Here is a 56226-nt window from a genome sequence, read left to right as displayed (position 1 = left end):
CGCTATCGTCTTCGGTGAACAGCATGCCGTTGTCGGCGTTCCACTGCAAACGGCTCTGCGGTTGGGCGCGTTCGGTGACGAAACGGCCGAAACCCAGCCAATCCTGCTCCAGCGGCAAAGGCGAAGGGGCGGCAAACGGGTTGACCGCCGCTTCGGCGCGCTCCTGAAAATAACGTTTCGGCTCTTCAAACAACAGCCGCCGCTGCTCGGGCGGCAGCACCGCCAGCCCCAAACGCCGCACGTCGGCGCGCACCGCTTCCAAATCGGGCGAAACGCTGCTGTCCACCGCGGCAAACACTTGGCTTTTGCGCCATAAAGCGGCGATTTCCGAGGCCGTCTGAAACGCTTTTTCTGCATCGGTGCTGCCCGCGAGCAACACCACCTGCGTATTCAACTGCGCCTCCACCGCCTTATCCGCCGCCTGCAACAACACATCCGGCCGCTCTTCCTGCGGCAGCAGGGCGGCGAGGTCGGTTTGCAGCCATTGCGTGGCGGCCACGCTGTAAACCGCAAAACCAAGCAGTAATACCATCAATGCGGTGTAAATACGGCGTATGGTAAGGTGCATGGGCTTCCTCCTGTTTTCAGACGGCCTCAAGCCGTTGCAGCCAATCGGCAACGCCTTGCCAGTATGTGCTGTTTGCGCCCGGGGTTTGCGTGATGTTTAACGGGTCGGCAAACCCTTGTTGCCCCTGCCCGCGGGCATATTCCAACAAAACCCATATGCTGCCCTCCCAGCCGCCCTGCCCTTTGGGCTGTTCGTAACACCAGCCCACGGCAATCCGGCGCTCCGCGTGCAGGCTGGCGGCGGCAAGTCGCAGAATCTGCGTCCATGATTCGGGGCGGTTATCTGCCGCCAGCACCAGCGATGCGCCGCGGCTGCCGAGCGCCTGGGCGGCGTGGAAAGCGGGAGCGTTATGCAGGTTGGCAATAAAATCGAACGGCATGGCGGCATGGTGGTTGAGCACGTTATCGGTCATTTTTTCAAACAGCGAAGGCGACGAAAACGGCGTAGCCACATAAACCGCACAGTCTTCGCACACGGCGGCACGGCTGCGCAGGTTGCAGGCACCGAGCGCGGCGAGCAGGCTTAAGCGGCTGAAACGGCGGCCATCGATGCCGGTTTGCTGCTGCAAGGCTTGTTTGAGCGTTTTGCCGCTAACCGACGGATCGCTGTCGAAACGGGCGGCGGCGGTGATGTTTATATTGCGGGTTACCGTGTCCATTGCCATACCATGGCGGTGTTGCTGCCGCCGAAGCCGAAGTGGTTGCTTAAATAAAGGCCGTCTGAAAACCCAATGCGCCGCCCGTTGCTGTCTGCGCCTTCACCCTTATGCAGGGCTTCGGCCAGCAAGGCGGTTTCGATTGCGGCGGCGGCGCCGAGGGTGTGGCCGGTTTGGGGTTTGAACGCCAACAGGGGCGGCGGGGTGCCGAACACATTATGCAGGGCTTGCCATTCGGCCGCGTCGCTGTCGGCGGTGCCGATGCCGTGGGTTTTGACGGCGCGCACGGCGGCGGCATCGGTTTGCGCGGCAGCCAACACCCGCCGGATCAGCGCTTCCTGCGCCCCGCCGTCGCTCTGCACCAAACTGCCGCTGCCGGTGTTGGCGGCGCAGGAGCGCAGGCGCAGGTTGGAACCGGCGGGCTTGTCGGCACACAACGCCAGCGCGGCCATGCCTTCGCCCAAAATCAGGCCGTTGCCGCCGAAGGGCCGGTAGTGTTCGGCAAACAGGTCCAGGCTGTGAAAATGCAGCAGGGTGAGGCGGTTGAGGCTTTCCAAGCCGAGCACGAACGCGCGCCGAGAGCCGGGCGCCGAGAGTTGGTTATGTGCCTGAATCAGGGCGTGCGCCGACGATGTGCAGGCGGTGGCGATGCTGAAAATATCGGTGTTGCCGCTGCGCGCCTGCAAATCGCGGGCAAGATAAAGCAGATTATGGTCGGATGCGCTTTGGTCGGAATAAAGGTTTTCGCACTCCGACATCAAATACGAACTCGAGCCGATAAACACCGGCGCATGGTACCAGCTTTCAGACGGCCAGCCGGCGCTCTCTGCGGCGCGGCGCAAATGTGCTTCGGCCAGATCGGCAACGGCGGCGCGGCTCAGGCTGGTTTCGGCAAAGGCGCGGTAATATTTCGCCTGCTGCGCCTGATGCAGAAAGGTGAAGCCAAGCGTTTCGGGCTGTTGCCGCGCGCAGCCGCTTTGCGGGTTGAGCGCGCACGTAACCGCCTGCCCGCAAAGATAAGTCATGCGCCGTGCTCCGAACGCACGAAGGCGGCCAAATCACGCACCGTCGTCATGTGTTTGCGCACCATGCGGTCGCCCTGAAGCCGCACTTGGAAATACTGCTGCAAGGCCACGGCGATTTGCAGCGCATCGAGCGAATCCAAGCCGACTGGGCTGCCGTCGCCGAACAAAACCGCATCGTCGGCAAAATCGGCCAAGTCGATTTCGTCGGCTTTGCCCGAGGTTTCCAAAATCAGCTTTTTCAATTCGGTTTCCAGCGCTTCGGGCGCCAGCGTAAAGGTGTACGACATAATGTTTTCCGTTTTTTAGAGCCTGTCTGAAAACATACTGCGCCTGTTTTCAGACGGCCTTTTTAGTTTAAAACCGCACCTGCGTCTGCAACTGCCGCCGATACAGCCACACCGCCAACAGCAGCGTTGCGGCGGCAAACCCCGCCAATAATTGCAGATAAAGCGCGATGCCGTTTAAACCGCTGCGGTTGAGCAGTAGTTCCTGAAAGGCTTTCAGCCCCCACGACATCGGCGAAAACCAGGTAGCCTGCTGCATAACCTCGGGCATCACATGGGCGGGCACCATAATGCCGCCGACGGCCGCCATCAGAATCACGCCGCCGCCGCCCAGCACCACGGCGTGTTCGGTAGATTTCGCCGCCACGCTCACCAACAGCGCATAGCCCAAAGCAGCGGCGCTCACGGCGGCGGAAAGCAGCGCGTAAAGCGGCCAGCTGCCGTTTAACAGCAGCGCCGGCACGCCGATTTCGGGCAACAGGTAGCGGCCGAGCAGCAGCATGCCGGCAAACTGCAACTGGTTAATCAAAAAATAGGGTAGCAATTTGGCGGCCACCAAGCCCGCCGCACCGGCACGGGCAAGGCGCAGGCGGGTGATGGTGTTGGTCTGCCGCTCCAGCGCCATCACGTTCGATAAGGGTATCATAATGAAAAACATACCGAAAATCAGCCAGGCCGGCACACTGTGCTGCACGGCGTTCGGTTTGGCCACCGCCGCGCCCGCCGCGCTCAGATAATGCTCCCGCAGCATGGTCTGCTTCAAAAAGGCCGACACGGCATCGAACTGCCCGGCGTTTTTTTCATCGACTTTTTTCTGAATATCGTCGCGCACCCGTTTAGGCAGCTGCTTATTGTCGATGCTGATGCCGCTGTTGCCGTCGAAGTAGGCGTTCAGGCGCGTTTCGGTGTAGTGCTGCCGCAGCACGCCTTTTACCGCCGCCAGCCAGGAAGGCTCGGTATCGGGCGGCACATAAATCTCCAGCGGCAGGCTCTCGGCCAGTTTTCCGTCTGCCCGGTTGGGGTTGTGCAGCACCAGCTGGAAACGCTTTTCGTGCAGCCCCTGCTGCGCTTCTTTGAGTTTTTCAGACGGCATCAGGCTCACTGCCATCTGCTCTTTTTGCAGGGCGGCGGCAAAAGCGGTGTTGACGCTGTCGCCCGCTTTGCCCACCAGCGCGATGCGGCTGCCGCTTTGCGGGTCTTCGTCGCGGCTCAACGCCAGCGACATAATCAGCATAAAGGCGATGGGCATCACAAACAACACCGCCAGCCCGTGCAGATCGCGGCTTAACAGCTTGATTTCTTTCAACAGCGAGGCGGCGATCATGCGGCCTCCCGACGCAAAAAGTCGAGATAAAAGGCTTCGAGCGTGCCGTGCCCCTGTTGGAAATAACGTATCTGCACGCCGCTTCGCTGCAACTCGGCATACACCTCGGCCGCATCGAGTGCGGTTTCCATCATGCCGCGGCCGTCGGCCGGTTGTGCCTGCAACGCGGCCAGCTGCCCGGGCGGCAGCACGGGGTCGGTGATAAAGCGCACGCGCTGCGTTTGCGAGGCCAAGAGTTCGCCCAAACCGCCCTGATAAACCAACCGCCCCTGCTGCAACAGGGCGATTTTGCTGCAAAGCTGCTCGATTTCGGGCAGATAGTGCGAGGTGTAAACCACGGTAACGCCGCTGCGGGTGAGCGTTTCCACGCTGTCGAGAATAAAGCGGCGCGACTGCGGGTCGATGCCCACGGTGATTTCGTCGAGAAACACCAATTCAGGCGCGTTAATCAGGCCGATGGCGAAATTCAGGCGGCGCTTCAGGCCGCCGGAAAGGTGTTTGGCGGCTTTGTGTTTGTGCGCGGTTAAATCGGTTTGCGCCAGCAAGGCGTTCAGGCGGCCTTTGTCGCGCATTTTGTAGAGCGAGGCGAAAAACAGCAGGTTGTCCCACACGCTCAACTGCGGGTAAAACGCAAAATCCTGCGGCACGAGGCCGATTTTCTGCCGCTCGGCGCGGCTCATGCGCCGCATGGGTTTGCCGTTAAACAGAATATTGCCGCACTGCACTTCCTGCAAACCGGCCAACAGCGACATCAGCGTGGTTTTGCCCGCGCCGTTGTGGCCGAGCAGCCCCCAGCATTCGCCTTTTCCGATATCGAGCGACACGCCGCTTAACGCATCGGCATCTGCTCCGGGATAGCGGTGGGAGAGTGATTGGATTTGAATCATGGTTTCAGACGGCCTTCAAACTTTTCCACAGCGCTTCTTCTTTATCGGCAATCGTGCGCAAAAAGGCCGCGGTTTCGCGGCAGCCGTTTTCAGACGGCTGTTTGCACTGTTTCACGCACAGGCTGGCGAAGGTGCGCCATTCGTCGCCGATGGCGGTCATTTGTTCGGAGGCCGTCTGAAAGCGCGGTTCGCGGCAGATTTCGGCGGCCTGTTCGAGAAAGTAGGCGTAGATATAGCGGAAGCCCGCGCCGCCGGTGCCGATTTCTTCCTGCATGCGCACCAGATGGCCGAGAAACAGTTTCTGATATTTGGCGGATTGCTTTTCGGGCAGCGATTCGATTTTCGCCGCCACCGTGCGTATGCCTTTCACGCCCACGAAAAACACCGGTGCGAGCATATGCTTGGCGTTTTTGCGCACGGCGGTGCGGATGAGGGCGGGCAGTTCGGCGGCAATGCTTTCAGACGGCCTGTTGCCCGAGAGCGTGTACATCATGCCTTTGGCCGCCAGCGCGCCTTTGGCAAAGCGCGCCCGCTGCAAATCTTCGGCGGCGCAGCGCTGCACGGTTTCAAACACGGGGTCGCTGAGCAGGTAGTCGCCGCCTTCTTTGCCGTACACCACCAGATTGTGGGCATTGAAATGAAAGCGCATATGCGGCGGAAAATAAGGCAGCCAAAACACCGAAGCCTGCAAGCCTGCGGGCTGCCCCGCCGCAATCGCTTCGTCCAGCGCCGCCTGCCCCGAATGCTCGTCGGCGAATTTGCGGATATCGAGTTTCAGGCCGAGCGTTTTGCAGGTGTTTTTGATGATGCCGCGCGGCGCAATGCGGTAAGACACCAACGGCATACCGGCGAGCTTGATCAGCGGCATATACACAAAAGTCAGCCCGCGGGCCAACCCGAAAATCAAGGCTTCGTTGAGCGCATGCCCGTGGTAGTTCAACAGGGCGGACATCACGCCGCTTTCGCAATGGGCGGTGTGTTGGTGGGGGAAGTCGTTCATAATATTGGTTAAAGCCTTGAGGCCTGTCTGAAAGCGGAATATTGCTTACCGGTTTTCAGACGGCCTGTTTGTTATTCTTCAATCGGCGAGCCGGCATCGGTGCGCTTGAGTTCGCTTATGCTGATGCGCAGCGCACCGGCGTATTTCTGCAAGGTTTTTTCGGGCAGCTTGGCGAATATTTCGGGGCGCAGGTGGCGGCGTAGCTGCCATTTCCACACGCCGGCGGCCATTGCCAGGCTGGTTTCGTCGTGGCGGAAGCGGAACATATGGTAATACAGCGGCGAATAAGCGCCGGCTGCCACGGCTTCGCGGGCGGCGCGGGTTTGCCCGTCCAGCTCGGCCACAGCCATTTCGGTGGCGTAGGATTCGTCTTGCCAGCCGGTGCTGGTGGCGGCTTCGTAATGCCCGTCGCGCGTGCCGTAGATGATTTTTCGCTGCCCGTGGTAAGACTTGCTGTTGTCTTGCGGAATGTCTTTTACGTCCATTTTCAGACGGCCTCTACTGCTTCCAAAAGCATAAAACAGGTGGAAAAGCGCCCGCTCTCGGGAATGTAGCATAAGATTTTCTGGCCGTTTTCCAACTTAAACGTGCGCATAAACTCTTCTAAAATAATATAAATCGATGCCGAACCGGTGTTGCCTTTGCTGGCCAGGTTGGTAAACCATTTTTCCTGCCCGATGCCGAAACCGATGTTTTCCAGCCCGGCAGCCACTTTGTCGCGGAAAAAGCCCGACGAATAATGCGGCAGAAACCAGTCGATATCCTCCGCTTTCAAGCCGTGTTTGGCGGCGATTTGCGCAAGCGGTTTTTCCACCGTGTAGCGGATAATGTTTTCGTTGAGCAGCTTCACGTCCTGCTTCACCGCCATCAGGCTGTGCCGGCGGCAATAGTCGCTATCAAACGTTTTCCAGCCCTTGAAGAGGCCGTCTGAAATTTCGGCGCCGGCATACATGCAGGCAGGCATTTCGTGGGCGTAGGAAAGCAGCTCGATCCAATGGATTTTCAAACTTATGCCGGTTTCGTTGGGGCGGCTGCTCAAATGCACCGCGCCGGCGCCGTCGGAAAGCATCCAGCGCAAAAAGTCTTTTTCAAAACCGATTTCGGGTTTGGCATCGGCCAGCTTTTGATGGTCGGTTTCGCTTTGGAATACTTCGCCGCGCATAATGGCCGAAGCGGCTTCGGAAGCGGCGGCCACGGCATGGGCGTGTTCGCCGGTGCGCACGGCATGGTAGGCGTGTTTCATCGCCGCCATGCCCGCCACGCACACGCCAGCCGCACTCACCACCTCGCAGGCACCCGTTTCGGGCAGCAGGCCGTGCACCATCACGCCGTGGCCGGGCATGGTTTGGTCGGGGTAAGAGGTGGCGCAGGCCAAACTGCCCACCCGGGCGGGATCGGTGCCTTGTGCAAAGAGTTGTTTCACCGCCTCCGACGCCAGCTTGGCGCAACTGTGCGTGGCTTCGCGTGTAACCGGGTCGATGGCGTAATGGCGCGTTTCGATGGCGTTGGAACGCAAAATCATTTTGCGCACGCGCGAAGGCAGCCCGCCGGCCATACCGAGCACGGCTTCCATCTCGTCGTTGCCCACCGCCGCATTGGGCAGAAAGGCAGCGGCACGGTTGATATAAACGTTTCGCAGTGTGTGGTTTGGATTCATATTTTATCTTTAAAATCAATAGGGTTTCAGACGGCCAGAGACCTTTGCAAAAGAGTCAGATGTGGATGCAGTTCAAGGCGTAGCAGCGCAGCGAGCGCAGACATAACTTGAAGTTAGGCAAGCGAGCGGGCAGTACCCTAAAGGGCATAAACACACAACGCAGAAATGCACCGCAGATGGCTTTTTTGCAAAGGTCTCATTCTCCCGAAGGCAGGCTGTAATACCGTTTCTGCCTGCCCAACCAGCCGCGCAGCCACGGTTTGAGCAATTGTTTGACAACGGCGCTCACGGGTATCACGGTTAAAATCAGCGTAATCAGAAAAACGATATAAAACGCCAGCAGTGCGCGGCGCAGCAGCGGCGACACCCGCCCGGCCGCCATCAGCAGTTTGCCCCACAGATAAAAACTGCGGCCGGCCGCTTTTTCGCTGAAAATCAGTTTTTCGTTTACTCTGGCGGCACCCATATTCTGAAACACGGTTTCGTCTAAGGCCCGGCCCGAAACCAGCGCATCGCGCAGCTTGGCTCCGAAACGCGCGCCATCGGCCAATTCTTCGGGGGCAATGCCCGCCGCCGGCAGCGCGCGGAAATATTGTTTGTTGCCCGTTAACAGCCACGCGGGCGTGGTGATAAAGCTGGCCGCGCTGTTACAGGCGTCGATTTTCACAATATTGCCGATTAGTTTGGCGCCGTTTTGCGCCAGCAGGGTTTTCATTTTTTCCTGCGCCGTCAGCCACATATTGCGGCAGCCGATTAAGGTGACCACGGGTTTGCCGTTCAACAGCTTTTTCGTTTCGGCACGCTGCAAAAAGGCGGTAACCGGCTGCGCGGGCGACAGAAACCACACGGTATAGGCCACCACCACCACATCGTAATCTTCACCGGGAATGTCCGGCGCTTCGATCGGCTCGGGCTGCAAGTGCACGGTTTCGGGAAAGGTGTTGAAAAACCGCCAAAACGGCCACGGAAACGGATAAGGCCGCTGCGGCCGGAGATTAACGCAGTCCAAACGGATGCCCGCGCTTTGCCGCAACGGTTCGGCAAAAGATTGCGCCAAGCGGCCCAGTTGGCCGGTTTGCGAATAATACACCAGCAAAACTTTTTTCACGTCGGCTTCCATCTCAACTTTTTTCAGGCATTGTCTTAGGGAGTGTAGTCAGAAAGCGTTGCGGCGGTATTTTTGGTTAAAATCCGCATCTGCGGCGTTAAAAATGCTCGCAAGATGTCCAATCTTGCTGTGCTTTTTGCCTTGCACCTGCGGATTTTTCCTCAAAAAACCGCTTCGTAAGCCTTCTGACTACACTCCCTAAAATTTGGAAACTTATTTTAACCGAATTAACGCAATCATGCCGTCTGAAAAGCTATTTTTTCAGACGGCATCCGATAATGACGGCAAACATTTTTACATTGCAACAATCCGAAAACCAAAAGCGCGGTGTTGCCGCCCGCTTCACAGCGCCTGCTTGGCAAACGCATCCAATTCTTGGCCTGTTTGCACCTGATTGAAACGCATCACGGTGCGGTCGCCCTGTTTTTCGCTCAACTCGATGCGGCGCACCACGCTGTCGCCGCTGATGTCGATGTGGTTGAAAATCTGCTTCATCAGCGCGGTTTTAGGGTTCAGGCGCAGCGTCCATTTTTGCGGGCTGCCGGAAAGCTGCAAATCAAACTGCTTTTCCAAGCCCTGCGTGTTGCCGCCGAGCAGGTCGAGAAACAGGCTGATTTGGCGGTTTTGGCCGCTCATTTTGCTCTGGTTGGGCTGAACCCAGCTTTTACCGTTCCACTGCATAATGCCGTCGGCACGCACGCGCAGGCGGTTGTCGAACGGTTTCTGCATGTGCCACAACAGCCCTTTTTTGGGCACCAGCACGAATTGGCCGGTGGCGGTCATCGGCTTGGTAAGCGATTTCAGATGGCGCTCCTGAGTAAACGCACCCTGCACGTTGGCGGGTTTTTGCAGGGTTTGCGACAACTCGTCGGTGGAAAAAGCCCACAAAAGCGGGCTGGATAAGGTTAAAGCAGCGGTAAACAGCAGTTTTTTCATCGGTTGCCTTTTCACTAAAACGGTTAAATTTCGCGGTAGATTTCTTCAAACGACAGGAAACATTCTTCAAATAATTCCACCGCCCTAATGCTTTTTCAGACGGCCTCAAACGTGGGATGGCGTTGTACGGCGGAGAGCCAGCTTTCCGGCGTTTGAAACTGCATTTCGCCGTTTTCGAGCGACACCGCCACTTGGGTAGTGGAGGCTTTGGTGAGCTTTGCGCCGCTTTCGCTGTCGGAAATGGTGTAGTCGATACGCAGGCAGCTTTCGATTTCCACCACCGCCGCTTCCACGCGGATGTGCCGGCCGAAGCGGGCGGGCTTCACATATTTCAGGTTCATCTGCACCACCGGCCAGCTGTAGCCCTGCCTGCCCATTTCGTTGTAGTCGTAGCCGATGGCGCTCAAAAAGGCACAGCGCGCCACTTCGAGGTATTTCACATAATGGCCGTGCCACACGATGTGCATCGCGTCAACGTCGAAAAAAGGCACTTCCAATTCTATACTGTGGCGGCAATAAATATGTTTAGCCATTGTTTGCGTCGTTCCAAAAATCGTAAAAGTTAAACCATTGCAGCGGGTTTTGCGCGCACTCCTGCGCCAGAATATCGGCAAAGCGCTGTGCCGCAGCGGCCACTGCTTCCCCGCGCCTGCCGCGCTGCCATACGATGCCGTCTGAAAAACGGCGCAGTTTCAGATGATAGCGGCCGTTTTGCCTGATGCAGAACAGCGTGTGCACGCGGGTTTTCAGCAGCCCAGCCAACAGCCAGGCGCCCTGCGGCATATCGGCTCTGCTGCCGAGAAAAGATACCGGCACGGTTTTTTCGCCGCGCACCGGCACGCGGTCGGCGGCCACCGCCAGCCATTCGCCCGCATCGATGCGGCGGTGCAGTTCCATCATCAGCACCGCATCCAAATCGGTTACCTGTATCATCCGGATGCGGTCGGCGCCGGCTTTTTGCAGCGCTTCGTTAAAGATTTCGGCATGGCGGCTGTGCACCAGCACGTTGAGCTTGAAGCCCCGGTGCTGCGACACCAGCGCGCGGCACACTTCCACATTGCCCACGTGCGAGCACACGAAAATCTGCCCGCGCAGGCTGCGGTCGTGCATAAGGGCATATACGCCGTCCGGATCCTCCACCACCAAATCTTCGTAGCGGATTTTGCGCTGCCACACGGCGAAGCGGTCGCACACCGCCACGCCGAACGCCACAAACTGTTTGAACACGGGCAGCCGCTGCGGCAGCACAGCATCGGGAAAGGCCGTCTGAAGCCTTGCCTGGTAACGCGCGATATTGCGCCGCGGCTTGGGCGCGGTGGCGTAAAAATACAGCACCACAAACCAGATGCACGGATTCATCAGCCACGCGGGCAGGTATTTCACCATCAGCGTGGTGATGCCCAAAAACAAACGGTTGCCGCGTTCGTTTTGCGCCGCCCAGTGCTCGGAAGTTTTTTTATTTATAGCTTTCAGACGGCCTCCACAACTTCCCCCGCAAACGCCGCCACACCATACCGCAAAACAGGCGGGCGTGCATTTTGCTGATTAACACATTGTCTTCAAAAGCGCGGAAATGCGACATGCCGCCCTCGGCGTATTGCACCGGCGTTTTCACCCACACCGGCCTAACCCCGCGCCAATAGAGGCGGATTAAGATTTCGGTGTCGAAATCCATGCGCTCGCCCACATGCTCTTCGCGCACCACGGCCAGCGCGGCGGCGAGCGGATAGAGGCGGAAACCGCACATGCCGTCTTTGATGTCGGTTGACCAAGTATGCACCATATTCCAAAAATCGGTGATTTTGCGGCCGTAAAGCCGCGCTTTGGGCGCATCGGCGCCGTATTGCGGCCAGCCGCACACCACCGCTTCGGGGTTTTGCGCGGCGGCGGCCAGCAGCTTGGCGGTGTCGTCCAAACAATGCTGCGCATCGGCATCCACCTGCAACACATGGGTGTAGCCGTGTTGTTCGGCATAAGCCAAACCGTCTTTCACCGCCGCCCCCTTGCCTCCGTTGGCTGTGCGGTACAGCACCGCCACGCCTTGCCGCCGCGCCGTTTCTTCCAACACCGGCTTGCAGTCCGCCCGCGAACCGTCGTCAACGATCAATACGTCCAAACCGAAAGCGCGCACCGCTTCGGCCACCCGGGCGACGGTGGCGGGGTGGTTGTAGTGGGGGATGAGGGCTAGGGTTTTCATATCCATTATTTGTTATACCGACAATGCCTGTCTGAAAAATACATTATTTATAGGGTTATGGGAAAGGCTTACCGACAGTCGGAAACGGCATGATCAAAACAACAATCGTTTTGCCCTCTTCCCAACCCTCCCCACAAGGGGATAGTAGATTTGCAGAACATTATATTGTTCAGACGGCCTCAAACGCCCCAAACACAATCCGCCCCGAAGCGCATGCCGCTTCGCCGTTTTCCAGCTTAAACGTTAATTTGCCTTTTTCGGCATCGTATTTCAGCTCGGCAGACACGGTGTCGTTCGGGCGCACGAACTGCTGGTATTTCAGGTTTTCCACGCGCACGATGCTGCGGCAGCCCCAGTCGAAGCGCGCGGCCAAATCACGCACCCACTGCAATTCGATTACGCCGGGCACCAGCGGAAAATTGGCGAAGTGGCCGCCGAAATACGCCAAGTCCAGCGGCACGCGGCCCTCAAAGCGGTAAACACTGGGGGTTTCAGACAGGCATTCCCGCCATTCGGGCGCGGTTTGCGCCTGCGTGAAGGCCGTCTGAAAATCGGCGGCGGTGATTTTCGATTGCGCATTGCGCGGCAGCCCGGCGGCAAACCGCCAGTAGCGCGGCAAGGCGACGGTATCCTGCGTGGCAGCCAAGTGCGTTTTCAGCGCAGCGGCCACCTGCCCCCTGCCTTTCTCCCGCAAGGCTTCGATGCCTGCGGCATTCAGCGCCGCCCACACGGCCACCCGCTTGTGCTGCGGGTGCGGGGCGCAGAAAGCGTCGGCCACCCATTCGTGGGCGAGCAGGTCGTGTTCGATTTGGTTGAGCGACACGCGTTTGTCTTCGAATTTGATGATGCGGTCGCGGCGGCCGAGCAATAAAAAGCCCTCCGCCTGCGGCTCGATTAAATCGGCGGTTTGGAAGCGGCCCGCCGTCCACGGCGATTCGGCCCACAAGGCTCCGTCTTTGTTTTGGCCGACGGCAACGGCGGCAAACGGCCGCCATTCCCGCCCAAACCGGCGCGAGGCGATCACGCCGGTTTCGGTGCTGCCGTAGATTTCAAAAGGCCGCACGGCGTGTTGTTCCAATAAATCGGCAGTGGCTTCGGGCAGCACGCCGCCGGCCGACACGATGCCCGCCACCCTGCCCTGCAAGGCCTGCCAGTTGCGCGCTTCGCCCAAACGGTTCAGCACCGCCGGGCTGGCGATCCACAGTGTTTTTTCATAAGCGGCGGCCGCGGCCAGCAGGGTTTCGGGATACACATTCTGCGGCCGGTCGAGCGTCCAGCCCATCGTGAGCGGCAGCGCGAAACGGAAAGTGAAACCGTACATATGCTGCGGGCTGACGCTGCCGATAACAACGGGGTTTTCGCGCGCAAACGGCACGGCTTCGGCCAGCGCCGCCGCTTCGGCCTCCATCTGCGCGGCGGTTTTCACCATAATCTGTGCTTCACCGCTGGATCCGGATGTTTTCAGACAGGCTTCCGAATCTGCGGCAATCTGCCAATCGGCCGGGGTTTCTGTTTCGGGCGGCACGGCTTCCAACAAGGTGCGGATGTCCCAAACTTGATTTTCGAGGCCGTCTGAAAACGCTTTTTCATGCGGCGCATCGGTCAGCCAGACATCCGCCGTGCCGCCCCAAGCCGCGTTTTCCCGCGCCAGATTCGGCGGCAGCAACACCCGCGCGCCCGCGTGCCACGCAGCCAGCACCGCGCAAGCAAACAGCGCGGCGTCTTCAAACCACAAGGCGGCGGTTTGCACGCGCTGCGCTTTCAGACGGCCTGAAATATAAAACACCGCACGGTTGAAATCGGCACGCGTCCAAGCGGGATTGGCGGCGGTTAGATCGCCTTGAGGCAAAAACGGCGAAAGAATTTTAGTAAGTTTTTGAATAACCATTATATTTTTTTATAAAAATTGGAATAATGCCTTTAAAAAGTTCCGAATACCGAACCGTTTCCGCGCAGAAAAATACCTTTAATTTGCCTTAACAACCGCTTTTCAAAAAAACGGCCTGTTTTTTCGTTTGTCATTATAATATCCGAATATTGAAATTTTATGTCAACATTTAAAACACAGTGATTTTTTAATTTAACAAATATATTTTTATAAACTGTAAATTTCATTTTTATTAGGGAGGTAATTATGGAACTTTATTTCAAAACCGCTTTGGTGTTCGCACACTTCATTTTGGCAGGCATCGTACTTGCCAAAGTGCTGCACACCGATTTCCTGCTGCTGAAAAATTATACGGTTCCGTTGGGAAAGCCCGTAATCGAACAGATCGGCAAAACCAAAAAAACGGCGGTATGGGGGCTGGCGGGTCTGATTGCTACAGGCATCGCGCTGGTGGTATACGGCATATTGACCATGCCGGGTTATTTCGACAATCCCAAACTCTGGGTCAAGTTTATCTGTGTTGCCGTTTTGACGCTGAACGGTTTTTTAGTCCACCGCTTAGACCGTCATGTCAAAGAAAATACGGTATTGGCCGATTTCCCCTACAGGTTGTCGGTACAGGTTTCCATTGTGGGCGCCCTCAGCTCGGCCAACTGGATTTTTGCCTGCTGGCTGGGCATAGCCCGCGCATGGAATAAAAACATGCCTTTTGAAGAAGTGCTCGGCCATTACGGCTTGGTGCTTGCCGCCGCACTTTGCATCAGCATGGCAGTCAATATCCGTTTTACCCAGATACAGAACCTGTAATGTACGGCCCGGGCGTAGGGCGGCTGCAAAGCCGTTCTGCCCTGCAGGCAACAGCCATTCTCACCCGTACCGGTTTTGTCAGGAAGTTTTCAAACTTCCCGGGCTCCTTTATTATCAGACGGCCTCAAACCTTCAGCACGGTTTTGCGGTAAATCCACTCTCCCGCAAACAGCACGCCCATCAAAACATACGAAACGATGCCGGTATAAAGCGCCCACCAGTCGTGCCTGCCCGACCATGCCAGCAGCGCGGCGGCGGCGGCGTTGAAGATAAAAAAGCCGCACCAGATTCGGGTAACGCGGCGGGTGTGGCGCACGCCTTCGGGCGGCAGGTCGGGATGTTGCAGGCGGGCGAGGCGCTCGATCAGGGTTTGCTCGGCAAACAGGCTGGCACCGAACACGGCAAGCATCAGCAGGGAAACCGCCACGGGATACCAATACATGGAATCAGGCCGTCTGAAAATAATAACGGCGGCGAAAAAAGCGGCCAACAGCAGCGACACGGCGCGCTGGGCGCGGGTTTTCTGCCAAACGGCGCGCACCAGCCACAGGCCGCACATGGCGGCGGCCAGCCATAAAAAGATACCGTTGTCGCGGCCGTAATACCACAACAACGGGTAGAAAATGCTGACAAGCGCCAAAAAAATCCGACCGAAGGCTTTCATTTCAGACGGCCTCATAATGTATCGTTAAACTACTTGTATTTAGTACCCGTTTCGTCATACTCAGGCCAAGCCCGAGTATAAGGTATGTAATTTTTCTTAAGCCGGTTGGCTGTAAAAATCAGGCCGTCTGAAAGCGGGCGGGTTCAAACGGCCGCCGGTATTGCCGTTATGCCGAACCTGCGTCTTTGCGCAACACGGCCTGCACCACATCTTCCACGGTGCGTACGCTGCGGAAATCGTCGGCTTGCAGTTTGCGGCCGGTTTCGCGTTTGATGTGGTCGATTAAGTCGATGGCGTCGATGCTGTCGATTTCCAAATCTTCATAAAGATTGGTTTCGGGCGTGATGCGTTCGGGTTCGATTTCAAACAGGCTCACCAAGGCATCGGTAAGGATGGTGCGGATTTCTTGTTCGGTCATCGTTCGCTCCTTCACACTTGGCGGCTGCGGATAAAGTCGGCCAGGGTTTGAACGCTGGCGAAATGCTCGCGCAGGTTGTCTTTTTCACCGTCGAGCTGGAAGCCGAAGGTTTTCTGCACGGCCAAGCCGAGTTCCAGGGCATCTACCGAATCCAGCCCCAGGCCGTCGTCGCCGAACAGGGGGGCATCGGTTTCGATATCTTCGGCTGTGATGTCTTCCAAGCCCAGGCTGTCGATAATCATTTGTTTGATTTGGGTTTCTAAAGTCATGTCGTTTCTCGCGTGAAATAGTCTTGCAAATAAGCGTTCAACCGCCGTGCGGCGATGGGCAGCGGCTTTTCGGCCAGCCAGTCCTGCGGGTTGATGTCGCTGCCGACGGTAATTTCGTAATGAATGGTACGGGGTGGGATTTTATACCACGGCTGGCCTTTTTTAAAATTCGGCGGGTTCATTTTAATGACCACAGGCGTAATGACGGCGGCGCTGCGCAACCCGATGGATACGGCGCCGCGGTGCAGCTTAATCTGCCCGTCCCAGCCCGTGCGCGAGCCCTCTGGAAAAATCAGCAGGCTCTGCCCGCTTTTGAAAACGGCATCCACCTCTTCCATCATTTCCAGCGATTCGTCGTTGGGAATGTAACCGGAGGCGAGAATCTGGCTTTTCATCGAGGGGTTGCCCAGCAAATCTTTTTTCACGATGCAGTTGATTTCGGGCACATGGCCGACCAGCAGCACCACATCGAGCAGCGAGGGGTGGTTGGCCAGCACCAGTTGGCCCGGCCTGCCGAGTTTTTCCAAGCCGTTGAAGTTCACGCTCAACACGCGCGACCACACCAGATATCCGACAAACCGCCTCCATACGCCGCCGATCAGCCGCCGCGCCTTCATCTGGCGGGCAGTATCGTTGCGGGTGCTTTTCAGGGTGTAGGGCAGCAGCACGATTTTGAACAGCACGCCGAACACGCCGAACAACACAAACCCGAACAGCGTGGCGAAAAAACGGCGGTAATAATCCAATGTTTTCATAAGGTTTTCTGCCACAACCAGCGGCGTGTTCCGAAACGTCTGGTTTCTTCACGGCTGTTTGAAAGCATAAAACGTATCCAGTCTAATGCGCCCCAATACGGTTCGCCGCCGGTTTCTGGCGCATTATCGGAAAAAAGCGACAGCGTGTATTGCCGGCCGGGCTTCACCACCATGGCCAGCGCATAAGGCATGGGCGCGCGGTCTGACGCTACGGCGTATTTCTCGAGCAACGGGTCGTCGGCCACCACCACTAAAACATGCTCCGCGCCTTCTTGCAGCAGGGCATAAGCTTCGGCCAGCGCGGTTTCCAAGCCGTCGCAGCCCACCGCCAGCGCGGTGCTTTCGGCCATATCCTTGCGCAGCACAGACCACTGCCCTGCCTGGGCGTTGTGCACCGACAGGCCGAACGAAGTAGGCGATACGGATTGGGTTTTCATCAGTTCCAACCACAGCTCGAAACTGCGGTTCAACTCGCCGTCGTGCGAGGCAAACACCAGTGGGGCGGCGGGATATTGTTCGGCCAGATTCCATGCCGCGTCGCACATCAGGCGGGCGGCTTTGCCCAAACGCCGGCGCTGCATGGCAGGCAAAAAAGCCAGCCCGGGTTTATAATCGGGCAGGCCGTCTGAAAAAGCAGCGTCTGCCGCCCATTGCCTCCAGGCGTCCAAGCCCGCCACACGATCCGACGAAGCCTGCCATGCGGCAATATCGAAAGAAAAACGGCAGTGTTCGGTGGAATCCATCACTATTTCCGGCAAATGAAATCTGCTCATTTTAACCTAAGGGATTACCAAAAAACAGCAATGCAATATAATCGGCTTTATCCTGCTTTTAAAATGATGTTGTCTTATCACGCGAAGCACTTATGAACACTCCCCTCACCTGCCCCATTACCGCCGTTGCCCCGCTGCTGCCGCACAGCGGCCGCATGGTGCTGCTCGACTGCATCACCGACTACGGCGAGAGCCACCTCACCGCCACCGCCACGGTGGGGGCAGACCATATCCTGTTGCAAAACAACCGCCTGCCCTGCTTTTCGGGCATGGAAATCATGGCGCAGGGCATAGGCGCGCTTGCCGGCTGCCACGCACACAACACCGGCCAACCGATACGGCTGGGCTTTCTGCTGGGTACGCGCAAACTGAACCTGTTTGCCGACAGCATTCCCGTGCATACCGAGCTGCTGGTCAAAGTGCAGGAGTCGGTGATGGATGCCGCCGGCTTCGGCGTGTTCGACTGCGCGCTCTACTGGACCGACGCGCCCGAACACGAAAAGCACACGCTGCCGGCCGACGGCCTGCTGGTGCAGGCGTCGCTAAACGTTTACAGCCCGCATCAAAACAATCAGGCCGTCTGAAACGTTTATATTTTTTCAGACGGCCTCAACAAAACCAAAGGAAAACGCATGAACGAAACCATTCTGATTACCGGCTCCAACCGCGGCATAGGCAAAGCCGTCGCGCTGGCGCTGGCGGCCGACGGCTACGACATCGTGGTGCACTGCCGCAGCCGCCGCAGCGAAGCCGAAGCCGTGGCTGAAGCCGTCCGCGCACAGGGCCGTCAAGCGCGCGTATTGCAGTTCGACATTGCCGACCGCGCCGCCTGCCGCGAAGCGCTCAGTGCCGACATCGAACAACACGGCACCTATTACGGCGTGGTGCTCAACGCCGGCCTCACCCGCGACAACGCCTTTCCCGCCTTTGAAGACGACGATTGGGACACCGTGCTGCGCACTAATCTCGACGGCTTCTACAACGTGCTGCACCCGTTGGTGATGCCGATGATACGCCGCCGCAAAGCCGGCCGAATCGTGTGCATGGCCTCCGTTTCCGGTCTCAACGGCAACCGCGGCCAAGTGAACTACAGTGCCTCGAAAGCCGGCGTTATCGGCGCGGCCAAAGCGCTGGCTGTGGAGCTTGCCAAACGCAAAATCACCGTCAACTGCGTGGCGCCCGGCCTAATTGATACCGAGATTGTGGATGACAACGTGCCGGTAGAAGAAATTTTAAAAGCCACCCCCGCCGCCCGCATGGGCACGCCCGAAGAAGTGGCACACGCAGTACGGTTTCTGATGGACGAAAAAGCCGCCTACATTACGCGGCAGGTGATTGCGGTTAACGGAGGTTTGTGCTGATGAATACACGCAGAGTGGTGGTTACAGGCATCGGCGGCATCACCGCCTTTGGCCGTGATTGGGCAAGCATTCAAGCGGCCTTTGCCGCCGGTAAAAATGCCGTACAGCATATTGATTGGTCGGAACGCTTCCCCGAATTGGAAGCGCAACTGGGCGCGCCGATTGCGCATTACGAACCGCCCAAACATTGGACACGCAAACAGTTACGCAGCATGGGGCGCGTGTCGCAGCTGTGTGTCGATGCGGCCGAGCAGGCGCTGCACGATGCCGGTTTACTTGGCGACGAGCGCATCAAAGATGGTCGCATGGGCGTGGCCTGCGGCTCGTCGTCGGGCAGCCCCAAAGACATCGGCGACATCGGTGAATTGCTGCTTACCGGCAGCTCGCGCAATTTCAACGCCAACACTTATGTGCGCATGATGCCGCACACCACCGCCGCCAATATCGGCATTTTTTTCGAGCTGACCGGCCGCATTATCCCCACATCGAGCGCGTGTTCTTCAGGCAGCCAAGCCGTCGGCTATGCCTACGAAGCCATCAAATACGGCATGACCGACACCATGCTCGCAGGCGGCGGCGAAGAATTTTGCGCTTCGCAAGTGTATGTGTTCGACAGCCTTTATGCCGCCAGCCGCCGCAACGCCGAACCTGAATTAACCCCGCGCCCCTACGACAGCGGCCGCGACGGTTTGGTGATTGGAGAGGGCGCAGGCATTTTCGTGCTCGAATCGCTCGAACACGCCCAAGCGCGCGGCGCGAAAATTTATGCCGAAATCGTGGGCTACGGCGCCAACAGCGACGGCAGCCACGTTACCCAGCCGCAGAAAGCCACCATGCAGCGCTGCATGGAACTGGCCTTGCGCGACGCAGGCATCTGCCCCGAACAAGTGGGTTATGTCAACGGCCACGGCACGGCCACCGAAAAAGGCGACATCGCCGAAACCCAAGCCACCGCCGCCTTGTTCGGCCGTGTGCCCATGAGCTCGCAGAAAAGCTACTTCGGCCACACCCTCGGTGCCTGCGGCGCGCTGGAATCGTGGTTTTCCATCGAAATGATGAACAGCGGCTGGTTCGCCCCCACCCTCAACCTCGACAATATCGACCCGCTGTGCGGCGGCGTGGACCATATACGCGGCGAAGGGCGCGAAATCCTCACCGATTATGTGGTCAACAACAACTTCGCCTTCGGCGGCGTGAATACTTCGCTGGTGTTCAAACGCTGGCGCGGCTGATTGCTTTAAAAAGATTGCAGGCCGTCTGAAAATAATTTTTCAGACGGCCTGTTTTCATTATGTGTCGTCCTGTGTATTGAAACATCGGTAAAGCCGGCCGAACCGGACTTCAATCTGAAATTGCAGAATTCAAAAATCCGCCCCGCCTGAAGCCGTTTCAAGCAGGGCGGAATCTTTGGCCGTTTTGCCGCGCCGTTACAGTTTATCCGCCAAACGGCCGTCGGCCATGGTCATCACCCTGTCGAAGCGGCCGGCCAATTCGTCGTCGTGGGTAACCACCACCAAACTGGTGCCCAGCTCGCTTTTCAGCGCCAGCATCATATCCAGCACATTTTGTGCGTTTTTGCGGTCGAGGTTTCCGGTAGGCTCGTCGGCCAGCAGGCACTTGGGGCGGGTAACCAGCGCGCGGGCGATGGCGGCGCGCTGGCGCTCGCCGCCGGAAAGTTCGCTCGGGCGGTGCAGCATACGCGCTTTCAAGCCGACTTTTTCCAACATTTCCGCGGCCTGCGCTTCGGCTTCGGCTTTCGGTTTTTTGCCGATTAAAAGCGGCATCATCACGTTTTCCAACGCCGAAAATTCGGGCAGCAGATGATGGAACTGATACACGAAACCCAAATAACGGTTGCGCAAATCGCCCAACTGTTTCTGGTTCAGCCTGCCCAAATCGTTGCCCATCAGGTTCACGCTGCCCGAGGTGGGCATATCCAAACCGCCGAGTATGTGCAGCAGCGTCGATTTGCCGCTGCCGGAAGCGCCGATAATACTCACGCTCTGCCCTTCGCCCACTTGCAGGCTGAGGCCGTTGAGCACCTGCACGTTTAATGCGCCGTCGTTATAGCTTTTAGCTACCCCGTTGCAGCCCAACACAATATTATTCATAACGCAAAGCCTCCGCAGGTTGGGTTTTTGCCGCCCGCCAGCTCGGATACAGCGTGGCGATAAAGGCCAATAACAGCGAGATAGCGGCAATCACCAGCACATCGTCGGGGTTGACGTCGCTGGGCAGGTAGTCGATAAAGTAAATCTGCGAATTAATCAGCTGCATGCCGAACAAATTTTCAAAAAACGCCACGATGCGCCCAACGTTCACACCCAGCAGCACACCGCAAACCACGCCGATCAGGGTGCCGAAAAAGCCGGCAAACGCACCCTGCACCATAAAAATTTTCATCACACCCGCAGGCGGCAGGCCCAGTGTGCGCAAAATGGCGATATCGGCCTGCTTCTCGGTAACGGCCATCACCAGAGACGACACCAAATTAAACGCCGCCACAGCGATAATCAGCGTTAAGATGATGAACATCATGCGTTTTTCCAATTCCACCGCTTCAAAATAGCTGCGGTTGGAAAACGTCCAGTCGCGCGCCCACACCTTATCTTTCTGCGCCTGCGGAATCAGATTGCGGGTAAACGCGGGCGCATTCTGCGGATCGGCAAGTTTGATACGCAAACCGCCCACGCCGTCGCCCAAACGGTAGAGCACTTGGGCGTCTTTGATGTGCGTCATAGCCAGCGAGTTGTCCACTTCGTACACGCCCGTTTTCACAATACCCACCACGTTGAACTGTTTCAGGCGCGGCACCACGCCGGCGGGGGTAACGTTGCCTTCCGGCGTAATCACGGTAACTTTTCCGCCTTTTTCCGCGCCGAGTGCCTCGGCCAAACCTTCACCGAGAATAATGTCGAACCCACCCGGCTTCAAATCGTTGAAACTGCCCACCGGCATATCTTTGCCGTAATCCACCACGTTTTTTTCTTCCTCGGGCAACACGCCGCGAAGCTGCACGCCGCGCACATCGCCGGAGTTGGCCAGCAACGCCTGATCGGCAACATAGGGGGCGGTGGCCAAAACTTCTTTGCGCCCTTCTACATATTTGCGCAGGCTTTGCCAGCTCTCGCCGTTACCCATGTCGTAGTAGCCCACTTCGGCGTGCGGCGCCACATTCAGAAGCTGGCCGCGGATTTCTTTCTGAAAACCGTTCATCACCGACAGCACAACGATCAGCGCGGTTACGCCCAATGCAATGCCCGCAATCGAAATCATGGTAATAAACGACATAAAACCATTGCGCTTTTTGGCTCTGAGGTAACGCAAACCGATCCAAGTTTCTAAAGAAGCCATGTGCAGAAGCACCCTCTATCCAATTAAAATGCGCGCATTGTACCTTATTTACCGCTAAACTTCTTTAAGAAGGGTAGGCGCTTTGCCAATAAACGCACGATTGCGCTAAAGCGGGGGATTGTAAAACCTGGCCAATGCCGCTCAAAAGTGAAGCCTTTGCAAAGTTTTCCCGAGGCCGTCTGAAAAATATCCGGATAACGTTACACCCGAAAACAAAGAGAAAGCGTTGCAAGTTCGTAGCTTATAAAATGCGTCATGCCCGGGATTGACCCGGGCATCTTTTTGTTTCAACGGAAATAACAGATACCCGGGCAGCCCGGGCATGGCGAAACATAAATAAATTCAGGATTAAATTCAATCCACTATAATTTTTTTCAGACGGCCTGAACAACTTGCAGAAATTCCGGCCGCTGTGTTTTAACGCAAACCTTGCGGCACCTCGGGGGCGCTCAGGCGTTTCAGCTTGGTGCCGTCCAAATCGATTTCCGCACCGAAACGGCTGCTGCCGCCGTTCCAGTCAGCCACGGCCTGTTGCAGGGCTTCGCGGCTGTCGGCAACGAAGTTCCACCAAATCACGGTGGGGTGCGGCAGCGGCTCGCCGCCCAAGAGCATGATGTGGCTGCCGGCTTCGCCTTCGAGCGTAAACGGTTCGGCACCGCCGGTTTCGATAAAGGCCAGCTCGTCGGCGGCAAAGGTCTGCCCGCCCACGCTGATGCTGCCGGCAATCACCAATACGCCGTATTCCCAACCCGCTTGTGCGGGAATGCTGATGCGTGCGGATTGGTCGAACTGCATGTCCACACCCACCAGCGGGCTGTGTTGGGCAGTGGGTGCGGTATGGCCGCCGAAGCTGCCTGTAGTCAGCACATGGCGCACACCGTTTTCCTGCCATTCGGGCAGCTCGGGATAGTGTTGGAAACCGGGTTCTATTTCTTGGTTCATCGGCAGTGCAATCCACAGCTGCACGGCGTGTAGTTCCTTGATGCCGTCGGGCGTTTGCTCGGTGTGGGCGATACCGCGCGCACTGCCGGTACCGGCGGTCATCAGGTTGACCTGCTTGGGGCGGATCAGCTGGCGGAAACCCAAACTGTCCTGATGCCACACTTCGCCAGCCAGCATCCAAGTGAAAGTTTGCAGATTGGTATGGGGGTGGGCGCCGACCTGAAGGCCGTCTGAATCCGCCGCAAATTCGGCGGGGCCTGCGTGGTCGAGAAAACACCACGCGCCGATGGTGCGGCGGCTGCCTTGCGGCAACAGGCGGGCGACGGGGATGCCGCCGACGTCTTTGGTTTTGGCGGTGAGTTTTTCGGTGTTCATCGATATTCCTTTGATTGGGTTAAATACCTGGCAGCCCGTTAAAACAAGCCGGATAGTCTTTATAAGCCGCTTAGGCCGTCTGAAATGCGTGGCTTTTCACCCGCCGCTTTTTCAGACGGCCATGCCGCTTCGCTTTCATCAGGCCACTCCACCACTTCGCCGCGCATCAGCGCCTGCATCATGGCGGCGGTTTCGGCGTCTTCCTGCTTGGCCACGTTGAGCATTTCCTCGTTTTGGAAGATTGCGTCTTCGGGATTGTAGAGCGGCGCCATTCTGGCCACGCGGGCGCGGTCGCGGTGGAAATAGAAACGGCTGATTTCGTCGGCCTTGCTTTTTTCCATGCCCAACACTTCGAGCGCTGTGCGGCCGGTGCGCACGGCGGAATCAAAGGTTTCGCGCACGGCGGCATCCGCACCCGTCCGGTGGAGTTTGAAGGTGTGGATGCGGTCGTAGGCGCGGGCGATGATTTTGAGGTCGGGGTTGATCTTGCGGGCAAATTCGACGATATGCAGCGCCTGTTCTTTATTGTCTATCGCCACCACCAGCAGCTGCGCCGTTTCGATGCCGGCGGTAAACAGCAGTTCCGGCCGCGAGGCGTCGCCGAAATAGGTTTTGACACCGTATTTGTTCATGCCGTCCACCATCACCGGGTCTTTGTCGATAATGGTTAACGGGTAGCCGCACATACGCAGGATGTCGGTGGTAATCTGGCCGAAACGCCCCATGCCGATCACAATCACCGCTTTTTGTTCGTGAATTTCATCATCTTCGCGATCCGCACCCTGCTGCTTCAGGCGCGGGGCGAGGTATTTGCCGTGCAGAATCAGAAACAGCGGCGTCAGCGCCATCGACAGCACCACAATCGCCGTCATATTGGCATTCACGGTGGCATCAATCACTTTCTGCGAAAAAGCGGCCGAAAACAGCACGAAGGCAAATTCACCGCCCTGCGCCATCATCACCGCACGCTCCGCCGCTTCGGCGCGGCTGCTTTTCGCCGCCCGTGCCACCAAGTAAATCACCGCCGCCTTGGCCGCCATCAGGGCCAACACACCCGACACGATAATCTGCCAGTTTTGCGCCACCACGTTCAAATCCAGCGCCATGCCCACGCCGAGGAAAAACAGGCCGAGCAACAGGCCGCGGAAAGGTTCGATATCCGCTTCGAGCTGGTGGCGGAAGCTGGATTCCGACAGCAGCACGCCCGCCACAAACGCCCCCATCGCCATCGACAGGTCGCCCTCTTCCATCAGCAAGGCCGCGCCCAACACCACCAACAGCGCCGCCGCCGTCATCACTTCGCGCGCTTTCGATTTGGCCAGCACGCGGAACAGCGGGTTCAGCAGCCACAAACCGGCCGCCACCAGCACCGCCACCGATAATGCCGCCGTGCCCAGTTTCAGCCACACCGAGCCGGTTTCGGCGGCCTGCGCCGGATCATGCGGCGCAAGAAAAGACACAACCGCCAGCAGCGGCACAATCAGCAAATCTTCAAACAGCAGAATAGACACCATACGTTGCCCGCTGCGGCCGGCCAGCTCGTTGCGCTCGCCCAATACCTGCATCACAATCGCCGTGGACGTGAGCACAAAGCCCGAAGCGCTCACAAACGCAACCTGCCACGAAAAACCGAACGCCATGCCCACCAAAGTCAAAATCAAGGCGGCCAGCACCACCTGCAGGCTGCCCAAGCCGAAAATCTGGCGGCGCAAAGCCCACAGATGCGAGGGGTTCATTTCGAGGCCGATGATGAACAGGAACATCACCACGCCCAATTCGGCAACATGAATAACCGCCTGCGGGTCGTCGAACAGTTTCAGGCCGAACGGGCCGATAACCAAACCTGCCGCCAGATAACCGAGCACCGAGCCCAGCCCCAAGCGTTTGAACAAAGGCACGGCAACCACCGCCGAGCCGAGCAGGACAACCATTTTAACCAGTTCGCCCGCACCTTCTGCCGCCATAAAAATACTCCGGAAAATTAAAGAAAAAAAGCCACATTTTACCCGACTCAGCACGAATCGGCCGAAGCTTTTGCAAAACCTCAGGCCGTCTGAAATATCGGCACCGTCATACTCGGGCTTGACCCTAGGGGCTGTTGACAATTGGCCGGCGAAGCGGTTTTTTTGAGGCAAAAATCCGCGTATGCAAGGCAAAAAGCGCAGCAAGGTTGGACACCTTGCGAGCATTTTTAACGCAGCAGACGGGGTGTTTTGGCCAAAAATACCGCCGTTGCGTTGAATGTCGACAGCCCCTAAGATAACTTTGCAAAGGTTACAGGCCGTCTGAACTTTCAGACGGCCTGTCGGTTAATGCCGGTTAAATTAAAATTCCAGCTCGGCTTTCAGCCAATAGGTGCGCGGCATGCCTACCACGGCAAAGCTGCGGTCGAATTGGCCGCGCTGAACCTGCCAGTAGTTTTTGTTGAACAGGTTTTCCACCGATCCGCCCACCGTTAAGGCGTTATTGCCTTTGAGTTTGGTTTTGTAGCGTGCACCCACGTCTACCAGGGTGTACGACGGGAACGAGTAAGCCTTATCGGTGCGTTGGTAGGATTTGCCGAAATGCTGGATATTGCTGTTTAAGGTCAATCCCTTAACAAACGGTGTATCCCATTCGACGCCGGCTTTCGCGATAACTTTGGGGTTGGCGACTTGTACGCCGTCAACCAACATATCGCGGGAGTTCGGATAGTTTTTGACTTTGGATTGCAGATACATAATGCCCAAGCTCGGACGCAGGGTTTTGTCCAGCAGATTGGCGTAAGTGTTGAACTCGATGCCGCGGTTGCGTTCCATACCTTGTTGGTCGCCTGCCGCACCGCCTGCTGCCCTGTAGGCTGCAAAAGCGGTGCCGCTGGTGGTATTACCCCGCCAGTAACCCGGACGTTTGATTTGGAAGGCATTCAGCGTGGTTACGACATCGCCCCAGTTTTTGCGTACGCCGACTTCAAACTGGCGGCTTACGCGCGGTTTCGCCATAGTGGTATTGCCGTCGTCATCGGTTTTGATGTCGGCAGGTTCGAGGTCTTCCATATAGTTGCCGTAAACGACCAAATCGGGCGAGGGAACCCATGTCGCCATAAACATCGGGCTGAAGCGTTTGGAATCGCCGCTTTGAGCTTCTTTTTTGTCGGTGTGTTCGACGGCTTGGAAGCGCCCCCCCAGAGTCAGGCGGTATTTGTTGTCAACAAAGCCCAAGGTGTCGGACAAAGCCAGGCTGTTTACTACAATATTGGCATCGAGGTTCGCTGTGCTTTCAGAGGTGGTCGGATAGTCGGGAAGGAAAGACGCCAGTTGTGCGGCAATATCACCGTTCGCATCAACCCTCGCGCTACTGCGTCCTGCCGCCGAGCCGCGCACTGTCGCACGCTGGCGGACGATACGGTCGAAAGCGGTACTCCAATTGTGTGTTACCGGACCGGTTTCAAATTCACCGCGTGCAGACAGATTCATGCTCAAAGTGCGGAAATATTGGTCGGTCAAGCGTGCCGTACCGGTATTGTAGTCGTAGGCCCGCGCCGTAGTTCTGCCATCGGCATTGGTATTTTGCGTTTCGGTACAGGTGCTGGCGGCATTCAGACATACGGTCGGTGAAATCAGCGTGCCGTAGTAGCGCGCTTTGTTGTAGCCGATGCCGCCGGTAATTTGGGCATTGTCAAACGCGTCCCATTCGAAGGTCAGCATATTGGTCTGACCGACGGTGTTCTGCCAGTTCCACGCAGGCAGCAGGTTGGTTTTGCCGTCAGGTGCGTCAAACAGGCGCGCTTGCAGGTTTTGGATATCCTGCATACGCGCGCGTCCGCCGTTGGTCTTGCGCTTCGCGTAAACCGAATCGAAGGCGACACGCAGTTTTTCGCCGCGATAGTCGGTGTTGAATGCAAATTCTTTGGCGTCTTCACTGTAACCGTCGCGCGGGGTGTCGCCGTGGCGCAGCTTGCCGTTTACACGCACGCCGAACTGTTTGTCTCCGCCGAAGCGTTGTCCCAAATCAAACGTGCCTTGCGCGCGGCTGTCGCTGAAATAACCTACGCCGATTTTACGGTTGCCTTCGTCGGCGGCTTTTTTGGTTTCGATATTCACCGCACCGGATACCGCGCCTTCGGGATCCATACCGGTAACGGCGGTGGAGGCGCCTTTAATCAGCTGCGCCGAAGCTACCTGCACGCCGGACGTGCCCTGCGTGCCGTACATGCCGGCCAGGCCGTTCACGCTGAACTGGCGGGCATCCAATTGATAACCGCGGAAATACAGCCCGGTGAGCGTGTTGCTTTCGCCGCCGAACTGCCAAACGGAAGCATCTTTTTTGGCGACGGCATCCACCAAAGTGCGCGCTTCGGTATTGTTAAGGTTTTTTTCATCGTAATTCACCACGGTAACCGGCGCGGTAAAGGCATTGGCCTTGCCGAGCAGGCCCAGATTCACGCGGTCGCGCAGATCGCCGTCGCTGGCGACGGAATAAGATTTTACCGCCCTGCCCTTCACCGTTACGGTTTCGATTTCAGCATTTTCGGCTGCAGCGGGCACGGCGGGTGTATCGGCATAAGCCCACGCCTGCAAAACCAGCAAAGGCAGCAAAGCGATTTTATGTGTCTGTTTTTTCATAAATGTATTCTGCTTAAATTAGATAAAGTGAAATAGGGGAAAAAACCAATTTTGAGAATTATCTTCACTCGTATTGATTTGGCGTATTATAATTCGAAATCTTTCGTAATACTGGAAAACGGTTTTGTAAAAACTTTCAATTTGTTGTTTTTACTTAACAAATATCCGTATTTATATTAACGTTGCTTACTTTTTAACCCATATGGCCGATAACTTCCGCCCTGAACTACCGTTATATTGCGGAAAATGTTTACCGGCTGTAAAAGGCCGTCTGAAAAATGTTTCAGACGGCCTTTCACGGTGCAATTCAAAACATGGAAAAATGGCAGATCGAACTCAACGGCAGCCCGATGTGGCTGCTGCAAACCTTCGGCGGCGTGATGGCCTCTTTGGTGCTGATTGTTTTTCTGACGGGCAAAACCCGTTTCGGCAAACAGTTTTGGTATATCCTGCGCCCCTGCATCGATAAAAAAAGCGGCGCCAAAACTGCACTGACGGTTACGCTGATGGTATTGCTGCTGCTCACCGAAATCCGCCTGAACGTTTTAAACACCTTTTTCTACAACGGCCTATACAGCGCCCTGCAAGATGCGAAAGCACAGGCGTTTTGGTTTTTTGCGCTGATTAACGCGGGCGTGGTGCTGATGCGCACGTTCAACGGCATCGTGAACGATTTTCTCGATCAGGCACTGGCGATTAAGTGGTCGGAAAAATTAAACGCCGTGCTCACAGAACGCTGGCTGGCCGATAAAAACTATTACCGCCTGCAAATGCGCCGCCACGCGCCCGACAATATCGACCAGCGTATCCAGCAGGATGCGCAGGAATTTATCGCTTCCACCATCGAATTTATCCGCGGCATGCTCAATTCGGTGATTTCGGCGATTGAATTTACCATCGTTTTGTGGGGGCTGTCGGGCATTTTGAGCCTGTTCGGTTTTGAAATCCCGCGCGGCATGGTGTTTTTCGTGTTTGTGTTCGTGCTGCTTTCCACCGTGGCGGCAATGTGGATAGGCAAACCGCTTATCCGCCACAACTACGACAACGAAAAACTCAACGGCGACTACCGCTATTCGCTGGTCCGCGTGCGCGACCACGCCGAGAGCGTGGCGTTTTACAACGGCGAATGGCGCGAACGGCAGCAGCTTGGCGAACGTTTTGCCGCCATTATCCGCAACCGCTGGAAAATCGCCCGCCAAAGCGTTACCTTGAACGGTTTCAACGACCTGCTTACACAAGGCGTGCAGCTTTTGCCGCTGATGCTGCAGGCTCCGCGCTTTTTCGCCGGGCAGATTAAAATCGGCGATATGCACCAAACCGTGCAGGCGTTTAACCGCCTGCAACGCGCTTTATCGTTTTTCCGCAACTTCTACGAAAAATTTACCGCCTACCGCGCCCGTTTGGAGCGTTTGAGCGATTTTCTCACCAGCGCCAACCAAATCAAACAAACCGGCACGCCGCAGATTAACGAGGTTTCAGACGGCCTCTCGCTCGAAAATGTAACGCTCTTCCGCCACAACGGCAGCGTGCTGCTGGGCAATTTAAACGTAAGCATCAGAAGCGGAGACGCGCTTTTGATACAAGGCCCCAGCGGCTGCGGCAAAACCTCGCTGCTGCGCACTTTGGCGGGTTTGTGGCCGTTTGGCAGCAGCGGCCGCATCCAAAGCCCTCCCCACGGGCAGACCATGTTTGTGCCGCAACGCCCCTACACCCCGCAGGGCAGCCTGCGCCAAGCCGTGTGCTACCCCGATATTGATCCGCACCACCCCGGGCTGGAAACCGCCATGCGGGAATGCCGTTTGGAACATCTGCTTGAAAAACTTGATCAGGAAGACGACTGGCAGCACAAACTTTCACCGGGGGAACTGCAACGCGTGGCTTTCGTGCGCATTCTGCTGGCATGCCCGAAACTGATACTGCTCGATGAAGCCACTGCCGCGCTCGACGAACCGACCGAAGCGGCACTTTACACCCTTATCCGCAAACGCCTGCCTGAAAGCATGATTATCAGCATCGGCCACCGCAGCACGCTGGCCGTGTTCCACAACCGCCATATGTTTGTGGGTGAAGCGGCCTGCGGCTGAGGCCGTAAAAAACACAGCCGGGCCGCCTCATTCAAAAGGCTTTTTCTGCCAATAAGGCCCTCCCTCTTTCAGACGGCCTTTAAACACACCACCCCCGCCGCCCAATTCAAATACCAGCGCCCCCGACAAATCCGTCCGCAGCAATTCTGCACCGTGTGCCCTCACACGGTTTTGCACGGCGGCGGCGGGATGCCTGTAGGCATTGGCAAAACCGCTTGAAGCAACGGCATATTGCGGCGAGACGGCATTGAGAAACGCGCCCGCCGATGAAGAATTGCTGCCGTGATGCCCCAGCACCAGCACTTGGCTGTATAGGCCGGATCCGTATTTTTCCACCAGCTCCAATTCGCCGCGCCGCCCCAAATCGCCCGTTATCAGAAGAGCCTGTCCGCCCGCCACCACACGCAAAACACAGCTTTGGTCGTTATCCTGCGCCGTTTCATTTTCAGACGGCCTCAAAAACTCAAAGTGCACACCGTCCCACTGCCATTGCTTTTCCCGGCAAAGCACAGCCTGCGGGTAGAACTGCGGCTGACCCGCCAAAATTTCACGCGGTTTTTCAGCGCGTGCCAATACCGTAAAACCGCCGTCGTGATCGGCATCGTGGTGCGACAGCACCAGCATGTCCAAACGGCGGACTCCCGCGGCATTCAAGTTGGGCAGAATCTGCGCGGCCGCCGCCGTTTCGGTGCCGGTGTCAAACAGCAGATTGTGGTTGCGGGTTTGCATCCAAACCGACAAACCCTGCCCCGCATCCCACACGGTAACGTTCAGGCGCCCTTGCTGCGGCACATTCGGGCGGTAAAACACAAAACCCGCCAACACCAGCCACGCCAGCGGCTTCCAGCCCGAACCGCGCGGCAGCAGCACGATTAGCGCCGCCACCGCCGCCAGCGGCAGCAACAGCGGCGGGGAGGCCGCCACGGCATATTCGGGAGCGTTTTGTGCCACCCATTGCACCAGCCGCAGCGTATATTCGCCCGCCGCAGCCGCCAGCCACTGCAAAGGGGCAAACGGCAGCAGCGAAGCGGCCAGCGCCAGCGGCACCAGCACCCACGAAAACCACGGAACCGCCGCCGCGTTTACCAACGGGCTCAACAGCGGCAGCGAAGCGAACAGACTGCCCAATGCCACCACCGACACCACCGTTACCGCCCATTGCGCGCGCACCGCCACCCGCAGGCCGCGTTCGTTCAGACGGCCTGCCGAAACCCACAACAATGCCCCCACCAAACCGAACGACAGCCAAAACCCCGCACTCAAAACCGCAGCCGGGTCGAACAGCAACACCAACGCCAACGCCTGCCACCAGCCTGCCCAAACCGACGCGCCGCTGCCCCGCCACCACGCCCACGCCAGCGCCAGCAGCATCAGCACGCTGCGCCGGGTCGGCACCGAGAACCCCGCCAAACCCGCATAAAACACAGCAGCCGACAACCCCGCAACCAGTACCCAGAGGCGCGGCGTTTTCGGCACAAACGGCAACACGCGCAACCCGTATTTCATCAGCCAGCCCGCCAACACCGCCACCATGCCCACATGCAGGCCTGAAATGCTCACCAAATGGTTCAAACCCAACGGCCGGAACGACTGCCACGCTTGTCCGCTCAAAGCCGACTGCTCGCCTATGCTCAAAGCCCGCATCAGGCCGAGGCCGTCTGAAAAATCATGCCCGTGCGTATTTGTGTTCTGCCAGCGGCGGCTGACATGTTCCCGCCACCGCAGCAGCAACGGTGGCCCACCGCCCGTTAATGCCTGCCGCTCTTTGCCGATCGTGCCCACGCCGCCGATGCCGCTGCCCAACGCCCACGCCTCGCGGTTGAAGCCGGTTCGGTTTACCTCGCCTACCGGCGGCCGCACCCGCGCCTGAACCTGCCAGCGGCTGCCTGCCGGCCAGTCGCGCAACCGGTAGTCGGACAGCTGCAGGCGGTAATGCCGTCCGCCGCCGTCCACCGCTTTTGCCGTAAAACGCACCCGTTTCTCGTCGCGCTGCGGCAAATCCGCCACTTCGATTGTTAAGGGTACCGGTGCCGTCTGAACCAGCGGCCATTGCTTATCAAGCGCAGACTGTGTGCGCCAGATGCCGTATAAAGCACCGCTCAAGCACAGCAGCAGCCACGCCGCCGCCCGAAACCGCCAAGCCAGCGCCAGCAGGCACAACCATGCCGCTGCCAATACCGTCCACGACGGTACGGCAGGCAGGGCGAACGAAGCGGCAACGCCCGCCGCCCACAACGGCAGCCACGGTTTCGGCATAATTATTTCATATAAGATAATAAATAAAGGTATTATATGGACCGTATGGGTTATCGGCAACCGGCCGTCTGAAAAAGATACTCGGGTCAAGCCCGAGTATGACGGGATCTTTGCAAAGGCCTCATGACATGCAGCCTTTCTTAAGCTGATTGGCCATAAGACAAAGGCCGCCTGAAATATTTCAGACGGCCCTTTATCAAAAACAAATTTAAAAACGTTTAAACCGCTTTAAATCGAGGCGTTCACAAACGCAACCAATTGGCCTTTGGCCAGCGCACCCACTTTGGTGGCGACGTTTTGGCCGTTTTTAAACACCATCAGCGTGGGAATGCCGCGCACGCCGAATTGCGACGGGGTTTGCTCGTTTTCATCAATGTTGATTTTCACCACTTTCAGACGGCCTTCAAATTCGGCGGCCACTTCGTCGAGAATCGGTGCAATCATTTTGCAGGGGCCGCACCACGGTGCCCAAAAGTCCAGCAATACGGGCACGTCGGATTTCAATACGTCTTGCTCAAAGCTCGCGTCGGTAGCGTGTACGATTAAGTTGCTGCTCATAATGTGTTCCTCTTTGCGGTGAATGAAGGTTCATACGGTTGGTTAATGTGGCGTAGCATATGGCCTGAACGGCAAAATTTCAAGAGCCTGCATGTATCAATAGTTTTTGTGTATAGTCGGCATCGGGTTTGGCAAACACTTCTTCCAGCACACCCTGCTCCACCACCTGCCCGTCTTTGAGCACCATCACGCGGTGCGACAGGGCGCGTATCACAGCCAGATCATGGCTGATGATTATCAGGCTCAAACCATGCCGCTGCTGCAAACCGGCCAATAATTCAAGAATCTGCTGCTGCCACTGCACATCAAGCGCGCTGGTCGGCTCGTCGAGCACCAGCACCTGCGGCCGCACGATGATGGCGCGCGCAATCGCCAGCCGCTGCCGCTGCCCGCCGGAAAACGCGTGCGGGTAGCGTTCGAGAATATCGTCGGGCAGGCCCACCTGCTGCAACACTTCCACCACACGGCGGCGCATTTCGGCGTTGTCCGTATCGGGCGCATGCACGCTTAAGGCTTCCGAAACGATTTCAAACACGTTCATGCGCGGGTTGAACGCACCGAACGGGTCTTGAAACACCATCTGCACGGCTTTGCGCGATTGCTTGTTCCATATTTCGCCGTTGATTTTCAGACGGCCCGTACTTTCCATTAAGTGCATCACGGCTTTGGCCAGCGTGGTTTTGCCGCTGCCGCTCTCGCCGATCACGCCCAGCGTTTCGCCCGCTTTCAAATCGAACGACACCGGCGAGAGCAGGGTTTTCTGCCGCTTTTTAAACCAGCCCGCGCGCTCGGGAACGGCCACGCTGATGTTTTCGGCTTCCAACACCGTCGGCGCGCCGGCCGGCAGCGTTTGAACCTGCCGCACCGCGCCTGCGTTAAGCAGCATTTTGGTGTATTCGTGCTGCGGGTCGGCGAACACTTCCGCCGCCGCCCCCTGTTCGACAATCCGCCCGTGGCGCATCACCGCCACATCGTCGGCAAAGCGGCGCACCAGGTTCAAATCGTGGCTGATGTAAACCAAAGTCATGTTATGGGCGGCCTGCAAGCGCGAGAGCAAATCAAGAATCTGCGCCTGCACTGCCACATCGAGCGCGGTGGTCGGCTCGTCGGCAATCAAGAGTTTCGGCCCGGCCGCCACCGCCATGGCAATCATCGCCCGCTGGCGCTGCCCGCCCGAAAGCTGAAACGGGTAGGCAGAGGCTTTTTCTTCGGGCTGCTGTATGCCCGTTTCGGCCAGCAGCTCCACCGCCCGCGCCCATGCCTGTTTGGCGTTCAAACCCAGATGCAGCGACAGCACTTCGGCAATCTGTCTGCCCACGCGCATCACCGGATTGAGCGCCGTCATCGGTTCTTGGAATACCATGCCGATTTCTTTGCCGCGCAATTTCTGCAATTGGCGCGGGCTTCTATCAAGCAGGTTTTCGCCGTTGAAGTTCAGACGACCTGTTAACGACACGGCAGGATTCAGCCGCATAATGCCCTGCGCCAGCACGGTTTTGCCGCTGCCGCTTTCCCCCACCAGCGCCAGCTTGCGCCCCTCGCGAACCGCCAGATTGATGTTGTGCAGCACTTGGCGGCCGGGGAAAAACGCATTCAGGTTGTCGATTTCGAGAATTGGGTTCATAAGCATTATTTTTCAGATGGCCGTTTGTGCCGGATATTTGCCGAAAAATCAGGTCGGGTTTTGAAAAACTATTTCAAAAAAGCCGCCGCCACGGCCACCACCGTCATCGCAAACAGGATATTGCGCAAGGTTTCTTGCGGGAGCTTCAGCGCAACCTTTACGCCTATCACCGAACCGGCGGCACTGCCTGCCGCCAGCACCAGGCCGACATCCCACCAAACCTGCCCTCCGGCAACAAACACCGCCAGCGCCACCACGGTAAACGCCAATGTACACACCAACTTCAATGCATTGGCACGCAGCAGGTTGTAGTGCAGTACTCCGGCCAAAACAGGCAGCAGCAAAAACGCAACGCTGGCTTGGGCAAACCCGCCGTAGACACCAGCGGCAAACAGCAAAGCCGATGCTCCCCGCGTTTCGGCCACTTTCTTCTCTTGCGCGCCTTGGGGCGGCAGCAGCAATTGCGGTTTGAGAAAGGTTAAGGTGGCCACGCCGAGAATGCAGGCCAGCAGCGCCGGCTTCAAAATTTCATTGGGCAGCACCGAAGCCGACACCGAGCCGGCCAGCCCGCCCGCTGCCGTCGGCAGCAGAATCCCGCGCAAATCATGGGTGGGCAGCGCGCCCGCTTTTCTGAAGCCGCGGATACCGGCCAGAGATTGGAAAAATACGCCGACGCGGTTGCTGCCGTTGGCGATGTCGGGCGGCAAACCGAATGCCATCAGCAAAGGCAGGATCAGGTTGGAACCGCCGCCCGCCAAAATATTGATGATGCCTGCGGCAATACCTAAAACAGCAACAGCCAGATAGTGCCAAAGGGTCAATTCCATGTTTAAAAACTTTTCAGACGGCCTGATACCGTTCAAACCTTTATCGTTTTTTGAACCATTTGCACGCCCCTCGAGCCCGGCGTAAAAATTAAAACCGTTTTCTATAACGGCTCCGGTTTATTGCCGTTTGGTTTCAAGCCCCGGGCGCATCAGGCATATTCTTGAAACACCGAGCGCACGCGCGCCAAGTCTTCGGCGGTGTCCACCCCTGCGGCGGGCGCGGTTTCGGTGATTTCCACCGCAATCGGACAGCCGTGCCACAACACGCGCAGCTGCTCCAACGATTCGTCGGTTTCGTGCGGCGACACGGCCAAGCCGGCGTATTGCTGCAAAAAGCCGGCGCGGTAGGAATAAATGCCGATATGGCGCAAAGGGGAAAAACCCGCGGGCAGGGCTTGCGGGGAAGCGGCCATCGCATCGCGCGGATAGGGAACCGGCGCTCGGCTGAAATATAACGCGTTTCCTGCGGCGTTCAACACCACTTTCACGCAGTTCGGGTTGAGAAATTCGGCCAAATCGCGAACAGGATGCGCGGCGGTGGCCATCGGCACTTGGTTTTTCACCAACAGTGCAGCGGTGCGGTCGATTAATTGCGGGTTAATCAGCGGCTCGTCGCCCTGCACGTTGACCACCACGGTATCCGGCGGCAGGCCGAGCTTGGCGGCGGCTTCTGCCAAACGGGTGGTGCCGCTTTCGTGGGTGGCGGCGGTCATCACGCTGGCGATGCCGTGCGCTTGGCAGGCGGCTTCAATGTCGGCATGGTCGGTAGCCACAACCACGCGTTCGGCGGCGCTTTTGGCAGCCTGCTCCGCCACACGCACCACCATGGGCTTGCCGCAGATGTCGGCCAGCGCTTTTTCAGGCAGGCGCGACGACGACAGCCGCGCGGGAATCAAAACGGTAAACGCACTCATGCGTGCAGCTCTTCTTCGGTCAGTTCGCGGGCTTCGTTTTCGAGCATAAAGGGGATGCCGTCTTTAATCGGATAAGCAAGTTTGCTTTGGCGGCACCATAATTCCTGCCTGTCTTGTTTGTATTCCAAACTGCCTTTGCATACGGGGCATACGAGAATGTCTAAAAATTTCTTTTCCATAGGGTTGGCTTTCTGTTAATTACAGGTGCCGCTGCAAACAGCCGTGGGATCCTGTGCTGTTTTCCTGCCCGGGCACCTGTATCACACCTGTTACCGGGTTTTCATATTACTGTTCTTGAACCTTCGGTTCAATATTCAGACGGCCTGCAACAAAAGCCGCCAAATCCGGCTTGATTATCGCACAAACAGGCAGCACCCACACGTTTTCCCACAGGCCGTCTGAAAGTTTTACCGCATCTTTTTCGGTAACCAGCACCACATCCGCCTGCGGCAGATCTGCGGCAGACAAAGCGGCATGATCGGGCAGCGCGCGCGTTTCGGCCAATACGATACCCAAGCCGCGCAGGGTGTCGAAAAAACGCTCGGGCCTGGCAATGCCTGCCACCGCCGCCACGCGCAGATGTTTCAGACGGCCTGTATCCAAATATTCGTCAGGTTGGTTGAAGCGGTAGATTTTTCCGGCCTGCAGGCGGCTGTGGAATATGTTTTCATGCAGGTGCGCCGCCTCTTCCCCGCCCGTGCCACCACCCAACACCACCGCATCCGCCGCTTGCAGGCGGGCCAAAGGTTCGCGCAAGCCGCCGTTGGGCAATAAATCCAAACTGCGCCGGCTTACATCGGCGGCGGGAAACACCACGATTTCCAAATCGCGCCGCAAAGCATAATGTTGCAGGCCGTCGTCGGTAATAATCAGCTGAATATCGGGGTGCGCCGCCAGCAGCGCCCTACCCGCGTGCGCCCGGCTGCTGCACACCGCAACGGGTGCACCGGTTTGGCGGTAGAGCAGCAAAGGTTCGTCGCCCGCCTCTGCCGCCGTGCTGCCGGGCTGAAGCACATAAACGCCGCTGCCCTTGCGCCCGTAGCCGCGGCTGATAATACCCGCCCGGATGCCGCGTGCCTGCAAACCTTTTACCAGCGCCGACACCACCGGCGTTTTACCCGCCCCTCCTGCGTGAATGTTACCCACCACCGCCACAGGCACAGGCAGTTTTTCGCTTTTCAGACGGCCCGCCGAATATAACCGCCTGCGTATGGCCGAGGCCGTCTGAAACAGGCGCGACAAAGGCCACAGCAGCACGCTCAAAACCGGATTGGGCTGCTGCCAGTGGCGTTCGATGATTTGATGGAGTTTGGGCATTCAGACGGCCTTGTTGAACATATTTGAAAGACAGATATGCCGCTTACTGCGGTAAATGATTTTGCCGGTTTCTCTAAATAATCTGCATCTTAAAACCCCGCGCCACCCCTGCCGAAACTGTTTTACCGCATACGGCCCGGGCAATTTTTTCAGTATATTCCGTTTTGCCCCATTCCCCCGGCTCGAGTATGCCGTTGCGGGTTGTGCGGATATCGGCCTGCAGGCGCTTTTGGCAGTCGACCAGCACGGGCCAGGTATGGGCGCTCATACGCCGTTCGAAAAAATACAGGTTGGCCTGCACGGTATTTTTATCGCCGTTTACTGCCGACAGCTTATCAGTATCTACCGCAACAAACCGCAGTATTTGCGGCTTGTAGTAGCTCCAAGGTTTATAGGGGGCGGTTTCGCCTATTTCGGCCACCACGACCGTACCCTGCGGCAAAAGCGAGCGGGTGTGGCCGTACCATGTGTATTCGCTGTATATCTGAAACAGCAGCATACCCAAGCCTGCGCCGGCAGGCACCAGCCATTTCGGTAGCTTTTTAAACAGGGCACGCAGACCCAATACGATGCCGGCGGCGCCCAAGCCTGCGAAAACCGTGGCGGTCAGCTCCCAAATCATGATGCCCCCTCTAAGCCGGCAGAATATCCCGCCCGGTATTTTTAACTTTTGGGCTTGTGCGACAGCCCGGCACGATAAGGTTGCGTATTATAGCCGATTACATTTCCGTCGGAACAAAGCGGCTTAAAACAATAAATTACAGAAAATCCGGGCTTCCCGGAAGAAGCCCGATAAAGCGGGGTTCAGTGATCGGCAGCCTGCCCCGCACCGCGCGGATAACGGACGCTTTCCACCAAATCCTGCACATTTTGAGGCGGTGCTTTACCTGCAAAAGAAACCGCAAATGCCACGGCAAAGTTTAAAACCGCACCTACCGCACCGAACGACAAGGGTGAAATACCGAACAACCAGTTGGCTTCCACGTTTTCAAAGTTGTTGGTGCTGGGGATAAAGAACCAGCCCATATACAGGAAGATATATACGCAGGTGGAAATCAAGCCTACCAGCATACCGGCGGTTGCGCCCGCGCTGTTGATGCGTTTCGAGAAAATACCCATCATCAAGGCGGGGAAGATGGAAGCGGCTGCAATACCGAATGCCAGCGCTACCACTTGTGCGGCAAATCCGGGCGGGTTGATGCCCAGCCAAGTGGCCACCACAATCGCCAGCGTCATGGATACGCGGGCTGCCGTCAGTTCGCCTTTTTCCGAAATATCGGGTTTCAGGGTTTTCTTAATCAAGTCGTGCGACACGGCTGAAGAAATTGCCAACAGCAAGCCTGCTGCAGTGGAAAGTGCGGCCGCCAAACCGCCCGCTGCAATCAGGCCGACAACCCAACTCGGCAGGTTGGCGATTTCAGGGTTGGCCAATACCAAAATGTCGTTGTTTACGGTCAGCTCGTTACCCTGCCAGCCGCGTTCTGAAGCAGCTGTTTCAAAAATTTCGGATTTGTCGTTGTAGTATTGGATATGGCCGTCGCTGTTTTTATCCTCAAACTTCAGCAAACCGGTGGTCTCCCAGTTTTTCATCCATTCGGGGCGGGCTTCGTAACTTAAGGGCTGCCCCTGTACACCGTTGGGATAAACAGTATTGACCAAGTTGAAACGTGCCATAGAGCCGACTGCCGGAGCAGTTGTGTAAAGCAGGGCGATAAACACCAGTGCCCAACCGGCAGACGAACGCGCATCGGACACTTTAGGCACGGTAAAGAAACGGATAATCACGTGCGGCAAACCGGCGGTACCGATCATCAGCGACAAAGTGAACAGGAGCATATTCAGTTTATTTGGCACATCTGCGGTATAGGCCTCAAAGCCCAAATCGGTTACCAGCAAATCAAGCTTTTGCAGTAGCGGCATACCTGAAGCGGTATCCGTGCCGAACAGACCCAAGGGAGGAATCGGATTACCGGTTAAATTAAAAGAGATGAATACCGCAGGAATGGTATAGGCAGCAATCAATACCGCATATTGCGCCACCTGCGTATAAGTGATCCCTTTCATACCGCCCAACACCGCGTAAAACAGCACCACCACGGCGGCAATCAAAAGGCCGGTCGTGTTGCTTACTTCCAAAAAGCGGGAAAACGCTACGCCGGCACCAGTCATCTGGCCGATAACGTAAGTGGTCGAAGCAATCAGCAGGCACGCAACGGCCACCAAACGGGCGGTGCGGCTGTAGAAGCGGTCGCCGATAAAATCCGGCACGGTAAATTTGCCGAATTTGCGCAAATACGGAGCCAGCAGCAGGGCGAGCAGCACATAACCGCCCGTCCAGCCCATCAGATAGGCCGAAGCGCCGTAACCGGTCATCGCCAGCAGACCCGCCATCGAAATAAACGAAGCCGCGCTCATCCAGTCGGCGGCGGTTGCCATACCGTTCAACACAGGATGCACACCGCCGCCGGCCACATAAAACTCTTTGGTCGAACCGGCGCGCGCCCAAACCGCAATACCGAAATACAGCGCAAAAGACGCGCCCACGAAAATCAGGTTAATCACAAACTGGCTCATGGTCTCACTCCTCGTGTACGCCGTATTCTTCGTCGAGCTTGTTCATTCTCCACGAATAAAAGAAAATAATGGCGATGAAGGTCAGAATAGAGCCCTGCTGGCCGAACCAGAAACCCAAATCCGAACCGCCTATTCGGATACCTGCCAATGCGGGGCGCAATATAATGGCAAACCCGTAAGAACATACGGCCCAAACAATCAGGCAGGCTGTAATAATGCGGACGTTTGCTTTCCAATAACCGACTGCATCATATTTATCGGCAGACATAACTGTTTCCTCCTTGTTTTGTTAGATTTCTTTTAAATTTTTAAATAAAGGGCCGAGATGGCGTTAAATACTTAAATTTTCCGTCAACATCAGCTATTTGAAATAAACTTCAGGCTGTTGCACCATGTAGTTCAATTGCAGAATATCATAGATTAAACCTATTGCAATATCATCTTGGGAAATTTTCCATCATACTACCCCAACTATTTGATTTTTATATTAAAAACATTCATAAAATTCATTAATTTATTAAAAATATATAAAAATCCATAAGAAAAATTTATCAAAACCAAAAAGAAATCTGATATTAAAATACAACATACTGATTTTAAAAATAATAAAACTACATAAAAATTACAAAACGCCCACCCGGTACAATGCAGCCGACAGGGCTCTACCCCGTATCCCGCACTTTGCAACCGGTAAAAGGAAACACAATGGACTTAAAAGAAACCCGCATCAGCTCCCAACCGATTTTCGAAGGATCGTTCATCAACATCGCCCGCGACACCGTGTGCCTGCCCAACGGCAACGAAAGCGCCCGCGTGGTTATCCGCCACCCCGGCGCCGCCTGCGTACTGGCCGTAACCGGCAATGATGAAGTGGTTTTGGTTCGCCAGTGGCGCTACGCCTGCGGCCAAGCCCTGCTTGAGCTGCCCGCCGGCAAACTCGACGCGGGCGAAGATCCCGCCGCCTGCGCCCTGCGCGAGCTGGCCGAAGAAACGCCCTACACCGCAGAGGGTGTGAAACTGCTGCACTCTTTCTACACCGCCCCGGGCTTTTGCGACGAAGTGATGTATCTCTACCAGGCCGAAGGCGTGCGCGAGGGCAGCACTCTGAAAAACGATGAAGACGAATTCACCGAAACCGTGCTGATGAGCCGCGAAGCCGTTAAAGCCGCACTGAAAAACAACGAAATAAAAGACGGCAAAACGCTGGCGGGCCTGCAGTATTGGCTTTTGCATTCATAATCCGAAACCTTTTCAAAATATTTTCAAGCCGTCTGAAAATCTCATCTTGTATTCTCAAAAACCATATTTCCGGTCGAAACCTGTTTTTCAGACGGCCTTTAATATTTCAAGCTTTAAAGCATTCCTGCCTGTAAAGCAGCCCGGCTTGAAAATAGGAACAATTTGCCATACGGATACAAACCTTAACGGATGCCCTGAACTGCTAAACAAAACAGTTTCCGGCCGCTGGATCCGCTTTAACGGTATGCCGGGTATGTTTAAACCAATTTTCAGGAGTCTGATATGCCCAAGATAAATGTTTCCCAAAGTAATGTTGCCCAATACACTTCCTCCCCGCTTTCTTCCAAGAAAGTGTTGGCCAAACCCGCTACCAGTATGCAAATGTTTGTTCATTACCTGAAAGGCAGGGGTGAGGCTCTGAATTTAGATAATCTTGGAGCGAAGAAATTGATTGCTGCCAGCATCTTGAAAGAGAATGCATTTGTTGGCAGCGGTACGCTTTCGGGGGAATTTATCGGAAAAATCACCAAACTCAAAACAGGTAATTTCAGCCTTATCGGCGAAATAATTTATAAATTTTCCGATGTTTTCGAAGATCCTTACGATACATTCAACCTTATCGAGGGCTCTTGGGATCCGAACGGTACCCCATATAGAATTACCGATACAATTATCCATAAAGTAAATGCGGTTGTTACTGCCGAAGCTGTCAATAGAAAATTACGGGGCGGTTAAAATGAAAAAACAACTGCTTTCGATTGTTCTTTTCTTAATTATACTGATTGCCGGTTTCATTCTATACGGCTATTTCCGGCCAATTCTGATTTTAAAAGATGTAGCTGTTTACCGTCACATTATCAGCAACTCCCTGGGAGGAAATTATTATTTATATTATAAAGGCCAAAAAATAGGTTATTTAAGTTTTGTAGATACTTGGTATGTAAAAGGTTCACAAGTTTACGGCTCTCTTTCTGAAGATAACGGTATCGATGACATTACCTATTGGTTTTATATCGATATTTGCTCTAAGGAAGTTTATATAACACCTTCCCGCTTTGAGTTTTATGACTTTTTGGATAAAAGAAATATCAATGAGGACAAACGCAACTTTATGAGCGGCAACAATGTTATCAACCCTTATAAACATGCCTATAACAGAAAAATTTCCTGCCCCGAGAACCGGCAACCGTAACAAGGCAGGGGTGAGGCTTTGAATTTAGATAATCTTGGGGTGAAGAAATTGGTTTCGGATTCCATTTTGCGGGAAAATGCATTTAACAGACGGGGTAATATACAAAGAAGGTTTTTAGTATCGACGGCAGTTAACTTTACTAAAGGTATTAAAAAGCATACTTTTATCAACAGCTATGCTTTCGGATCGGAAATCGGTATTTGGGCATTTGGCAGCGGTACGCTTTCGGGGGAGTTTATCGGAAATATCACCAAACTCAAAACAGGCAATTTCAGCCTTATCGGCGAAATAATTTATAAATTTTCCGATGTTTTCGAAGATCCTTACGATACATTCAACCTTATCGAGGGCTCTTGGGATCCGAACGGTACCCCATATAGAATTACCGATACAATTATCCATAAAGTAAATGCGGTTGTTACTGCAGCAGAAGTTAAACAACAGCTTCAAGGCAGATAAAATGAAAAAAACACTGATTTTTATTGTTTTTTTTATTATGCTGTCAATCGCCGGTTTGGTTTTTTATGCCTGCTTCCGTCCGGTTCATATCTTGAAAGATGTTACCGTGTACCGCCATGCCATAGGGGGCTATTTTGGAATCAATCATTACTTGTATTACAAAAATCAAAAAATAGGTTATATCACGGCGGTAGACAGTTGGTATGTGCAGGGAAGCCAAGTTTACGGTTCTCTGAGCAGTAACAGCAATTCAATATATGAACTGTATTATTTTTATATTGACATTTGCGATAATGAACTTTACGTTACGCCCTATGTTTTAGAGTTCGACGAGTTCTTAAACAAGCGTAAAATCAATGAAGGAAAACGCAACTTTATGAGCGGCAACAATGTTATCGACCCTTATAAACATGCCTATAACAGAGAAATTTCCTGCCCTGAGAGCCGGCAACCGTAATACGGAAAACATTTGTCTTATCAAAACCAAAGCCGCCTGAAAACATTCAGGCGGCCTGTCTCTTTCCCTGCGGCCGTTTCAACCAACCGCAATGCCTGCCAAACTTCAGTCTTTGCGCACGAACACCAAGTCCCAAACGCCGTGCCCCAGCCGTTTACCGCGCGCCTCGAATTTGGTTTCGGGGCGGTAATCGGGCGTAGGCGCGTAACCGGCGGCGGTGTTTTGCAGGCTCTCGAAACCGTTTAACACCTCCAGCATCTGCACGGCGTATTCTTCCCAGTCTGTTGCCAGATGGATGTAGCCGCCGCTTTTGAGTTTGGGCAGCAGCTTGGCTACAAACGGGGTTTGGATCAGGCGGCGTTTGTGGTGGCGTTTTTTGTGCCACGGGTCGGGAAAGAAAATATGGATGCCGTTAAGCGAGCCGTCGGCGAGCATGTTTTCCACCACTTCCACCGCATCGTGGCGCATCACGCGGATATTGCCCACGTTTTCTTCTTCTATCAGCTTCAAAATATTGCCGACGCCCGGGCCGTGCACGTCGATGGCCAGAAAATCGGTTTGCGGCAGCCGCTTGGCGATTTCCACGGTTGCCGCGCCCATGCCGAAGCCGATTTCCAGCACTTTCGGGTTGGCGCGGCCGAACACGGCGTTCAAATCGGCCGGTTCGGCGCGGTAGTCTAGGCCGAACTGCGGCCACAAGGTGTCGATGGCGCGCTGCTGCGCGGCGGTCATATGGCCTTGGCGCAGCACGAAGCTGCGGATGCTGCGTTTGTGTTGCTCTGCCGTTTCGGCGTCGCGGGGCGGTTGCTGGTTGGTCATGGCGGATTACGGAAAATTGGAAAACCGCGATTTTACAAAAATATCAGGCCGTCTGAAAATATTTCAGACGGCCTTGCTTTCAGGCTTTATGCTGCCCAAAAATCGCGCGGCGCATCCGATACCGGCTTCACAATGCCGGTGCGCACGGCGAAATCGCCGAAGCCTTCGTCTTTCAGACGGCCTGAAGCCCAATCAGCCAGCCAGCCGTCGATGATGGCGAGAATTTCGTCTTCGGTGATGTTTTCTTTAAACAGGCGCGGGATGCGGGTGCCTTCGCGGTTGCCGCCGGTGTAGAGGTTGTAGCGGCCCACTGCTTTGCCCACCAAGCCGATTTCGGCCAGCATGGCTCGGCCGCAGCCGTTGGGACAGCCGGTGATGCGCAAAACGATATGCTCGCCCGTGAGGCCGTGTTTGGCAAACAGGGTGTCGATTTGGTCGGTGAACGCGGGCAGGAAGCGTTCGGCTTCGGCCATCGCCAAGGGGCAGGTCGGCAGCGACACGCAGGCCATGCTGTGTTCACGCTGCGGGGTAACGGCGTCGCTGATCAGGCCGTGTTCGCGGGCGGTTTTCTCGATTTTGGCTTTGTCGCGCGATGATACGCCCGCCACAATCAGGTTTTGGTTGGCAGTGAGGCGGAAGTCGCCTTTGTGGATTTTGGCTATTTCGCGCATCCCCGTTTTCAGCGGCCGGCCGGGGTAGTCGAGCAGGCGGCCGTTTTCGATGAAGAGGGTGAGGTGCCATTTTTTGTCTTCGCCCTGCACCCAGCCGATACGGTCGCCGCGCGAGGTGAATTCATAGGGGCGGATCGGCCCGAATTTCGCACCCATGCGGTTTTCCACTTCTTCAATGAACACGTCTTTGCCCACGCGCTCGATGGTGTAGCGGGTTTTGGCGTTTTTGCGGTCGCTGCGGTTGCCCCAATCGCGCTGGACGGAAACCACGGCGGCGGCGGCATCCAGCGTTTTTTCCAGTGGCACGAAACCGAATTCCACGGCAGTGTTGGGATAGGTTTTTGTGTTGCCGTGCTCCATAGAAAGGCCGCCGCCCACCAGCACGTTAAAGCCGGCGAGTTTGCCGTTTTCGCCGATGGCCACGAAATTCAAATCGTTGGCGTGCAAGTCCACATCGTTGTGCGGCGGAATCACCACCGTGGTTTTGAACTTGCGCGGCAGATAGTTTTTGCCCAACACCGGCTCGGTGGCGTCGCCGCTTTTCACGGCCTCGGCCAGCGGCGCGGCTTCGGCGAAATTTTCGGTGGAATGCAGTTTTTCGCCGTCGAGCCAGATTTCGGCGTAGGCGCGGGTTTTGGGCAGCAGGTGTTCGCTGATTTTTTTCGCCCATTCATAGGCTTCGGCGTGCAGGCTGCTTTCCACGGGATTGCTGGTACACAGCACGTTGCGGTTCACGTCGCCCGCGGTGGCGATGGAGTCCAGCCCCAGTTCGTTGAGCCATTGGTGCATGGGCTTGATGTCGTCTTTCAACACGCCGTGAAACTGGAAGGTTTGGCGGTTGGTTAAGCGGATCGAGCCATACAGGGTGCGCTCGCTGGCGAATTGGTCGATGCCCAGCCATTGTTTGGGTTGGATGATGCCGCCGGGCAGACGGCAGCGCAGCATCACGTTTTTCAGCGGCTCCAGTTTCTGCCCGACGCGCTCGGCGCGGATGTCTCGGTCGTCCTGCTCGTACATGCCGTGGAAACGGATTAATTGGAAATTGTCGCCGTTAAAGCCGCCGGAGAGGCCGTCTGAAAGGTCGCTTTTGATGGTGCCTTCGAGATAACGGCTTTGGTCTTTTAAGCGCTCGTTGTCGGCAAGCGGCGCATCGGGTAGTTTGGCGCGCGGGTCGTTAGTGCTCATAAGTGTTCCTCGTTGTTTTTTCAGACGGCCTCGGCCGCACTTTGACGGCATTACTTTATCGGTGCCGTCTGAAAAAAGGAAAGAATGGTTGGTTTTAATATAAGTGTTTTCCGTTATAAGGTTCCAGCCTTGATTTTTTACCGTTTAAACCTTATAACCCCATCATCTTCAAACCCCTTCGCGAAAGCCGCCCCCACATGAGCCACACCGTTCACCTGCAATTCGAAAACATCGACAACGCCGTGCTGCAACGCCTATGCGGCGCATTCGATGCCAACCTGAACACCCTTGCCCGCGCACTCGATATCCAGATCAGCCGCCGCTTTTCCGACTTCACCTTTTTGGGCGAACTGGCCCACGCAGGCCGCCGCGCGCTGCTTTCGCTGGCAGACACCGCCGAAAACCGCGATTTGGAAGACAGCGATATCCAGCTTGCAGCCGTCGAAGCCAAAACCGCCGATGCAGCCCACCAAGAAAAACATCACGGCCAGCAATACTACCTGCGCACCAAGCGCGGCAGCATAGGCGGGCGCACGCCGCGCCAAAACGGCTACATCCGCGCCCTGCTCAATCACGACGTGGTGTTCGGTTTAGGCCCCGCCGGCACCGGCAAAACCTATCTGGCCGTGGCCGCCGCCGCCGATGCGATGGAAAAACACCAAATCGAGCGCATCGTTTTGGTTCGCCCGGCGGTGGAGGCGGGCGAAAAACTCGGCTTTCTGCCCGGCGATTTGGCGCAGAAAGTCGATCCCTACCTGCGCCCGCTCTACGACGCGCTTTACGATTTGATGGGGTTTGACCGCGTAACCAAACTCTTGGAAAAAGGCCTAATCGAAATCGCCCCGCTGGCCTATATGCGCGGGCGCACGCTCAACGGCGCCTATGTGATTCTCGACGAAGCGCAAAACACCACGCCCGAGCAGATGAAGATGTTTTTAACCCGCATCGGCTTCGGCGCCAAAGCCGTTATCACCGGCGACTTGAGCCAGATCGACCTGCCGCGTAACATCAAATCGGGCCTGAAAGACGCCAAAGAAAAACTCGCGGGTATCGATGGCCTGTATTTCCATACCTTTACCAGCGAAGACGTGGTGCGCCACCCACTGGTTCAGAAAATCGTGGAAGCCTACGATGCGGCGGACGGACAGGAAGAAAAAGCAGCAGAAGCCGGGCACTGATACCGCCCGATCCATGCCGTGTCAGCCTGCCCGTGTTTTCAGGCAACTTGCAAGCCGTCTGAAAACACAACTGGAAAAACAGGCCGGTTTGTCAGATAATTCATATTTTATTTCCATCACAAAGGCATACGCATGAAAGCCATCATCCACACCGACAACGCCCCCGCCGCCATCGGAGCATACAGCCAGGCCGTGCGCGCGGGCGACACCGTTTACATGAGCGGCCAGATTCCGCTCGATCCCGCCACCATGACCGTGGCCGGCAACGGCGACTTCCGCGCCGAAGCGCACCAAGTATTCAAAAACCTGCAAGCCGTAGCGCAGGCCGCAGGCGGCACGCTCGACGACATCGTCAAAGTCAACGCCTACCTCACCGACTTAAACAATTTTGCCGTTTTCAACGAAGTGATGGCGGAATATTTCAGCCAACCCTACCCTGCCCGCGCCGCCGTCGGCGTTGCCGCCCTGCCCAAAGGCGTACAGGTTGAGGCAGAGGCCGTGCTGGTATTGAACGATTACTGATTAGGGCATGTAGTCAGAAAGCTTGTGCAGCGGGCTTTAACCAAAAATACTACCACAACGCTTTCTAACGGCACTCCCTCCTGATTAACGAATAAAAAAATTATCACGCAGCATAAAGGCCGTCTGAATGTTTCAGACGGCCTCCCCGCCATAAAAACAAAACGGATTCACACACAATGGCACACTACGCAATCGGCGATATCCAAGGCTGTTACGACGAATTCACCGCCCTGCTCGCCACCATCGGCTTCAACCACGGCACCGACACCCTCTGGCTCACCGGCGACATCGTCAACCGCGGGCCCAAATCGGTTGAGGCCCTGCAATTTGCCATGAAGCACGAAAGCAGTATCCAAACCGTGCTCGGCAACCACGATCTGCACCTTCTGGCCGTATCCTACGGTTTCGGCAGAATCAAACGCGGCGACACCATCGCCTCCGTGCTCGAACACCCCGACAGCAAAAAAATGCTCGGCTGGCTGCAGGCCCGGCCTCTGCTGGTGCAAAACGACACCCATGTTTTAGTGCATGCCGGCCTGCTGCCCGAATGGAGCGTGGAACAAGCCGCCGGACTCGCCCGCGAAGTGGAAACCGAGCTGCAAAGCGGCGATGCACGCGGCTATTTCGCCAATATGTACGGCGATAAGCCGCGCCGCTGGAAAAACAAACTCGAAGGCTGTGAGCGCCTGCGCATGATTACCAACGTGTTCACCAGAATGCGCGCCGTTACCCGCAAAAAAAACAAACTCGACTATGAATTCAAAGGCCACCCCGACGAAATGCCCGAAAACCTGATTCCCTGGTTTGAGGCCGCCGACCGCCGCCACCTGAGCCACACGATCGTGTTCGGCCACTGGTCGGCACTCGGCTACGTTAACGATCACCACGTAATCGCACTCGACACCGGCGCACTGTGGGGCGGCCAGCTCACCTCGGTCAACCTCGCCACCAACGAAGTCGCCCAAGTATTTTCAAAAAGCGGGCTGCATTGGGAAACGGCTTTATAAGCCCGAAAATTTTGTAAAACCCGCTCAGGCCGTCTGAAACATCCGATTACAGTCAAACCACTTGTTTAGTAACAGTTTCGTCATACTCGGGCTTGATCCGAATATCTTCTTGGGTTTCGGAAATTTTTAGGAAAGGAGATACTCGGGTCAAGCCCGAGTATGACGTGTATACTTTTTCTTAAGTGGATTCACTATTATATATATCGTCATTGATTCGCAAGTCCGCTGCGCTGTCCGCGCAGACGGGAACGTCGGGATACCAACGTTTTCAGAGCGGCAGGTCGGATTCTCAAATCCGATATTTTGCTCTTCTCCACCGCTCAAAAGAATCTGTCAAACAACAAAACAGGCCGTCTGAAAGATTGTTCCTTTCAGACGGCCTGTTGTTTTACTGCTTTACCGCTCACGCAGGTTTAAGACCGATGCAGCCTGCCCACATATTCCACTTCTTCGCGGCTGCCCATCACCACCGCAACACGCTGGTGCAAACCTTCCGGCTGAATATCGAGCATGGCCTGCTCGGTATTGCCGGCCGCGCCGCCCGCCTGCTCCAACACCAAGCTTAAGGGGTTGGCTTCATACATCAGGCGCAGCTTGCCGGGCTTGGACGGATCGCGCGCGTCTTGCGGATACATAAACACGCCGCCGCGCATCAGAATACGGTGGATTTCGGCCACCATCGAAGCCACCCAGCGCATATTGTAGTTTTTGCCGCGCACGCCGGTATCGCCCGCCAGCAGTTCGGCGATATATCGCTGCATGGGCGCAGACCAATGGCGCTGGTTCGACATATTAATCGCAAACTCTTTGGTTTGCGCCGGCACCTGCGGGTTGGCCAGGGTTTGCACGAAATTGCCCGCTTCATCAAGCGTAAACACAAACACCCCGTGCTTCAGGGTAAACACCAGCTGGGTTTGCGGGCCGTAGAGCACATAGCCGCTGCCGGCCTGATCGCGGCCTTTTTGCAGAAACGACGCGGTTGTCAAACCGCCTTCGGGCTTGGCCAGAATCGAAAAAATCGTGCCCACCGAAATGTTCACGTCAATGTTAGACGAACCGTCGAGCGGGTCGAACAGCACCAAATAACCGCCGTTTTCGTTGCAGGCCACGAAAGTGTCTTCTTCTTCGCTGGCCAAACCCGCCACATTCGGATTTTTTTTGAGCGTATCGATCAACAGTTGGTTGGCAATCACATCAAGCTTTTTCTGGTCTTCGCCCTGCACGTTGCCCGTACCGGCTTCGCCGAGAACACCCGCCAGCGCGCCCTGCCGCACTTGGCCGTTAATCTGTACGCAGGCGGCCACTATCGCTTCGAGCACACTGCCTAAACCTTCGGGCAGGTTGTGGCTTTTCAGGTGCTGCGTGATAAATTGGGATAAGGTAGTCATTGTTGTTCTCACTCGAGTTGGTATTTTCAGACGGCTTAATTCGCACCAGAAGCCGCAGAAGCGGCCTTGGTGCCGAACACTTCGTCTTTGCACACTTTGGCAGCCTCCACCGCCTTGCGGGTTAATTCGGCATCGCCCTGAATCAGCTTGGGCATATCGGCAACCGAAACCGTTTCCACCGCTTTCTCCGCACTGCAAGAGCAGACTTTCTGCGCCAGCTCGGCGGAGAGGCCCGCTTCTTGGGGAATACGCTCCAAACAGGCTTGGGTAAACGCGGCGGTAAATTCATTGCGGAAAGAATCGGCTGCCGTTTGTTTAACGGCTTCCTGCTGCTGTTCGCTGCAAGCAGCAAACAAGCCAGCACACAGCAATACGGCGGCATAACGGGCGGCAATGTTCATAACAAAAACCTATTCGGGTTTGAAATAAAAACACCGACGATTGTAATTCAATTCGCCCCCGCTTTCTAGAAAAGCCTCAGGCCGTCTGAAAACAGTGTTCATCAAAAATGCCTGTTTGAAATATGTTTCAAACAGGCATTGCTGCTTTTCAGACGGCCTTTATTTCTTCAACCCGGCCAGAATCTCATCTACCGTGGTTTTGGCATCGCCGAAGCACATCACGCTGTTTTCGTTGAAAAAGAGCGGGTTTTGCACGCCTGCGTAGCCGGTGTTCATCGAGCGTTTGAACACCACCACTTCTTTGGCCTTCCACACTTCCAACACCGGCATGCCGGCAATCGGCGAGTTGGGGTCGGTTTGCGCGGCGGGGTTGACCGTATCGTTGGCGCCGATTACCAGCACCACATCGGTTTCGGGGAAATCGTCGTTGATTTCGTCCATTTCCAACACGATGTCGTAAGGCACTTTGGCCTCGGCCAGCAACACGTTCATATGGCCGGGCAGGCGGCCTGCAACGGGGTGGATGCCGAAGCGCACCTCGGTGCCGTTTTTACGCAGAAGCTCGGTGATTTCGGCCACCGGATATTGCGCCTGCGCCACCGCCATGCCGTAGCCCGGAGTGATGATAACGCTCGCGGCGTTTTTCAGCATTTCTGCCACTTCGGCGGGCTTGACTTCGCGGTATTCGCCTACCTCTTCACTGCCTGCGGCGGCAGAGGTGCCGTCGGTGCCGAAGCCGCCGGCAATCACCGAAATAAACGAGCGGTTCATGGCCTTACACATGATATACGACAGAATCGCGCCGCTCGAGCCTACCAGCGCGCCGGTAACAATCAGCAAATCGTTGCCGAGCATGAAACCTGCCGCCGCAGCCGCCCAACCCGAATAAGAGTTGAGCATAGACACCACCACCGGCATATCGGCACCACCGATAGAGGCCACCAGATGCCAGCCGAACGCCAGCGCGATCAGGGTCATCAGAATCAGCGCGAACCAACTGCCGTCGACGCCGACAAACAGCAGCAGCAACAGAAACGACACCACAATTGAAGCAAGATTCAGCTTGTGTTTGTGCGGCAGTTGCAGCGGTGCGCTGCTGATTTTGCCGTTGAGTTTGCCGAAGGCCACAATCGAGCCGGTAAACGTTACCGCGCCGATAAACACGCCTAAAAACACTTCCACCAAATGAATGGTGTGCATTTCCGGATCGATACTACCCGCTTCGATAAAGCTGTTGAAGCCCACCAGCACGGCGGCCAGGCCGACAAAACTGTGCAGCAACGCAATCAGCTCGGGCATCTCGGTCATTTCGACTTTTTGCGCTTTATAAATACCGATTGCCGCGCCGATGGCCATGGCGATGATAATCCAGCCCAAGCCGGCGGTGTTTTCGCTGAAAATCGTGGCGAACAGCGCAACCGCCATACCGGCGATGCCGTAATAGCAGCCGTTTTTGGCGGTTTCCTGTTTGGAAAGCCCCGCCAACGAGAAAATAAACAGAATAGCGGCAACAATGTATGCCGCGGTTACCAATCCTTGAGACATCACATTACCCCTTTCTGAACATATTCAACATGCGGCGGGTAACATAAAAACCGCCGAAAATATTCACGCTGGCAATCAGCACCGCGATAAAGGCGAGCAGCGACACAAAGCCGTTGCCCTGGCCGATTTGCAAAAGCGCGCCGACCACGATGATGCCCGAAATCGCATTGGTTACCGACATCAGCGGCGTGTGCAGCGAATGGCTCACGTTCCACACCACGTAATAACCGATCACGCAAGAGAGCACGAACACGATAAAGTGGTTCAGAAAAGCGGCAGGCGCCACTGCTCCCACCCATAAAGCCAACACCGCGCCGATCACGGCAGGCGCCAGTTTTTTCCAAGCGGGCACGGGTTTCGGCTCGGGTTTGGCAGCGGGAGCGGCTTTTTCAGACGGCGCTTGCTGCGGTGCGGCGGAAACTTGGATGGCGGGCGGCGGGAAGGTGATTTCGCCCTCGCGGGTAACGGTCATGTTGCGGATAATCACGTCTTCGAAATCCAGCGCGATTTCGCCGTCTTTATTGGGACTTAACAGCTTGGTGAGGTTGACCAGGTTGGTGGCGTAGAGTTGGGAAGACTGCCCCGCCAAACGGTTGGCCATATCGGTGTAACCGATGATTTTCACGCCGTTACCGGTAACGAACAATTCGCCCGGGCGGGTCAGCTCGCAGTTGCCGCCGGTGGCCGCGGCCAAATCCACAATCACGCTGCCGGCCTTCATGCTTTCCACCATTTCTTTGGTAATCAGCTTCGGCGCGGGTTTGCCTGGAATGGCGGCGGTGGTGATGATGATGTCCACCTCTTTGGCCTGCTCGGCAAACAGCTTCATTTCGGCGGCGATGAATTCTTCGCTCATCACTTTGGCGTAGCCGTCGCCGCTGCCGCCTGCTTCCTGCGGGAAATCCAGTTTCAGGAATTTGCCGCCCATCGACTCGATTTGCTCGGCCACTTCAAGGCGCGTATCGAACGCTTTCACCACCGCACCCAGCGAGTTGGCCGTTCCGATGGCCGCCAAACCCGCCACGCCCGCGCCGATAACCAAAACCTGTGCCGGCGGCACTTTGCCCGCGGCGGTAATCTGGCCGGTGAAGAAACGGCCGAACGCGTTGGCCGCCTCAATCACGGCGCGGTAGCCGCTGATGTTGGCCATAGAAGAGAGCGCATCCAAAGCCTGCGCACGCGAAATGCGCGGCACCATATCCATCGCCAGCACATTCACTTTTTTATCAGCAAGTTTCTGCACGAGTTCAGGATTTTGCGCCGGCCACAAAAAGCTCACCAGCGTTTGGCCCGCGTTCAGACGGCCTATTTCCACATCGTTGGGCGCATTCACTTTATAAATCAACGGGCTGGCCCACACGTTTTCGGCGTTCGCCAGCGATGCGCCGGCCGCTTCGTAAGCCGCATCCACCAGCCCGGCAGCCGTGCCCGCGCCGCTTTCCACCACCACTTCAAAGCCCAGTTTCTGCAACTGGGCAACGGTGGCAGGCGTGCACGCCACGCGGGTTTCGCCCGCCAGAGATTCTCTCGGAATACCTATCCTCATCTCTTTAATCCTTTTATTGATTGAAAAACAAGTTCACACAAAATCAACCGCTCCTTTATAGCGAATTTTAAGGAGAAAAACAACATTAAAATGTCAACAATCTGCCCATACAGTCCGAAACGGCGGCACGGCTTCTTTTTCAGACGGCCCCGAAGAGGCGGCAGCCCATGCTAAAATATGCTGCCCCACCGTACTTTAAAAGGAACCTCTATGAGAATGCTCCACACCATGCTGCGCGTCAGCAACCTCGAAAAATCATTAGCATTTTATCAAGATGTTTTGGGCATGAAGCTCCTGCGCAGGCACGACTACCCCGAAGGCCGCTTCACACTGGCGTTTGTGGGCTACGGCAACGAAGCAGACCACACCGTTTTGGAACTCACCCACAATTGGGACACCGAAAAATACGATTTGGGTACGGGCTACGGCCATATCGCCATCGAAGTGGACGACGCCTACGCCGCCTGCGATGCCGTTCGCGCCAAAGGCGGCAAGGTTACCCGCGAAGCCGGCCCGATGAAGCACGGCACCACCGTGATTGCGTTTGTGGAAGATCCCGACGGCTATAAAATCGAGTTTATCCAAAAAGGCAGCGGCAATGACTCGGTGAAATACGGCTGAATACCGTAATTTGTGAAAACCGGCAGTCCCGGTTTCCGTCCCGTTTGGCGCGGTGGATTCTGCCAAACCTGCTGCGCCAAGGTGGCAGCGCCGTCGGCAGAAACAGAAAAAGGCCGTCTGAATATTAATATTTCAGACGGCCTTCATATATTAAAATCAAGATTGCGAATCAGGGTAAAACAGCGAAGTTTTGTTTCCCTCGTATTGTTTCTGCCTTTCCGCATCTTTAAATTTAACTTCAAACAGGTTTTCGCGACTGAACGTCTGCTTGACCTGCCGGGTAATTTCGGGATTTTCCTGAATATAATATAAGCCGCCAAGCAGAGCCGCAGCCAATACAAAAACTTTGATATTCATAAGCCGTTTCCTTTCATGCTTCTTTTGGTGCCGACAGCATAAGCTAAAACGTCATACGCATATCAAATATTTATCCAACGGTAAAATTTAAAGCTAAAAGGTTGTCAAACCAGCCAACAAGTAACTAAAGAAACTAATTTAAAAGAATTTATTTACTTAAATTAAAAGAACTATACATATTTTCAAAGAACCATGAGCAGCGTTTGTTTGCAGAATCGGATTTTTCATGCGGCGCCGGAAAAAATTCAGTTAAAATAGCCGCTATTTTTCCCCTTCCCACAACCTTATCCGAGGATTCCGAACAATGTTTTCCAAAAGCGTAACCGTTGAAAAATACGATCCCGAACTGGCCGCAGCCATCGCCAAAGAAGTTGGGCGCCAGCAAGACCACATCGAACTGATTGCCTCTGAAAACTATGTAAGCTGCGCCGTTATGGAAGCCCAAGGCAGCCAGCTGACCAACAAATACGCCGAAGGCTACCCCGCCAAACGCTACTACGGCGGCTGCGAATACGTCGATATCGTCGAGCAGTTGGCCATCGACCGCGTGAAAAAACTGTTCGGTGCCGAATACGCCAACGTGCAGCCCCACTCAGGTTCGCAGGCCAACCAAGCTGTTTACGCTTCGGTTTTGAAACCCGGCGACACCATTCTGGGCATGAGCCTCGCCCACGGCGGCCACCTCACCCACGGCGCAAGCGTGAACATTTCCGGCAAGCTCTATAACGCAGTTACTTACGGCCTCGACGAAAACGAAGTGCTGGACTACGCCGAAGTGGAACGCTTGGCACTGGAACACAAACCGAAAATGATCGTGGCCGGTGCATCTGCCTACGCACTGGAAATCGATTGGGCGAAGTTCCGCGCAATCGCCGACAAAGTGGGCGCGTATCTGTTTGTCGATATGGCGCACTACGCAGGCTTGGTGGCTGGCGGCGAATACCCCAACCCCGTGCCGTTTGCCGACTTCGTAACCACCACTACCCACAAAACCCTGCGCGGTCCGCGCGGCGGCGTGATTCTGTGCCGCGACAACACCCACGAAAAAGCCCTCAACTCTGCGATTTTCCCCAGCCTGCAAGGCGGCCCGCTGATGCATGTGATTGCGGCCAAAGCCGTGGCATTCAAAGAAGCGCTCGAGCCTGAATTCAAAGAATACGCCAAACAGGTGAAAACCAATGCCGCCGCCATGGCCGAAGAGCTGGTGAAACGCGGCCTGCGCATTATTTCCGGCCGCACCGAAAGCCACGTTTTCCTGGTTGACCTGCGCGCGAAAAACATCACCGGCAAAGCCGCCGAAGAAGCTTTGGGCAAAGCACACATCACCATCAACAAAAACGCCATCCCCAACGACCCTGAAAAACCGTTTGTTACTTCAGGCATCCGCGTCGGCTCTGCCGCCATCACCACCCGCGGTTTCAGCGAAGCCGATTCGCGCGAGCTGGCCAATCTGGTGGCCGACGTGCTGGAAAACCCGGAAGACGAAGCCACCCTCACCCGTGTGGCCGCCGCTGCTAAAGCCCTATGCGATAAAAACCCGGTTTACGGCTCCTAACGGCTGATACGTTTGGCAACATAACAGGCCGAGACCTTTGCAAAAATCCCAAAACTCCTCTAAATTCCCCCTAACGGAT

The 56226-nt window shown here is 56.0% G+C and carries 57 protein-coding genes and 1 pseudogene (1 of these 58 only partly in view); 15 read left to right on the top strand and 43 right to left on the bottom strand.

Annotation, left to right across the window (positions count from 1 at the left end; all coding sequences use genetic code 11):
• The 16 genes and pseudogenes from Q3970_RS06240 to Q3970_RS06165 form a co-directional block, all read right to left on the bottom strand.
• Positions 1–568, bottom strand: the 5' portion of a protein-coding gene (locus tag Q3970_RS06240; protein WP_303099732.1) for an MMPL family transporter. 1778 nt of this gene lie to the left of the window's left edge; the window shows 568 of its 2346 coding nt (coding positions 1–568); its start codon is at positions 566–568; the stop codon falls past the left edge of the window.
• 16 nt (positions 569–584) lie between these two features.
• Positions 585–1232: a hypothetical protein gene (locus Q3970_RS06235; protein ID WP_303099731.1), complete on the bottom strand. Its 648-nt coding sequence runs from the start codon at positions 1230–1232 to the stop codon at positions 585–587.
• A complete protein-coding gene (locus Q3970_RS06230; RefSeq protein WP_303099730.1) occupies positions 1214–2248 on the bottom strand; it encodes a beta-ketoacyl synthase N-terminal-like domain-containing protein in 1035 nt (344 codons plus the stop codon). Before Q3970_RS06230 ends, Q3970_RS06235 begins: the two co-directional genes overlap by 19 nt.
• Positions 2245–2535, bottom strand: a complete 291-nt coding sequence (locus Q3970_RS06225) for a phosphopantetheine-binding protein (protein WP_085364779.1) — start codon at positions 2533–2535, stop codon at positions 2245–2247. The genes Q3970_RS06230 and Q3970_RS06225 overlap by 4 nt, the downstream gene beginning before the upstream one ends.
• A 67-nt stretch (positions 2536–2602) precedes the next feature.
• Positions 2603–3856 (bottom strand): ABC transporter permease, encoded by a 1254-nt coding sequence (locus Q3970_RS06220; RefSeq protein WP_303099729.1) that lies wholly within the window; start codon positions 3854–3856, stop codon positions 2603–2605.
• The gene (locus Q3970_RS06215; RefSeq protein WP_303099728.1) at positions 3853–4743 is read right to left on the bottom strand and encodes an ABC transporter ATP-binding protein; all 891 of its coding nucleotides are present in this window, start codon (positions 4741–4743) and stop codon (positions 3853–3855) included. The genes Q3970_RS06220 and Q3970_RS06215 overlap by 4 nt, the downstream gene beginning before the upstream one ends.
• Positions 4744–4747: 4 nt before the next feature.
• Positions 4748–5743 (bottom strand): BtrH N-terminal domain-containing protein, encoded by a 996-nt coding sequence (locus Q3970_RS06210; protein WP_303099727.1) that lies wholly within the window; start codon positions 5741–5743, stop codon positions 4748–4750.
• Between the two features lie 71 nt (positions 5744–5814).
• A complete protein-coding gene (locus tag Q3970_RS06205; RefSeq protein WP_257065849.1) occupies positions 5815–6228 on the bottom strand; it encodes a hypothetical protein in 414 nt (137 codons plus the stop codon).
• Between the two features lie 2 nt (positions 6229–6230).
• Positions 6231–7400: a beta-ketoacyl-ACP synthase III gene (locus Q3970_RS06200; protein ID WP_303099726.1), complete on the bottom strand. Its 1170-nt coding sequence runs from the start codon at positions 7398–7400 to the stop codon at positions 6231–6233.
• A 26-nt stretch (positions 7401–7426) separates the two neighbouring features.
• Positions 7427–7591: pseudogene (locus Q3970_RS06195) on the bottom strand (lipoprotein signal peptidase).
• Positions 7592–7596: 5 nt separating this feature from the next.
• Positions 7597–8520, bottom strand: coding sequence for a dialkylrecorsinol condensing enzyme (locus Q3970_RS06190; RefSeq protein ID WP_303099725.1), 924 nt, complete (start codon positions 8518–8520; stop codon positions 7597–7599).
• A 330-nt stretch (positions 8521–8850) separates the two neighbouring features.
• Entirely contained in the window at positions 8851–9444 is a 594-nt protein-coding gene (locus tag Q3970_RS06185) for an outer membrane lipoprotein carrier protein LolA (protein ID WP_303099724.1), read from the bottom strand.
• Positions 9445–9539: 95 nt separating this feature from the next.
• Entirely contained in the window at positions 9540–9977 is a 438-nt protein-coding gene (locus Q3970_RS06180; protein ID WP_303099723.1) for a thioesterase family protein, read from the bottom strand.
• Positions 9970–10908 (bottom strand): glycosyl transferase family 2, encoded by a 939-nt coding sequence (locus tag Q3970_RS06175; RefSeq protein ID WP_303099738.1) that lies wholly within the window; start codon positions 10906–10908, stop codon positions 9970–9972. The genes Q3970_RS06180 and Q3970_RS06175 overlap by 8 nt, the downstream gene beginning before the upstream one ends.
• A complete protein-coding gene (locus tag Q3970_RS06170) occupies positions 10901–11641 on the bottom strand; it encodes a glycosyltransferase family 2 protein (RefSeq protein WP_303099722.1) in 741 nt (246 codons plus the stop codon). Before Q3970_RS06170 ends, Q3970_RS06175 begins: the two co-directional genes overlap by 8 nt.
• Positions 11642–11810: 169 nt before the next feature.
• Complete coding sequence (locus Q3970_RS06165; protein WP_303099721.1) at positions 11811–13529, bottom strand: AMP-binding protein; 1719 nt, start codon at positions 13527–13529, stop codon at positions 11811–11813.
• A gap of 246 nt (positions 13530–13775) precedes the next feature.
• Between Q3970_RS06165 and Q3970_RS06160 the strand changes: the two genes are divergently transcribed.
• On the top strand, positions 13776–14336 hold the full coding sequence (locus tag Q3970_RS06160; protein WP_303099720.1) for a hypothetical protein: 561 nt from the start codon (positions 13776–13778) through the stop codon (positions 14334–14336).
• A gap of 124 nt (positions 14337–14460) precedes the next feature.
• Here the strand turns inward: Q3970_RS06160 and Q3970_RS06155 are convergent, their stop codons facing one another.
• From Q3970_RS06155 to Q3970_RS06135, 5 genes are all read right to left on the bottom strand, one after another.
• Entirely contained in the window at positions 14461–15000 is a 540-nt protein-coding gene (locus Q3970_RS06155; protein WP_303099737.1) for a hypothetical protein, read from the bottom strand.
• Between the two features lie 166 nt (positions 15001–15166).
• Entirely contained in the window at positions 15167–15418 is a 252-nt protein-coding gene (locus Q3970_RS06150; protein WP_303099719.1) for an acyl carrier protein, read from the bottom strand.
• Positions 15419–15429: 11 nt separating this feature from the next.
• Positions 15430–15687, bottom strand: a complete 258-nt coding sequence (locus Q3970_RS06145) for a phosphopantetheine-binding protein (protein ID WP_303099718.1) — start codon at positions 15685–15687, stop codon at positions 15430–15432.
• Positions 15684–16442, bottom strand: coding sequence for a 1-acyl-sn-glycerol-3-phosphate acyltransferase (locus tag Q3970_RS06140; protein WP_303099717.1), 759 nt, complete (start codon positions 16440–16442; stop codon positions 15684–15686). Before Q3970_RS06140 ends, Q3970_RS06145 begins: the two co-directional genes overlap by 4 nt.
• On the bottom strand, positions 16439–17185 hold the full coding sequence (locus tag Q3970_RS06135; RefSeq protein WP_303099716.1) for a beta-ketoacyl synthase chain length factor: 747 nt from the start codon (positions 17183–17185) through the stop codon (positions 16439–16441). Before Q3970_RS06135 ends, Q3970_RS06140 begins: the two co-directional genes overlap by 4 nt.
• Positions 17186–17307: 122 nt before the next feature.
• On the opposite strand from Q3970_RS06135, the gene Q3970_RS06130 reads away from it, so the two are divergent.
• Genes Q3970_RS06130 through Q3970_RS06120 form a run of 3 tightly spaced genes read left to right on the top strand, consistent with a single transcriptional unit; the run spans position 17308 to position 19808 of the window.
• Complete coding sequence (locus tag Q3970_RS06130) at positions 17308–17799, top strand: thioester dehydrase (protein ID WP_303099715.1); 492 nt, start codon at positions 17308–17310, stop codon at positions 17797–17799.
• 48 nt (positions 17800–17847) lie between these two features.
• A complete protein-coding gene (gene fabG, locus Q3970_RS06125) occupies positions 17848–18576 on the top strand; it encodes a 3-oxoacyl-ACP reductase FabG (RefSeq protein WP_303099714.1) in 729 nt (242 codons plus the stop codon).
• Positions 18576–19808, top strand: coding sequence for a beta-ketoacyl-ACP synthase (locus tag Q3970_RS06120; protein WP_303099713.1), 1233 nt, complete (start codon positions 18576–18578; stop codon positions 19806–19808). Before fabG ends, Q3970_RS06120 begins: the two co-directional genes overlap by 1 nt.
• A 195-nt stretch (positions 19809–20003) precedes the next feature.
• Here the strand turns inward: Q3970_RS06120 and lolD are convergent, their stop codons facing one another.
• From lolD to Q3970_RS06095, 5 genes are all read right to left on the bottom strand, one after another.
• On the bottom strand, positions 20004–20687 hold the full coding sequence (gene lolD, locus Q3970_RS06115; RefSeq protein ID WP_303099712.1) for a lipoprotein-releasing ABC transporter ATP-binding protein LolD: 684 nt from the start codon (positions 20685–20687) through the stop codon (positions 20004–20006).
• The gene (locus tag Q3970_RS06110; RefSeq protein ID WP_303099711.1) at positions 20680–21930 is read right to left on the bottom strand and encodes a lipoprotein-releasing ABC transporter permease subunit; all 1251 of its coding nucleotides are present in this window, start codon (positions 21928–21930) and stop codon (positions 20680–20682) included. The genes lolD and Q3970_RS06110 overlap by 8 nt, the downstream gene beginning before the upstream one ends.
• A 417-nt stretch (positions 21931–22347) precedes the next feature.
• Positions 22348–23247: a pirin family protein gene (locus Q3970_RS06105; RefSeq protein WP_303099710.1), complete on the bottom strand. Its 900-nt coding sequence runs from the start codon at positions 23245–23247 to the stop codon at positions 22348–22350.
• 59 nt (positions 23248–23306) lie between these two features.
• A complete protein-coding gene (locus Q3970_RS06100) occupies positions 23307–25211 on the bottom strand; it encodes a monovalent cation:proton antiporter-2 (CPA2) family protein (RefSeq protein WP_303099709.1) in 1905 nt (634 codons plus the stop codon).
• 360 nt (positions 25212–25571) lie between these two features.
• Positions 25572–27851 (bottom strand): TonB-dependent siderophore receptor, encoded by a 2280-nt coding sequence (locus tag Q3970_RS06095; protein ID WP_303099708.1) that lies wholly within the window; start codon positions 27849–27851, stop codon positions 25572–25574.
• A 314-nt stretch (positions 27852–28165) separates the two neighbouring features.
• Between Q3970_RS06095 and Q3970_RS06090 the strand changes: the two genes are divergently transcribed.
• Complete coding sequence (locus Q3970_RS06090; protein ID WP_303099707.1) at positions 28166–29935, top strand: ABC transporter ATP-binding protein/permease; 1770 nt, start codon at positions 28166–28168, stop codon at positions 29933–29935.
• Between the two features lie 27 nt (positions 29936–29962).
• Here Q3970_RS06090 and Q3970_RS06085 read toward each other — a convergent pair whose 3' ends face one another.
• From Q3970_RS06085 to Q3970_RS06040, 10 genes are all read right to left on the bottom strand, one after another.
• The gene (locus Q3970_RS06085; RefSeq protein WP_303099706.1) at positions 29963–32191 is read right to left on the bottom strand and encodes a DNA internalization-related competence protein ComEC/Rec2; all 2229 of its coding nucleotides are present in this window, start codon (positions 32189–32191) and stop codon (positions 29963–29965) included.
• A gap of 228 nt (positions 32192–32419) precedes the next feature.
• Entirely contained in the window at positions 32420–32749 is a 330-nt protein-coding gene (gene trxA, locus Q3970_RS06080) for a thioredoxin TrxA (RefSeq protein WP_085366690.1), read from the bottom strand.
• Between the two features lie 79 nt (positions 32750–32828).
• On the bottom strand, positions 32829–34373 hold the full coding sequence (locus Q3970_RS06075) for an ABC transporter ATP-binding protein (RefSeq protein ID WP_303099705.1): 1545 nt from the start codon (positions 34371–34373) through the stop codon (positions 32829–32831).
• Between the two features lie 68 nt (positions 34374–34441).
• Positions 34442–35200: a sulfite exporter TauE/SafE family protein gene (locus Q3970_RS06070; protein ID WP_303099704.1), complete on the bottom strand. Its 759-nt coding sequence runs from the start codon at positions 35198–35200 to the stop codon at positions 34442–34444.
• Positions 35201–35349: 149 nt separating this feature from the next.
• A complete protein-coding gene (kdsB, locus tag Q3970_RS06065; protein ID WP_303099703.1) occupies positions 35350–36114 on the bottom strand; it encodes a 3-deoxy-manno-octulosonate cytidylyltransferase in 765 nt (254 codons plus the stop codon).
• The gene (locus Q3970_RS06060; RefSeq protein ID WP_303099702.1) at positions 36111–36293 is read right to left on the bottom strand and encodes a Trm112 family protein; all 183 of its coding nucleotides are present in this window, start codon (positions 36291–36293) and stop codon (positions 36111–36113) included. The genes kdsB and Q3970_RS06060 overlap by 4 nt, the downstream gene beginning before the upstream one ends.
• A 106-nt stretch (positions 36294–36399) precedes the next feature.
• A complete protein-coding gene (gene lpxK, locus Q3970_RS06055) occupies positions 36400–37431 on the bottom strand; it encodes a tetraacyldisaccharide 4'-kinase (RefSeq protein WP_303099701.1) in 1032 nt (343 codons plus the stop codon).
• Positions 37432–37504: 73 nt separating this feature from the next.
• Positions 37505–38053 (bottom strand): hypothetical protein, encoded by a 549-nt coding sequence (locus tag Q3970_RS06050; RefSeq protein WP_303099700.1) that lies wholly within the window; start codon positions 38051–38053, stop codon positions 37505–37507.
• A 182-nt stretch (positions 38054–38235) separates the two neighbouring features.
• Complete coding sequence (locus tag Q3970_RS06045) at positions 38236–40005, bottom strand: sodium:solute symporter family protein (RefSeq protein WP_303099699.1); 1770 nt, start codon at positions 40003–40005, stop codon at positions 38236–38238.
• A gap of 4 nt (positions 40006–40009) precedes the next feature.
• Positions 40010–40273 (bottom strand): DUF4212 domain-containing protein, encoded by a 264-nt coding sequence (locus Q3970_RS06040; protein ID WP_303099698.1) that lies wholly within the window; start codon positions 40271–40273, stop codon positions 40010–40012.
• A 437-nt stretch (positions 40274–40710) separates the two neighbouring features.
• Between Q3970_RS06040 and Q3970_RS06035 the strand changes: the two genes are divergently transcribed.
• From Q3970_RS06035 to Q3970_RS06015, 5 genes are all read left to right on the top strand, one after another.
• Positions 40711–41244, top strand: coding sequence for an NUDIX hydrolase (locus tag Q3970_RS06035; protein WP_303099697.1), 534 nt, complete (start codon positions 40711–40713; stop codon positions 41242–41244).
• A gap of 282 nt (positions 41245–41526) precedes the next feature.
• The gene (locus Q3970_RS06030; RefSeq protein ID WP_303099696.1) at positions 41527–41979 is read left to right on the top strand and encodes a hypothetical protein; all 453 of its coding nucleotides are present in this window, start codon (positions 41527–41529) and stop codon (positions 41977–41979) included.
• 1 nt (position 41980) lies between these two features.
• Positions 41981–42436 carry a hypothetical protein gene (locus tag Q3970_RS06025; protein ID WP_303099695.1) on the top strand — a complete coding sequence of 152 codons (456 nt, stop codon included), beginning with the start codon at positions 41981–41983 and terminating at the stop codon, positions 42434–42436.
• Between the two features lie 18 nt (positions 42437–42454).
• Positions 42455–42895: a hypothetical protein gene (locus Q3970_RS06020; RefSeq protein WP_303099694.1), complete on the top strand. Its 441-nt coding sequence runs from the start codon at positions 42455–42457 to the stop codon at positions 42893–42895.
• A gap of 1 nt (position 42896) precedes the next feature.
• Positions 42897–43352 carry a hypothetical protein gene (locus Q3970_RS06015; RefSeq protein ID WP_303099693.1) on the top strand — a complete coding sequence of 152 codons (456 nt, stop codon included), beginning with the start codon at positions 42897–42899 and terminating at the stop codon, positions 43350–43352.
• 105 nt (positions 43353–43457) lie between these two features.
• Here the strand turns inward: Q3970_RS06015 and trmB are convergent, their stop codons facing one another.
• Together trmB and cysI are read right to left on the bottom strand one after the other, a co-directional pair.
• Positions 43458–44171: a tRNA (guanosine(46)-N7)-methyltransferase TrmB gene (gene trmB, locus Q3970_RS06010; RefSeq protein ID WP_303099692.1), complete on the bottom strand. Its 714-nt coding sequence runs from the start codon at positions 44169–44171 to the stop codon at positions 43458–43460.
• Positions 44172–44257: 86 nt separating this feature from the next.
• A complete protein-coding gene (gene cysI, locus Q3970_RS06005; protein ID WP_303099691.1) occupies positions 44258–46027 on the bottom strand; it encodes an assimilatory sulfite reductase (NADPH) hemoprotein subunit in 1770 nt (589 codons plus the stop codon).
• 197 nt (positions 46028–46224) lie between these two features.
• Between cysI and Q3970_RS06000 the strand changes: the two genes are divergently transcribed.
• From Q3970_RS06000 to Q3970_RS05990, 3 genes are all read left to right on the top strand, one after another.
• Complete coding sequence (locus tag Q3970_RS06000; protein WP_303099690.1) at positions 46225–47205, top strand: PhoH family protein; 981 nt, start codon at positions 46225–46227, stop codon at positions 47203–47205.
• Between the two features lie 132 nt (positions 47206–47337).
• The gene (locus Q3970_RS05995) at positions 47338–47727 is read left to right on the top strand and encodes a RidA family protein (RefSeq protein WP_303099689.1); all 390 of its coding nucleotides are present in this window, start codon (positions 47338–47340) and stop codon (positions 47725–47727) included.
• Between the two features lie 176 nt (positions 47728–47903).
• Positions 47904–48734 carry a symmetrical bis(5'-nucleosyl)-tetraphosphatase gene (locus Q3970_RS05990; RefSeq protein WP_303099688.1) on the top strand — a complete coding sequence of 277 codons (831 nt, stop codon included), beginning with the start codon at positions 47904–47906 and terminating at the stop codon, positions 48732–48734.
• 413 nt (positions 48735–49147) lie between these two features.
• Here the strand turns inward: Q3970_RS05990 and Q3970_RS05985 are convergent, their stop codons facing one another.
• From Q3970_RS05985 to Q3970_RS05970, 4 genes are all read right to left on the bottom strand, one after another.
• Positions 49148–50122: a class 1 fructose-bisphosphatase gene (locus Q3970_RS05985; protein ID WP_303099687.1), complete on the bottom strand. Its 975-nt coding sequence runs from the start codon at positions 50120–50122 to the stop codon at positions 49148–49150.
• Between the two features lie 35 nt (positions 50123–50157).
• Positions 50158–50523 carry a hypothetical protein gene (locus tag Q3970_RS05980; RefSeq protein WP_303099686.1) on the bottom strand — a complete coding sequence of 122 codons (366 nt, stop codon included), beginning with the start codon at positions 50521–50523 and terminating at the stop codon, positions 50158–50160.
• 159 nt (positions 50524–50682) lie between these two features.
• Complete coding sequence (gene pntB, locus Q3970_RS05975; RefSeq protein WP_303099685.1) at positions 50683–52068, bottom strand: Re/Si-specific NAD(P)(+) transhydrogenase subunit beta; 1386 nt, start codon at positions 52066–52068, stop codon at positions 50683–50685.
• A gap of 4 nt (positions 52069–52072) precedes the next feature.
• Positions 52073–53614: a Re/Si-specific NAD(P)(+) transhydrogenase subunit alpha gene (locus tag Q3970_RS05970; protein ID WP_303099684.1), complete on the bottom strand. Its 1542-nt coding sequence runs from the start codon at positions 53612–53614 to the stop codon at positions 52073–52075.
• Positions 53615–53824: 210 nt separating this feature from the next.
• On the opposite strand from Q3970_RS05970, the gene gloA reads away from it, so the two are divergent.
• The gene (gene gloA, locus Q3970_RS05965) at positions 53825–54235 is read left to right on the top strand and encodes a lactoylglutathione lyase (RefSeq protein ID WP_303099683.1); all 411 of its coding nucleotides are present in this window, start codon (positions 53825–53827) and stop codon (positions 54233–54235) included.
• A gap of 156 nt (positions 54236–54391) precedes the next feature.
• On the opposite strand, the gene Q3970_RS05960 is transcribed toward gloA, so the two are convergent.
• Positions 54392–54592, bottom strand: a complete 201-nt coding sequence (locus tag Q3970_RS05960; protein ID WP_303099682.1) for a hypothetical protein — start codon at positions 54590–54592, stop codon at positions 54392–54394.
• Between the two features lie 304 nt (positions 54593–54896).
• Here Q3970_RS05960 and glyA point away from each other — a divergent pair, with 304 nt between their 5' ends.
• Complete coding sequence (glyA, locus tag Q3970_RS05955) at positions 54897–56147, top strand: serine hydroxymethyltransferase (protein ID WP_303099681.1); 1251 nt, start codon at positions 54897–54899, stop codon at positions 56145–56147.
• Positions 56148–56226 lie beyond the last annotated feature (79 nt).

The sequence above is a fragment of the Neisseria sp. genome (assembly GCF_030530745.1).
GTDB lineage: Bacteria > Pseudomonadota > Gammaproteobacteria > Burkholderiales > Neisseriaceae > Neisseria.
Note: the sequence above shows the minus strand (reverse complement) of the source record. Positions and strands in the feature narration are given on the sequence as shown.

Bases quoted from the DNA above. Each gene is read 5' to 3' on its own strand.
- Q3970_RS06235 (WP_303099731.1), bottom strand. From the start codon at position 1,232: ATGGCAATGGACACGGTAACCCGCAATATAAACATCACCGCCGCCGCC.
- Q3970_RS06230 (WP_303099730.1), bottom strand. From the start codon at position 2,248: ATGACTTATCTTTGCGGGCAGGCGGTTACGTGCGCGCTCAACCCGCAA.
- Q3970_RS06225 (WP_085364779.1), bottom strand. From the start codon at position 2,535: ATGTCGTACACCTTTACGCTGGCGCCCGAAGCGCTGGAAACCGAATTG.
- Q3970_RS06220 (WP_303099729.1), bottom strand. From the start codon at position 3,856: ATGATCGCCGCCTCGCTGTTGAAAGAAATCAAGCTGTTAAGCCGCGAT.
- Q3970_RS06215 (WP_303099728.1), bottom strand. From the start codon at position 4,743: ATGATTCAAATCCAATCACTCTCCCACCGCTATCCCGGAGCAGATGCC.
- Q3970_RS06210 (WP_303099727.1), bottom strand. From the start codon at position 5,743: ATGAACGACTTCCCCCACCAACACACCGCCCATTGCGAAAGCGGCGTG.
- Q3970_RS06205 (WP_257065849.1), bottom strand. From the start codon at position 6,228: ATGGACGTAAAAGACATTCCGCAAGACAACAGCAAGTCTTACCACGGG.
- Q3970_RS06200 (WP_303099726.1), bottom strand. From the start codon at position 7,400: ATGAATCCAAACCACACACTGCGAAACGTTTATATCAACCGTGCCGCT.
- Q3970_RS06190 (WP_303099725.1), bottom strand. From the start codon at position 8,520: ATGGAAGCCGACGTGAAAAAAGTTTTGCTGGTGTATTATTCGCAAACC.
- Q3970_RS06185 (WP_303099724.1), bottom strand. From the start codon at position 9,444: ATGAAAAAACTGCTGTTTACCGCTGCTTTAACCTTATCCAGCCCGCTT.
- Q3970_RS06180 (WP_303099723.1), bottom strand. From the start codon at position 9,977: ATGGCTAAACATATTTATTGCCGCCACAGTATAGAATTGGAAGTGCCT.
- Q3970_RS06170 (WP_303099722.1), bottom strand. From the start codon at position 11,641: ATGAAAACCCTAGCCCTCATCCCCCACTACAACCACCCCGCCACCGTC.
- Q3970_RS06165 (WP_303099721.1), bottom strand. From the start codon at position 13,529: ATGGTTATTCAAAAACTTACTAAAATTCTTTCGCCGTTTTTGCCTCAA.
- Q3970_RS06160 (WP_303099720.1), top strand. From the start codon at position 13,776: ATGGAACTTTATTTCAAAACCGCTTTGGTGTTCGCACACTTCATTTTG.
- Q3970_RS06155 (WP_303099737.1), bottom strand. From the start codon at position 15,000: ATGAAAGCCTTCGGTCGGATTTTTTTGGCGCTTGTCAGCATTTTCTAC.
- Q3970_RS06150 (WP_303099719.1), bottom strand. From the start codon at position 15,418: ATGACCGAACAAGAAATCCGCACCATCCTTACCGATGCCTTGGTGAGC.
- Q3970_RS06145 (WP_303099718.1), bottom strand. From the start codon at position 15,687: ATGACTTTAGAAACCCAAATCAAACAAATGATTATCGACAGCCTGGGC.
- Q3970_RS06140 (WP_303099717.1), bottom strand. From the start codon at position 16,442: ATGAAAACATTGGATTATTACCGCCGTTTTTTCGCCACGCTGTTCGGG.
- Q3970_RS06135 (WP_303099716.1), bottom strand. From the start codon at position 17,185: ATGGATTCCACCGAACACTGCCGTTTTTCTTTCGATATTGCCGCATGG.
- Q3970_RS06130 (WP_303099715.1), top strand. From the start codon at position 17,308: ATGAACACTCCCCTCACCTGCCCCATTACCGCCGTTGCCCCGCTGCTG.
- fabG (WP_303099714.1), top strand. From the start codon at position 17,848: ATGAACGAAACCATTCTGATTACCGGCTCCAACCGCGGCATAGGCAAA.
- Q3970_RS06120 (WP_303099713.1), top strand. From the start codon at position 18,576: ATGAATACACGCAGAGTGGTGGTTACAGGCATCGGCGGCATCACCGCC.
- lolD (WP_303099712.1), bottom strand. From the start codon at position 20,687: ATGAATAATATTGTGTTGGGCTGCAACGGGGTAGCTAAAAGCTATAAC.
- Q3970_RS06110 (WP_303099711.1), bottom strand. From the start codon at position 21,930: ATGGCTTCTTTAGAAACTTGGATCGGTTTGCGTTACCTCAGAGCCAAA.
- Q3970_RS06105 (WP_303099710.1), bottom strand. From the start codon at position 23,247: ATGAACACCGAAAAACTCACCGCCAAAACCAAAGACGTCGGCGGCATC.
- Q3970_RS06100 (WP_303099709.1), bottom strand. From the start codon at position 25,211: ATGGCGGCAGAAGGTGCGGGCGAACTGGTTAAAATGGTTGTCCTGCTC.
- Q3970_RS06095 (WP_303099708.1), bottom strand. From the start codon at position 27,851: ATGAAAAAACAGACACATAAAATCGCTTTGCTGCCTTTGCTGGTTTTG.
- Q3970_RS06090 (WP_303099707.1), top strand. From the start codon at position 28,166: ATGGAAAAATGGCAGATCGAACTCAACGGCAGCCCGATGTGGCTGCTG.
- Q3970_RS06085 (WP_303099706.1), bottom strand. From the start codon at position 32,191: ATGCCGAAACCGTGGCTGCCGTTGTGGGCGGCGGGCGTTGCCGCTTCG.
- trxA (WP_085366690.1), bottom strand. From the start codon at position 32,749: ATGAGCAGCAACTTAATCGTACACGCTACCGACGCGAGCTTTGAGCAA.
- Q3970_RS06075 (WP_303099705.1), bottom strand. From the start codon at position 34,373: ATGAACCCAATTCTCGAAATCGACAACCTGAATGCGTTTTTCCCCGGC.
- Q3970_RS06070 (WP_303099704.1), bottom strand. From the start codon at position 35,200: ATGGAATTGACCCTTTGGCACTATCTGGCTGTTGCTGTTTTAGGTATT.
- kdsB (WP_303099703.1), bottom strand. From the start codon at position 36,114: ATGAGTGCGTTTACCGTTTTGATTCCCGCGCGGCTGTCGTCGTCGCGC.
- Q3970_RS06060 (WP_303099702.1), bottom strand. From the start codon at position 36,293: ATGGAAAAGAAATTTTTAGACATTCTCGTATGCCCCGTATGCAAAGGC.
- lpxK (WP_303099701.1), bottom strand. From the start codon at position 37,431: ATGCCCAAACTCCATCAAATCATCGAACGCCACTGGCAGCAGCCCAAT.
- Q3970_RS06050 (WP_303099700.1), bottom strand. From the start codon at position 38,053: ATGATTTGGGAGCTGACCGCCACGGTTTTCGCAGGCTTGGGCGCCGCC.
- Q3970_RS06045 (WP_303099699.1), bottom strand. From the start codon at position 40,005: ATGAGCCAGTTTGTGATTAACCTGATTTTCGTGGGCGCGTCTTTTGCG.
- Q3970_RS06040 (WP_303099698.1), bottom strand. From the start codon at position 40,273: ATGTCTGCCGATAAATATGATGCAGTCGGTTATTGGAAAGCAAACGTC.
- Q3970_RS06035 (WP_303099697.1), top strand. From the start codon at position 40,711: ATGGACTTAAAAGAAACCCGCATCAGCTCCCAACCGATTTTCGAAGGA.
- Q3970_RS06030 (WP_303099696.1), top strand. From the start codon at position 41,527: ATGCCCAAGATAAATGTTTCCCAAAGTAATGTTGCCCAATACACTTCC.
- Q3970_RS06025 (WP_303099695.1), top strand. From the start codon at position 41,981: ATGAAAAAACAACTGCTTTCGATTGTTCTTTTCTTAATTATACTGATT.
- Q3970_RS06015 (WP_303099693.1), top strand. From the start codon at position 42,897: ATGAAAAAAACACTGATTTTTATTGTTTTTTTTATTATGCTGTCAATC.
- trmB (WP_303099692.1), bottom strand. From the start codon at position 44,171: ATGACCAACCAGCAACCGCCCCGCGACGCCGAAACGGCAGAGCAACAC.
- cysI (WP_303099691.1), bottom strand. From the start codon at position 46,027: ATGAGCACTAACGACCCGCGCGCCAAACTACCCGATGCGCCGCTTGCC.
- Q3970_RS06000 (WP_303099690.1), top strand. From the start codon at position 46,225: ATGAGCCACACCGTTCACCTGCAATTCGAAAACATCGACAACGCCGTG.
- Q3970_RS05995 (WP_303099689.1), top strand. From the start codon at position 47,338: ATGAAAGCCATCATCCACACCGACAACGCCCCCGCCGCCATCGGAGCA.
- Q3970_RS05990 (WP_303099688.1), top strand. From the start codon at position 47,904: ATGGCACACTACGCAATCGGCGATATCCAAGGCTGTTACGACGAATTC.
- Q3970_RS05985 (WP_303099687.1), bottom strand. From the start codon at position 50,122: ATGACTACCTTATCCCAATTTATCACGCAGCACCTGAAAAGCCACAAC.
- Q3970_RS05980 (WP_303099686.1), bottom strand. From the start codon at position 50,523: ATGAACATTGCCGCCCGTTATGCCGCCGTATTGCTGTGTGCTGGCTTG.
- pntB (WP_303099685.1), bottom strand. From the start codon at position 52,068: ATGTCTCAAGGATTGGTAACCGCGGCATACATTGTTGCCGCTATTCTG.
- Q3970_RS05970 (WP_303099684.1), bottom strand. From the start codon at position 53,614: ATGAGGATAGGTATTCCGAGAGAATCTCTGGCGGGCGAAACCCGCGTG.
- gloA (WP_303099683.1), top strand. From the start codon at position 53,825: ATGAGAATGCTCCACACCATGCTGCGCGTCAGCAACCTCGAAAAATCA.
- Q3970_RS05960 (WP_303099682.1), bottom strand. From the start codon at position 54,592: ATGAATATCAAAGTTTTTGTATTGGCTGCGGCTCTGCTTGGCGGCTTA.
- glyA (WP_303099681.1), top strand. From the start codon at position 54,897: ATGTTTTCCAAAAGCGTAACCGTTGAAAAATACGATCCCGAACTGGCC.